A 56,799-nucleotide genomic window follows, 5' to 3' on the forward strand; every position below is an offset into this window, starting at 1 on the left:
TGATCAAGCGCACCCAGTCCGGCGGCACTCATCTCCCCGACCCCACCACGCACCGCGATCCAGAACCGCTCCCGCTGGAACGCATACGTCGGCAGGTCGATCTGCCGTGCCGGGGTGAGGATCGCTCGCCAGTCGACGGTCACACCGTGGGTGTGGAGCCGACCCAGTGCCTCGACCAGCGCTCGGACCTCATCGCGGTCCTTGCGCGCGGTCGCGACGAACGTTCCGTCCTCGACGCTCTGCTGAGCCAGCGCGGTCAGGGTCGAATCCGGGCCGACCTCCACGAACACACCTGCCTGGCAGGCAGCCACCCCATCGGCGAACCGCACCGCCTCCCGCACATGCCGCACCCAGTACGCCGGGTCGGTCAGCAGGCCCGGCTCGGCGGGACGACCGGTCACGTTGGAGATGATCGGGATGCTCGGCTCGGCGAAGGTCAATCCGGAGACGATCTGCTCGAATTCGGCGAGCATCGGCTCCATCAGGGGCGAGTGGAAGGCGTGCGAGACGCGCAAGCGTCGGGTACGGGCACTCACCAAGCCCGCGATCTCCTCCACCGCGGCCTCGCTACCGGAGATCACCACGGCCTGAGGGCCGTTGACCGCGGCGATGCTCACATCCTGGCGACCCTCCAGCAGCGGAAGCACCTCCGCCTCGGGGGCGGCGATGGCCAGCATCGCCCCACCCTCCGGCAGCGCCTGCATCAACCGCGCACGCGCGGAGACCAGGGCACAGGCGTCGGGCAGCGAGAGCACGCCCGCCACGTGAGCGGCGGCGATCTCCCCGACCGAGTGGCCCACCAGCACATCCGGAGTCACACCCAGTGAGGTGAGCAGCCGGTACAGAGCGACCTCGAAGGCGAACAGCGCCGGCTGGGTCATCCCCGTCTCGGCCAGCACCTCGTCCGGACCGGAGAACATCGCCTCACGCACCGACCCCGGCAGCAGCGCGCAGACCTCCTCCAGCGCCTCGGCGAACACCGGGAACACCGCCGCGAGCTCACGGCCCATCCCCACCCGCTGGCTGCCCTGACCGGCGAACAACATCGCCAACCGGCCGCCACCGGCCGCTTCCAACGTCGCCGTACCATCGGCCAGAGCACGCAGACCCGCCACCAGCTCGACCTGGTCGGCGCCCACCACCGCCGCACGCTGCTCCAGCACCGCGCGACCGCTCGCCAGCGTCCAGGCGACATCCGTCACGTCGAGCTCAGGCCGCCCCTCCACCCACGACGCGAGCCGGGAAGCCTGTCCCCGAAGCGCCTCCGGAGTCCTGGCCGAGATCAGCCACGGCGTCACCGGCAACTCGACGACACCGGCCTCGACCTCGGCCTCCGCCGGACCCTGCTCGATGATCACGTGTGCGTTCGTGCCGCTCACGCCGAAGGACGAGACACCGGCCCGGCGCGGACGGTCCTCCACATCCCACGAACGAGGCTCGGTCAGCAGTTCCACCGCGCCCGCCGACCAGTCCACGTGCGGCGACGGCGCGTCAACGTGCAGCGTCTGCGGCAGCGTCCCGTGCCGCATCGCCATCACCATCTTGATGACGCCGCCGACACCCGCGGCGGCCTGGGTGTGACCGATGTTCGACTTCAGCGACCCCAGCCACAGCGGCCGGTCCTCCGGCCGGTCCTGACCGTAGGTGGCCAGGATGGCCTGCGCCTCGATCGGGTCACCCAGCCTGGTACCCGTGCCGTGCGCCTCGACGGTGTCCACGTCCGCCGTCGACAGACCGGCGTTGGCCAGCGCCTGCCGGATCACCCGCTGCTGCGCCGGACCGTTCGGCGCCGTCAGACCGTTGCTCGCACCGTCCTGGTTGACCGCGCTGCCGCGGACCACAGCCAGCACCCGGTGACCGTTGCGGCGAGCGTCCGACAGCCGCTCGACCAGCAGCATGCCCACGCCCTCGCCCCAGCCGGTGCCGTCGGCCGACGCGGAGAACGCCTTGCACCGCCCGTCCACCGACAGGCCACGCTGCCGCGAGAACTCCACGAAAGTCGCCGGAGTCGCCATCACGGTCGCCCCGCCGGCCAGCGCCAGGTCACACTCACCCGAACGCAGCGCCTGCACGGCCAGATGCAGCGCCACCAGCGACGACGAGCACGCCGTGTCCACCGTGACCGCCGGACCCTCGAACCCGAACGTGTACGACACCCGGCCGGAGGCGATGCTGCCCGAGTTGCCGGTGCCCATCAGGCCTTCCAGCTCACTCGGCACGTCAGAGAGCTGGGGCGCGTAGTCGTGGTACATCACACCCGCGAAGACACCCGTCCGGCTGCCGCGCAACCCCACCGGGTCCAGGCCCGCCCGCTCGACCGCCTCCCACGACGCCTCCAGCAGCAACCGCTGCTGCGGATCCATCGCCAACGCCTCACGCGGTGAGATCCCGAAGAAGCCCGCGTCGAACTCGCCGGCGTCGTGCAGGAACCCGCCGGACCGCGAGTACGAGGTGCCCCGGTTGTCGGGGTCGGTGTCGTAGAGCCGCTCCAGATCCCAGCCGCGGTCGCCGGGGAACTCGCCGATCGCGTCGGCACCGGCGTCCACCAGGTCCCACAGGCCCTCGGGCGAGGACACCCCACCGGGGAACCGGCAGGCCATCCCCACGATCGCGATCGGCTCGCGCGCCGCGTCGGTGAGAGAACGATTCTGCGCGCGCAGCCGTTCCGTCTCCTTCAGCGAGGAACGCAGGGCCTCGATGAGCTTGGTGTCGTTCGCAGTCATGCTCGCCTCGTACTCTTCGCGCTATCGAAAGTGGGATCTACGCGCTCGGGATGCTTTCGGTGATCGTCCGCATCACCGCTGGGGCGTGGGTGTTCAGGTAGAAGTGGCCGCCTCGGAAGACCTGCATGTCGAACGCTCCGCTGGTGTGTTCCTTCCAGCGGAGCGCCTCGTCCAGCGAGACATGGGGGTCGTTGTCACCGACCAGCGCGATGACAGGTGCCTCGATCTTGATTCCGGGCGGGCATCGGTAGGTCATGATCGCCTTGTAGTCGCCGCGCAGCGAGGGCAGGATCATGCTCACGACCTCGGGGTCGTTCAGCATGCGCAGGTCGGTCCCGCCGAGTCGCCGCACCTCGGCCAGGAGCGCCTGGTCGCCCTCCTTGTGCACCGTCTCGTTGCGTGTGCAGGAGGGCGCGCGTCGGCCCGACGCGAACAGCACCAGCGGTGAGATGCCATGTGTCAGCAGCCTCCTGGACACCTCGAACGCGACCACGGCGCCCATGCTGTGACCGAAGAAGGCCATCGGCCGGTCGGCCAGCGGGACGATCTCCTCGACAAGCCGGTCCGCGAGCGTCGCGATGTCGTCTATGCACGGCTCGTGGCGGCGTTCCTGCCTGCCGGGATACTGGACGGCCAGCACATCCAGCTGCGTGGAGAGCTGTCTGGCGACGGGGTGGAAATACGAGGCCGAGCCGCCCGCGTGCGGGAAACAGATCAGGCGGGTGGCGAACGGCGGCGCGGCCTGGAAAGACCGCAGCCACGTTCCGGTTTCGGTGATCACTTGCACTCCTTCTCCTGGTTCACCGGGAGGACCATGAATTCGGCGCCTCGAAGACCCCGGGCTCATTCCAGGAAGGAAGATGAGCGGGGGCGTCGCCGTTCCGAGGCCGGCTCGCGAGGATGCGCGACAGGGCCGCCATCACCGCGGCCACCTCTTCCTGGTCGGGCTCACCGCGTACGAACCGGAACATGACGTCGTCATCGCCGGCCATCACATCGGCAGGTTTCCGTGCTTGCGGTACGGGACCTTCGCGTTCTTCGCGCGGAGCATGGCGAGCGACCGGGCCAGGACCGCCCTGGTCTCGGCCGGATCGATCACGTCGTCCACCAGGCCGCGCTCCGCGGCGTAGTAGGCGTGCATGAGCTCCTGCCGGTACTCCTTGATCATCTCGGCGCGCGTCATCTCGGGGTCGTCGGCCGCGGCGATCTCCTTGCGGAACACGACGTTCGCCGCGCCCTCGGCGCCCATGACGGCGATCTCGTTCGTCGGCCAGGCGAAGGACAGGTCCGCGCCGATGGACCGGGAATCCATCACGATGTAGGCCCCGCCGTACGCCTTGCGCAGGATGACCTGGATACGGGGAACGGTGGCGTTGCAGTACGCGTACAGCAGCTTCGCCCCGTGCCTGATGATGCCGGCGTGCTCCTGGTCCTTGCCCGGCAGGAAGCCGGGCACGTCCACCAGGGTGACCAGCGGGATGCTGAACGCATCGCAGAACTGGACGAACCGCGCCGCCTTCTCCGAGGCGTCGATGTCCAGCGCGCCGGCCAGCGAGGACGGCTGGTTGGCCACGATTCCCACCACGTGGCCGTCGATCCTGGCCAGGGCGCAGATGACGTTGGTCGCCCACAGGGTGTGCACCTCGAAGAAGTCACCGAGATCGACGATCTCCCTGATGACCTCGCGGATGTCGTACGACCTGCTGAGCTCGACGGGCACGATGTCGAGGAGGGCGTCGCAGCGCCGGTCGGCCGGGTCGTCCGTCGGCAGGTCGGGCGGCGCCTCGCGGTTGTTGGCCGGCAGGAGCGACAGCAGGTAGCGGACCTCCTCAAGGCAGTCCACCTCGTTGTCGTAGACGAATCCGGCGGCCCCGGAGAGCGTTCCGTGCACCTGGGCGCCGCCGAGCCCGTCGTGGCTGATCTTCTCGCCGGTCACGGCCTCGACCACGCTCGGGCCGGTGATGTACATCTGCGAGATGCCGTCGACCATGAAGGTGAAGTCGGTGAGCGCCGGCGAGTAGGTGGCGCCACCGGCGCACGGGCCGAGCATCACGCTGATCTGCGGGATGACCCCGGAGGCCCGTACGTTGCGCTGGAAGATCCCGCCGTAGCCGGCCAGGGCGGTCACGCCCTCCTGGATCCTGGCGCCGGCCCCGTCGCTGAGGCTGACGAGCGGCGCGCCCGTCGCCGCCGCGAGGTCCATCAGTTTGTGGATCTTCTGGGCGTGCGCCTCGCCGAGCGAGCCGCCGAAGATCCGGAAGTCGTGGGCGTAGGCGAAAACGGTGCGTCCGTGTACGGTGCCCCACCCGGTCACGACGCCGTCGGTGTACGGTCGCCGGTTCTCCATGCCGAAGCCGCTCGCCCGGTGCCTGCGCAGCTGCTCGATCTCGGTGAAGCTACCGGGATCGAAGAGCAGCTCCAGCCGTTCGTCGACGGTGAGCTTGCCCTTGGCCCGCTGCTGCTCCGTGGCCGACTGGACATCACCGCCACGTGCCTGATCCTTGAGCATTCCGAGTTCGGCGACCCTCTCCCGCAGCGAGAGAGGTGTTTCCAGGCCGCGTTCTGTGGTAAGAGTCACGTTGCGTATATCCTCTCGGCCAATAAGCAGGGATATTCGACAATGCGCCATTCATTGCGTGAACGGATGCCCCGCCTCATTCACGCCTCATTCCAGCCCATGAGACAGCGGCGTAGCTACCGGGGCTCGCCCCTAAAGATCCAGCCGGTATTCCCCTACGCAGTCCCCTGAGACGGCCCGCGGGGTAAGGGGATCGCGCCCGGCGCCGGGCGGCACGGGGTCCCGTGAGCGGGGTCGACCCCTGCCTGTGATCCGGTGCGACCGCGCGGCGAGGCGCGCGGCCGAGCTCGTCGCCGGCCTCGGCCCCGGGTACGGCGCCACAGCCGTGCGGCGCGGTCACCTGGGAGTTTCGCGCGGCACCGTCCGCGACGACGCGTGCTCGGAAGGGATCCCCGCCCGCTGTCGGCGCGGACGGAAGCGGACGGAAGCGGGCGGAAACCGGGGGTCACCGGGTCCGCGCCGCGCACGACCCCGCCCGCCTAGTGGATTCTAGGGGTTACTCGGCTTCTCCGATCCGGCAAATAATGGTGCCGCTTGGCCGTATACGAGCGTGTGCTCCATGCGAGCCCTACAGCACGTTAGGAGAAACCGTTGGACTTTGGCCTTTTCTATTTCGCTGACGAGGCAAGGGCAGGAACCGACCAGTACCGGTTGTTGCTGGAAGGGGCCCGATTCGCCGACACCCACGGTTTCTCCGCGGTGTGGACGCCGGAACGGCACTTCCATGAGTTCGGTGGCCGCTACCCCAACCCCGCCGTCACCGGCGCGGCCATCGCGGCCGTGACGGAGCACGTCGCGATCCGCGCCGGGAGCGTCGTGGCCCCGCTGCACCACCCGGCACGCATCGCCGAGGAATGGGCGGTCGTGGACAACCTGTCCGGCGGCCGCGCCGGCATCGCCTTCGCGACCGGCTGGCACCTGGACGACTTCGCGCTCCGGCCGGAGAACTACGGCAACCGCAGGCAGGTGACGACCGAAACGGTCGACACCGTGCGGCGCCTGTGGCGGCAGGAGTCGGTGGAGGTGAACGACGGCGCCGGCGAGCCGGTCAAGCTCCGGACCCATCCGGCCCCGATCCAGCCGGAACTGCCGACGTGGCTCACCAGCTCGGGCAACCCCGAGACGTTCCGCCAGGCGGGCGAGCTCGGCGTCGGCATCCTCACCCACCTGCTCGGCCAGAGCCTGGACGAGCTGGTGCACAAGGTGGCCGACTACCGCGAGCACTTCGCCAGGAACCACGGCGGCACCGGCCATGTCGTGCTGATGCTGCACACCTTCCTCGGCGAGGACCGGGCCCGCGTGCGCGAGGTGGTCCACCAGCCGTTCACCGACTACCTGCGCAGCTCGATCGGGCTGGTCATGAAGGCGGCCGAGGAGCTGGTTCCCGGCCTGGACCCCGAATCGATGGACTCCGAGGACATCGAGTTCCTCCTCGAGATCTCCTTCGACCGCTACTTCGACACCGGCGGCCTCTTCGGCACGGTCGACGACGGCATGGCCCTGCTGCACTCCCTCGAGAAGATCGGCGTCGACGAGATCGGCTGTCTCATCGACTTCGTCCCCGACACGGACACCGTGCTCGACAGCCTCAACCATCTCGACCGGCTCAAGCGGACGTGGGAAGCGCGGTGAGTGATGATCGATAGCCTGAGAATGCGGCGCGTGCTCGGTCGGTACCCGACCGGGGTGGTGGTGATCGCCGCGATGTCGGACGGTGAGCCGTGCGGTTTCACGGTCAACTCCTTCACCTCGGTCTCCCTCGAACCGCCGATCGTGGCCTTCTGCGCCGCTCACACCTCGACCACGTGGCCGCGGATCAGGGCCGTGGGCGCCTTCACCATCAGCCTGCTGAGCGTCGGGCAGGCGGAGGTGTGCCGATCGTTCGCGACCAGGGGCGCCGACCGGTTCTCCGGCATCGGCTGGTCCACGAAGGAGAGCGGCCATCTGGCGATCGACGGCGCGCTGGCGTGGATCGACTGCGTCCTGGAGACGAGCCACCTGGTGGGAGACCACGAGTTGATCCTCGCCAGGGTGACCTCACTGGCCACGAACGACGACGACGAAGAGCCGCTGGTCTTCCATCAGGGACAGCTGCACCGGGTGTGCGCCGACGCCCTGGCCATGCCCTGCCGGACCCTCCAGACGGTCTCGTGACCCCTACCCCGCACAAAGCCCAGGCCCATACCCGGACCTGGGCTTTTTGCCGTACGTCCTGCCCCTGCCCGCATCCTTGACATGAGTGAGCGCCCCGCGGTCGCCGGGCGGAGCGCTGGGGGCTCAGGCAGGGCGGCGTCGGATACAACGCGCGCTTCCTCCACGGCACGAGCGGCAGCTCCTCCACGGCACGAGCGGCGCCGGTCGCCTTCCCCGCGCGACGCTCCGGTCCCTCCCGGACGTCGGCCGGACGTCGGCGCGATCGCCCCGGCCCCGTCGATCCTGTACGGTCGCGACCGGGATCGGGCGACATTCTGAGAGGAACACGGAGGGCGGCCCATGGGCTGGGAACTACCCCTGGACGACATCGCGAACTACCAGCCGAACCTGTACACACCAGAAGATCTCCACGAGTTCTGGCAGAAGACTCTGGACGAGGCCGCCGGTCACCCGTTGAACGTGACGGCGGAGCCTGTCGAGGACACCCCCCTGCGGTCCGTGACCGTCTACGACGTGACCTTCGCGGGGTTCGGCGGCCAGCCGGTCCACGCGTGGTATCTCGTGCCGAAGGACGCCGACGGCACCCGGGCGACCGTCATCGAGTACATCGGCTACGGAGGCGGTCGCGGCCTCCCCCACGAGTGGCTCTACTGGTCCGCGGCCGGCCATCCGCACCTGGTCATGGACACCCGCGGTCAGGGCAGCGCCTGGCGTACGGGAGACACCCCCGACACGGGCACCTCGGGGAGCCCTCGCGTCCCGGGGTTCCTGACCGACGGGCTGCCGGACCGCGACTCCTACTACTATCGCCGCCTCTTCACCGACGCGGTCCGCGCGGTGGACGCGGCCGCGCTGCTTCCCTTCGCCGATCGGGAGCGGCTCGTGACGACCGGGACCAGCCAGGGCGGCGCGCTGTCACTCGCCGCCGCGGCCCTGCATCCGACGGTCGCGGGCGCGATGCCCAACGTCCCGTTTCTCTGCGACATCCGGCGTTCCGCTCACATCGCCACGCAGGGCCCCTACGCCGAGCTGGTGAAGTGGTGCCGCACCCATCGCACCGAGGCCGGTGCCGCCCTGGCCATGACCGCGTACTTCGACCTCGCGGTCCTCGCGCCCCGTGCGAGCTGCCCGGCGCTGTTCAGCGTGGCGTTGCGTGACGAGACCTGTCCGCCTTCGGGGGGCTACGCGGCCTTCAACCGCTACGGCGGCCGGAAAAAGATGATCGCCTACGAGTGGAACGACCACGAGGGAGGCGAGGCCTTCCTGCTGCGCGAGCAGGCCGAGTGGCTCTCGCGGCTCTTCTGACCCCGGACCCCGCCGGGGAGGCGCGCGTTCCGTGATCTAGACCCCGTGCGGGGAGGCGCGCGTTCCGTGACCCGGACCCCGTGCGGGAACGGGAAGATCACCGGCGGGCGGGAAGACCTCGAAGCGCCGTGCCCGCCGGCACCGGCTTTCGACAGCCGGTTGCGGGGAGGGAACGCGTTTTCGAGCCGACCGCGACGTACGATCGGTCAATGACCGAAATGACCGAAACCACGCCCGGCTGGCTCGCTCCCGAGGAACTGGAGTCGACCCGCGCGCGGATGCCGATCCTCTACATCGACGCCGTACCGGTACGGGTCGACGAGACGGGAGTGGTCACGCGTGTCGGCCTGCTGCTGCGCATCGGGGCGGACGGAGCGGTCAGCCGCGCCCTCGTCTCCGGCCGCGTGCTTCACCATGAGCGCGTCCGTGACGCGCTCATGCGCCACCTGGAGAAGGACCTCGGCCCGACGGCACTGCCCCGCGTCCCCGCCTCTCCGCAGCCGTTCACCATCGCCGAGTACTTCCCGACCCAGGGCATCACCCCCTACCACGATCCCCGGCAGCACGCGGTCTCCCTCGCCTACGTCGTCCCGGTCGCGGGGGACTGCCGTCCCCGGCAGGACGCCCTCGACCTTGTCTGGTTCACCCCCGAGGAGGCCTCGTCCCCGCTGGTGCAGCAGGAGATGCTCGGCGGGCAGGGAGTCCTGCTGAAGCAGGCCCTCGCCCACGTCGGCTGCCTTTCCTGACCGCCCGTTCCCGTTCCGGCGGCCGCCCGCGCGGGCGCCTTCCCCGCGAGTGGCCGGTGCCGTCCGGCCCGGCCTCGGGGCGGGACGACCCCGGGACCGGCGAACGGCCTGACGATCACGACGGCTCGCCCAGCCGGTCGGTGACGATCAGCTCCACGACCCGGTGGGGCTGCTCCCGCCTGACGGCGTGAAGGGTGGGACCGTCACGGACGGACACCAGGTAGCAGCCGGAGCGTGGACCTATGGTCACCGTGGCGGCGCGCCGCCCCTGAGCGATCACTGCCAGCTCGGGCGGGCGCCGGTCCGTCCGCGAGCGCAGGCCGGCCCGTCCGGGCCAGGCGGGAGCCCCCGGGCGGGCGGCGAAGAACCCCAGGCTCATCGCGTGGTGGCGGTGGGCGCGGATCCCCCGCTCGATCAGCAGCCGCTGCACGACCGCCAGCGCCCTGTCGTGGCGTTCCGCCGTCGCCTCGTCGACCATCACCCGGGACTCAGCCCGCACCCCACGCCGTGTCACCCATCCTCCAAAGTCGGACTCACCGGATCCGGATGGCGAGGGTCGCGGTTCTCACCATCGCGACGACCTTATGAAGAATCGTCACCACCAGTGTTCACGATTTCCCGTGAACAAAACGCCGGATAAGACTAGAAGGCCATTCGACTTTCCAGACCGCGCAGCTGTTCGGGAACGGTCCGGTAATAGGTTCCCAACTGTCTGACGGCCTCTCTGGCCGTAGGGTGGAATCGCGCCATCTGCGGGGCGATTCGCTCGGCGTTGAGCACTCGTCTGAGCGCTTTGTCGTGTTCTTTGAGTAACAGGTGCGTTCTGGACATGTCTATTTCGTGATGCGCCCTGCGCTCGGCGTAGAGCCTGGAAGACGGCGTGAACCCCGAGTCCAGGCGGATCGCCGTGTCGTAGTCACCGAGTTCCGTCGCCACCGCGCACCCGTGGATCACCGCGTTGACGGGATTCACCTGCAGCCCGTACGGGTCGGGCCCCGGCCGCGCGTCGAGCCGCGCCGCCGCCTCCGCCGCGAGGCCGTGGTGCTCCCAGGCGTCCGCCCCGTGCCCCATCCGCGCGGCGGAGACGGCGGCGCGCAGGTGGAGGGAGCCGTAGACCTGCAGCCCCGCCGTTTCCGACCGGTCCACCTCACCCGCCGCCCGCTTCACCATGGTCAACGCGATGTCACCGGACCCCAGGGTGAGCAGCAACAACGCGCGCGACAGGGAGACCAGGTGCCGCAGGTGCGGGTCGTCGGCGCGTGGCGCGGCGATCGCGGCCCGCTCGATGGCGACCTGTGCCAGGTCGTTGTAGCCCAGTCGCCGGGTCAGGGACACCGCTATGGCGTACGCGTGGTTCAGCAGGCGCCACGCCCTCGGAGCGTCCGACTCGACCGCGTGGACCGTCAACTCCTCGATGGTCGCGGGCAGGCGGGCACCGAGGCGGACGTGCGCGGCGGCCCCCTGCAGTTTCTGGAGTTTGACCAGCTCCGCGGCGAGCTCGTCGAGCGACCTGGGAGGAACCTCCAGCTCGGGGGAGACGTCGGCGTAGGCCAGAGCCCGCCTGATGGGGGGCATCGCCGCGCGCATCGCCTCGGTGCGCCTGTCCACTCCCCTGTCCGGCCCTCCGTGGAACCGGCCGACGATCTCGGCCGCGTCGACCGCGCACGCTCTCGCCACGGCCGCGACAAGCGAGGGGGTGGCCCGCTTGTGGCCCGCCTCCACCTGCGCGATCAAGCTGCGAGAAACATTCGCTTTCGCCGCGAGGCCGATTTGGGTGAGCCCTCTGCGTTTACGCGTCCTGGCAATTCGACGACCTGTGGATTCGCTCTCACCATCCGGATCGGGATCCCATTCCTGCCCGGTCATCCCGGCACCTCCCCGCGCCCGCGCGACATCTCCACGATAACGGCCCGCCGGCTCCGCCGAGATGAACATTCCCGCCGGGCGGTTTCCTTTCCGGTGTGAAATCGCCCGCCGGTCTTTCTTTCACAGGAAACGATCATCGGATCGTCCGGGATCCGCCGGATCGATCTTCCGGGGCCCCGGGCGCACGCGGGACCCGAACCGGCGGGGACGCTCCGGACCGGCGGGAACGGTCAGAGCCGGCGGGAACGGCCCGGACCGGCGGGAACGATCGGAGCCGGCGGGAACGGCCCGGACCGGCGGGAACGATCGGAGCCGGCGGGGACGGTGGCGCTCAGACCCGCCCGACGACGCCGAGGATGCTGGGCCTGGTGAAGTCGACGGTGACCTCCCCGTCGTGTCCGGGTCGCCACGCCTCCACCGGGACGACGCCCGGCTCCAGCAGCTCCATTCCGCCCAGCAGCTCGGTCAGCCGCTCCGGGCCGCGCGGGACGATCGCTCCCGCGGTGGTCGGACGGTAGACCTCCTGCGCGGCCTCGTGCGTTTCGGCACTGACCTCGCCCGCGAAGGCGTGCGTGACGACCAGGTGGCTGCCCGGGGCGAGCCGTTCGCGGATCGTGGCCATGATGTGGGTGACCAGGGCCTCGTCGGGGATGAAGTGCAACATCGAGATCATCAACACCGCGACGGGCCGGCCGAAGTCGATGTCGCTCTCGATCTGCGGGTGCGCCAGGAGCTTCTCGGGTTCCCGCATGTCGGCCTGGACCACCGAGGTGAAGGGACTGTCGTCCAGGAGCGCGCGGCCGTGCACCAGGACGATGGGGTCGTTGTCGACGTAGACGACCCGGCTCTCCGGCGCGACGCGACGGGCGACCTGGTGCACGTTGTCCTGCGTCGGCAGCCCCGACCCGATGTCGAGGAACTGCCGCACGCCCTGACGCGCGAGAAGCTCGACGACCCGCGACAGGAACGCCCTGTTCTCCCGGGCCATCTCGCGGATGCCCGGCAGTATCCGGATGAACCGTTCCGCGGCCTCGCGGTCGGAGGCGAAGTTGTCCTTGCCGCCGAGGTAGTAGTCGTACATTCGCGCGACGCTCGGAATGTTCGGGTCAACCCCCTCAGGAACAACCTCTTGTTCGGCCATGCCCTCACCACCGTCCCTCGTTTTCAGGGAATGATATGAGGAACCCATGAAGATATGGATATTTATTGATATATACGGACGAATCATGCCCTCGTCACGAGGGCGGCTCCACTCCCGCCACCTTCCGGGGATTTCGCGCCACGGCTCGTGAAGTCCAGAGAGCGTGGCGGGCCCGTGGTGCGCGGCCGGTCCTTCCGGTGCGGAGTGGGGAGACCGTCACCGATCTGCGCTGGTTCGGCTGCTCACCGAGCTCCATATCTGGCCTGTGGCAGAATGTGATGAATGCGGTTTCATGCTGACCTGCACATTCACTCGAAATACGCCCGGGCCTGCAGCAGAGACAGTGATCTGGAACATCTGACATGGTGGGCGCGGCGCAAGGGCATCGCGCTGATGGGCACCGGTGATTTCACACATCCGGTGTGGTTCGAGCAGTTGCGCGAGAAGCTCGTACCGGCGGAGCCCGGGTTGTTCCGGTTGCGTGAGGAAAGCGCCCCGGACGTCCTCGGGCCGCCGCCCGCCGGGGTGACCTCCGACCAGGTGCGGTTCATGCTGTCCACCGAGGTCTCCACGATCTACCGGCGCGGCGAGCGCACCCGCAAGATCCATCACCTGGTCTACATGCCGGGCTTCGACGAGGCCGCGGCGTTCAACGCGAGGCTCGAACGGATCGGCAACCTGAGCGCGGACGGGCGGCCCGTCCTCGGCATGGACTCCCGCGCCCTGCTGGAGATCACCCTGAGCAGCGGCGACGGCGCCTACCTGGTGCCCGCCCACGTCTGGACGCCGTGGTTCGGCGTCTTCGGTTCGAAGTCCGGGTTCGACACGATCGAGGAGTGCTACGGCGAGCTCTCCGAACACATCTTCGCGCTGGAGACCGGGCTGTCCAGCGACCCGGCCATGAACTGGCGGGTCTCCGCCCTCGACCGCTACCGTCTGGTCAGCCACTCCGACGCCCACTCGCCGCCCATGCTCGGCCGCGAGACCACGGTGTTCGAGACCGACCTCGACTACTTCGCCGTCCTGCGAGCGCTCCGGACCGGGGCCGGGTACGCGGGAACGACCGAGTTCTTCCCCGAGGAGGGCAAGTACCACGTCGACGGGCACCGCAGGTGCGACATCCGGATGGAACCCGAGGAGACGCGCGGGCGCGACGGGATCTGCCCCATGTGCGGGAAGCCGCTCACGGTGGGCGTGCTGAACCGGGTCCAGGAACTGGCCGACCGGCCCGACGGTTTCCGGCCGGAGGGCGTGGCGGGTTTCCGCAACCTCGTACCGCTGCCGGAGATCGTGGGCGAGATCCTCGACGTGGGGTCGAAGAGCAGGAAGGTCCTCAGGGAGGTCGACAGGCTCACCGCCGCCCTTGGGCCCGAGCTGGGCATTCTGGAGGACGTACCGGTCGGCGACATCGCGGCCCACTCGCCGCCGCTCGCGGAGGCCGTCGGACGGCTGCGCCGCGGCGAGGTGATCCGGGAACCCGGGTACGACGGCACGTACGGCGTGATCCGGCTCTTCGAGCCGGGCGAGCTGGAGCGGGCGGACGAGGCCACCACTCCGACGCTTTTCTAGGCTTCCGTACTGCTTTCCAGACTTCCGTACCGCCTCTCGGTGCCCCGTTCACCGAAGCGCGCTCATCCTGGCGAGAGTGGCGGCGAAGAAGGACCGCGGGGCCTGCGCTGCCACCACGAACGCGTCCGCCGCGCTGTCCACGTCGGTGAGACGGGGCATCGGGGCGACGCTCAACCCGGCCTCCCCCAGCCTCCGCAGCTGGATCTCGCCGGCGGTCGGCTCCGACATCGGGACGCCGAGCAGGAGGGCGGGGTCGGGGGCGCGCAGCCCGAGCAGCCAGAACCCGCCGTCCGCCGCCGGGCCGAACACCGCGTCGTAGGCACTGAGCAGGGACAGCGCGTAGACCAGCATGTCCGGGGTGACCTGCGGGGTGTCCATGCCGATGAGCACGACAGGCCCGGGCAGGAGCCGGTGGGCGTCCTCGAGGGCCGCGGCGAGCCGCTCGTCCGGCCCGTTCCCGCGCTGCGGCAGCACCGTGAACCCGTGCGGGAGCCAGGGTCCCGGGGCGCCGTCGAGCGCGAGCACGCGCCGGGCGACAGGGACGCGGGCGACCGCGCGCAGCGTGTCCTCGAGGGCGGCGGCGGCCAGCGCCGCCGCCTCGTGCGCGGTGAAGGGCGGGATCAACCCGGTCCCGGCCTTCCCGGCCACCGGCTCCCCGGCGATCACCACGACCTGCCCCCTGGGCAGCCCGCCCTGGGACGGCACGCGCCGCGACGGCTCATCCCAGGCCCTCTGGTTCGGGGACGCCTCGACACGGAGCGTTTCGTCCCGGGAGCCATGGAGTGTTTCGCCCCGGGAAGGTTCGGCCCGGGTGTACGAAAACGGGCCGGTGCCGTACCGCCCGTTCCCCGTGCCGCTCACGCGTCCGCTCGATCGGCCATGACCCGGTGCGTCGGAGCCGCCCGCTCGTCCGGGCCGGGCGACACCACGTCGATCTCCATCGTTCGACGCTAAGACCGGCGGACGGGCTCACCCCTGAGGGACGGTGGCGTGCTGCCAAGAAATGACCAGTTCAGGCCCATGGTCAGAGAATGATCGGGAATTCGGGCCGCCGGGTGCCGACGGCTTCCGCCTCACCGGCCGGAGCCGTCGGCACCCGGCCGGAGCCGGAGATCCGCGCCGGCGAGGACGCGTCCGTCGCTCGCGGCCCGCGTACGGGGCACATCCCACCGGCCCTGCCCCGCACGGCCCGCGTGAACTCCTACATGGTCTGCGTGAACGTCCGGGAACTGCTCTCACTGCTGAGGTAGCTCTGGTAGCCCGGCCCCCACGTCCAGGTCTCCGTACGATCGCCCTTCCTGACGGTCACCGCCCCGAAGAGCGAGCACTCGCCCGGCACGGCGGGCCGGGGCGGGATGAGAGCGGCGGACGCGACCGGCGCGGTGAGCGCCACCGTGAGGGCGGCGAGGGCGGCGGTGGTGATGCAGCGTGCAACGGACATGGGTTCTCCCATGACGTGCGGATGTTTCCACGGAGATATCACCTTATTTCCGGAAAGACGAACCACATCGACCATCAAAAATCATACCGAGCCACATTCGGCACTATTACCCCTTTTATCCACTTATGTTCTCGACGGCACCCGGGAGCGAGAGGCCCTCCGGCTCACCCGGTGTCCCTCCTGATCCCCGCGAAGAGCCGCTCGGCGGCGGCCCCGTCCCACGCGAGACGGTTCGGATCCTCGGGATGCGGACGGGTGGGAACCGTGGAGAACGTGACCGAGCCGGGCGCGAACTTCGCCATGCCCCGCGCGATGGCGTACATCGCCCCCAGGTCGAATCCGGCATCGGTCCTGACCGATTTCTTCACCTCGGTGATGAGGGCGAGAAGCCTCGCGGGGTTGTCCATTTGACTGTTCGCCTTCATGAGCAGCCTGCTCATGAAATGCTGCTGGCGCTTGATCCGCTCCAGGTCGGTCCCGTCGCCGAAGTTGCGGAGCCGCACGTAACCCAGCGCCTGCTCGCCGTCGAGCAGAAGACGCCTTCCCGCGGGCAGCCGCAGCTTCGCCTTGTGATCGTCCACCGGCCGCGGCAGCGTGACCTCCACCCCGCCGAGCGCGTCGACCACGCCCTTGAACCCGGAGAAATGGATCTCCACCGCGTGGTCGACATGGATCCCCGTGGTCGACTCGACCGTCTTCCACGCGCACGACAGCCCGCCCGCGTGGAACGCCGAGTTGATCATGTCGGTTCTGGCCGGAAGCGCCGTCCCGTCCGGGGACTCGCAGGCGGGGATGCGGACGATCGAGTCCCTGGGGATGTTGACGACCCGGGTCTTCCGCCGGTCGGCGGAGATGTGCAGCAGGATCATCGTGTCACTGCGCATCCCCGCGGCCTCGCGCCAACGGGGGCTGAGCGCCTCGCCGTCGACCCCGACCACCAGCACGTTGAGGGCCTCTCCCTGCTTGTACGGGCGGTCTCCCGAGGGACCCGGCACGGACGGGCCCGGTGCGAGCGGGCGCCCGCTCAGGAGCACGACGGGAACGACGGTGACGGCGGCGGTGACCGCCGCGACCAGCGCGAGCATCGGCCAGCCGCGCATCGCGCGGGGCAGCCGCCATCGGGAGCGGGCCGGGGCGCGGGACAGACCCCGGGGGGAACCGGCCGAGGCGTCGAGCAGGCGCGCGCGCTGGTGCGCGAGCGTGGCGGGCGGTTCGTGCTCCAGCTCGCGGCCGAGGTCGCGGAGCATCGTCAGATCGTCCATGGTCACTCCTCCTCGTGCATCGGATTGCTGTCGCCGAACTCCGCGCGTACCTTCCGCCTGGCCCTGTTCAGGCGGGACCGCACGGTGCCGATCGGGATGTCCAGCGCCCGGGCGACCTCCACGTACGACAGGTCGCTCCAGGCGACCAGCAGCAGGACGTCGCGGTCCCCGGACGAGAGCCCGGCCAGCGCGCGGGCGAGCGCCGGGCGGGTCACCTGGGCGGTGACCTCCGCGACCACCCGGTCGGCGGGGGGTTCCACGGTGCCCTCGGCGGGGCTGCGCCGCAGCGCCCGGTAACGGGCGGCCTCGGTGCGGTGGTGCCGGGAGACGAGCCTGGTGGCGATGCCGAACAGCCACGGCCGGGCGTCGGCGTAGGCCAGGTCGTAGTGGCTCCGGCGGGCGAAGGCGACCAGGAACGTCTCGCCGACGAGATCTTCGGCGATCTCCGGGCCCAGCCGCCGGGAGACGTACCGGTAGAGCATTCCGGAGTAGCGGTCGAACAGCGCCGCGAACGCCTCCGGGCGGGTCCGCGACTCGTCGATGAGGTCGCAGTCGCGAGTCTGGGCGGTGAGTGGCGCGGTCATCGCGGGCACCATGGCATGAAGGCCGGCCTTCCCGTCGGAAAAGTGATCAGCGATGTATCGCCACGACCCCCCGACCGGGTTCACGGTCCGCGAGACGGCCCACGAGACGGCCTGCCCGCGAATCGCGCGGCTTCCCCGGACCCGGCCTCGCCGGGCCGACCGGTCTCCGTCAACCGCCCTGCGTCAACCGGTCCGCGTCAACCGGCCTGTCTCAGCCGGTCCGCGTCAGCCGGTCCGCGTCAGCCGGGTCCCGTCCCGGGGTCGCCGATCGAGCGCAGGACGGTGTCGGGGACGACGAGGTCGGCGCGGGAGCGGGTGGTGGCGATGAGGTCGGCGTTGCGCTGGTCGGTTCCCAGCGCCCAGGCCACCGCGGCGTCGGGGTCCTTGCCGAAGCGCTCGTGCCGGGAGACGAGGCGGCGCACGCGCTCGTCCGGGTCGAGGTCGCAGTACCAGACCTCGTGCAGCCAGGACCGTACGCGCACCCAGTCGCCCTGGTCGAGCAGCAGGTAGTTCCCCTCGGTGACGACGAGCCGGGCGGCCCGCGGGACCGGGATGCTGCCGGCGATCGGCTGTTCCAGGTCGCGTTCGAAGGCCGGCGCGTAGACCGGATCGTCCTCGTCCTCGCGCAGGCGGCGCAGGAGGGCCGCGTACCCGGCGGCGTCGAAGGTGTCCGGGGCACCCTTGCGGTCGCGGCGCCCGAGGCGGTCGAGCTCGACGTCGGCGAGATGGAAGCCGTCCATCGGCACGTACGCCACCCACTCCCGCTCCGGCAGGCCCTCGGGAGGCGCCGGCCGCAGCAGGCGGACCAGGTGTTCGGCGAGGGTGGTCTTGCCCGCCCCCGGGCCTCCGGTGACGCCGAGCAGCGCGCGGTGCCCCTCCCGTACGAGGGAGCGCGCCCGGACCACCAGATCGTCGAGGGATGTCATCGGAGCAGACCACCCCGAACCGGGACAGTCGAGGTGGTCGTCATCTGAACGAACGTAGCCGAGCTACCCGCCGACATCCAGCGCGGTCCGTGCGCATCGGCGGCGTGGTGCAACGTTTCCTGGTTTTTCGGCGTCTAGGCCATGACGATGGAGAAGGGACGGCATGTGGACGACGAGCCCGGTTTTGATGACTTCGTGGCCGAGCGGGGTGAGGCGCTGCTCCGCTACGCGTACGTTCTGACCGGCAACCCCCACGACGCCGCCGACCTCGCGCAGGAGGCGCTGACCCGGTTGCGCGACGCCTGGCCGAGGGTGCGGCGCAAGACCGACGCGCACGGTTACGCCCGGACGACGATGGCGCGGCTGCACGTCAGCATCTGGCGGCGGCGCAGGCGCGAGCATCTCACCGGGGAGCCGCCCGAGCGGGCCTGGGAGGCGGTCTTCCCCTCCGACGAGGACCAGGGACTCTGGCAGGAGCTGGCCGCGCTGCCCCGCAGACAGCGCGCCGTGCTGGTGCTCCGCTACTACGAGCAGCTGGCCGACGCCGAGATCGCCGAGGTGCTCCGCATCTCCCAGGGGACCGTGCGCAGCCAGGCCTCCCGCGGCCTGGACAAGCTGCGGTCCTCCCTCTCCTCCTCACCGGCGGCCCACGGGAGCACGCGATGACCGACATCGAAGACAAGCTGAGCCGCGTCCTGGCCGGAGCGGCGGACCAGGTGCCCGAGCGGGCGCGGATCAGGCTGTCCGCGGCGGTCCGGGCACGCCGCCGCCCCCGGCGGGCGCCCGCCGCGCTGCTCGCGGCGGCGGCCGTGGTCGTGGTGGCCGGCGGGGCGGGTACGGCGGTGCGGACCCTGGGCCCGCCGGCCGTGAAGCAGCCCGCGGTGAACGCCACGGACGCGCAGGGGCCGACGCCCCGGCCGACCCCGGCACCGGCCCCGGAGGAGAAGCCGCCGCCCATCGAGCGGGTATGGCCGCGGGCCCTGCACAAGCTACCCGCCAAGCTGCCCGACGGCCGCGCCTACCACCCGCAGTCGCTTCTCGACGACCGCACGATGCTCGTCATGACGGGGAGGAGCGACGGGACGAGGCAGTTCCTGTGGACCTACGACCTGAAGGGCGGCGGCCCCCGGCGGATCGCCGAGATCCCGACCAGGAACTCGACGCTCTACGCCGAAGACGTCACCGCGGGCGGCGGGGACGTCGTCTGGTGGGCGTCGTACAAGGATCCGGGCAGGCAGCGGGTCGCCCGGATCTGGACGGTGCCCGTCGGCGGCGGCATCCCTCGGAAGGTGGCCGACGTCCCGCTGGAGAACATCATGAAGAAGGGCCACATCGGGAAGCTGGAGGTGGTGGGCCGGGACGTGGTCTTCTCCCGCGAGAGCGGTGGGGTGTACCGGGTGCCGCTGCGCGGCGGAGAGCCGCGGGCGGTGCCGGGGACCGACGGGCGGTACCTCCTGCGGTGGCCCTGGGTGGGCCGCCACACCGATCGGGACAACCTGCTCAAGCAGGGCGATCTGGCCAAGCTGATCGTCTTCGCCGAGCTGTTCGACGTCGAGACGGGGGAGCGGCGTGACGCCGTGGTCAAGCCCGACGAGGGATTCGTCAGGTGCGGCGTCAACCGGTGTCACGGCCAGAGCCTGCCCACGGGGGCCGGCCCACGCAACTTCGTCCGCGACCGCGACGGCTCCCGGGAGCGGACGCTGCCTCCCGATGTCCAGCTGGGCGACGATCCCGGCCTGGAGCGGTTCTACAAGAGGATGCCCATGGAGGGCGGCGTCTTCCTCTACGACCTGGTCACCGGCACGTCCGCCGATCTGGGCGTACGCCAGGACAAGAGGAGAGGCATGCTCATCCCCGACGGCGGCTTCGACCGGCTGATGGCCTACCGGGTCGGGAAGAGGATGTACGTCGTGGACCTGGCCGCCATCAGGTGAGGGAGGGAAGGGCCGGGGCTCGTGCCCGGCCCCGCCTTTCGGGGAGCGTCCGGGGATCAGCCGGAGTCGGCGTTGAAGGACAGCTCGGAGGTCACCCGGTAGCGGTCGCCGCGGTAGATCGAGCGGGTGAACTCGACGATCCGGCCGTTGACGTCGCGGGTGGTGCGCTCGAAGAGCAGGGCCGGGGCGTGCTGGGGGACGTGGAGGAGCTCGGCCTCGGTCTCGTCGGTGACCGTGGGCTCTATCGTCTGCACGGCGCTGCGGACGTCGACGTTGAAACGTTCCCGTAGCAGCCGGTAGAACGAGCCCGACTCCATGTCTGCCGGGACCAGTCCGTCGACCAAGGCGTACGGCAGGTGGATGCGCTCGATCGCCATCGGCTCGTCGTCGACGACGCGCAGCCGCACGACCCGCAGGACGGCGTCGGCGGGAGAGAGCTGGAGCCGGCCGGCGAGCCGGGCGCCCGCGGGGGTGGAGCCGAACTCCAGGATCCGGCTGAGCCAGTTGCCCTCGGCGGGCGGCGCGTAGAACGAGTTGCCCGTGGTCGAGGCCAGCGCCTGGGTGACCCGGTGCGGTCCGGTGAACGTGCCGCGCCCGTGCTCGCGGACGAGCAGCCCCGACATGACCAGATCGTCTATCGCCGCGCGCACCGTGGGCCGGGAGACCCCGAGCTCCTTGCAGAGATCCCGCTCGGAGGGGATCGCCTCGCCCGGCTTCATGTCGGCGATGAAGTCGAGCAGGACGTCGCGCACCCGGTCGCGCTTAAGCCCGGACCTCATGTTTAGAGTCACCGCCCCAGCTTACCAAGATCTTACCTATTTGTTACCTGTCGTCCCCTAAAAAACAGGCCTTGACGACAGAAGTGGTAAGAGCCACCCTATGCGGAGCAGGCCAATTACTTACCAATATCTGACCTCTGGGAGTACCGATGGGGTACCGCCTCCGCGCCACCGCGGCAGTGTTGACACTCGCCGCAGGCCTCACCGCATGCGGCTCCTCCGAGCCGTCCCCCTCCGCGGACTCGCCCGGCTCGGCCGGCACCGGGCAGGGCTCCACGAACCTGACCGTGTGGGTCATGCGCGACAGCTTCTCCGACGCCCTGCTCGACCGCTTCCGCACCGACTACCAGGCGGCCCACCCCGGCGTCACCCTCGACATCCAGATCCAGGAGTGGGACGGCATCGGCCAGCGGGTCACCAGCGCCCTGGCCAGCAACGACGCCCCGGACGTCATCGAGGTCGGAAACACCCAGGTCGCCGAGTACGCCGCCAGCGGCGGGGTGAAGGACCTCACCGACAAGATCACCGATCTGGGCGGCGCCGACTGGCTGCCCGGCCTGGCGGAACCGGGCAAGATCGACGGACGCCAGTACGGCATCCCGTGGTACGCCGCGAACCGGGTGGTCATCTACAACAAGGACCTGTTCGCCAAGGCCTCGATCACCTCTCCGCCGAAGACCAGGGACGAGTGGCTGGAGGTCACGGCCAAGCTCAACAAGGGCGGTGACCAGGGCATCTACCTGCCCGGCCAGAACTGGTACACCCTCGCGGGATTCATCTGGGACGAGGGCGGCGACCTCGCCGTCAACGAGGGCGGCACCTGGAAGGGCGGCCTGGGCACCCCCCAGGCGCAGGCCGGGGTCGAGTTCTACCGGAAGCTCCAGGCGCTGGGCAAGGGCCCCAAGGACTCCGACGAGGCCAGGCCGCCGCAGGCCGACGTCTTCGCCAAGGGCGACGTCGCCCAGCTCATCTCCGCCCCGGGCGGCGCGGTGGCGATCGAGAAGGCCGACCCGGACCTCAAGGGCAAGCTCGGGTTCTTCCCCATCCCCGGCAAGACCGCCGACAAGCCGGGCGCGGTGTTCACCGGCGGCTCCGACCTGGTCATCCCCGAGGCGTCGAAGAACCCCGAGGCGGCGTACGAGGTGGTCAAGGCGCTCGCGGGTGAGAAGTTCCAGACCGACATGGCCAAGGAGATGAGCTACGTGCCCAACCGCGTCTCCCTCGCCGGAGTGCTGAGCGACAACGAGGCGACGGCCGCGATGGCCGCGGGCGCCGCCAACGGGCACGCCACCCCCAACTCCCCCAACTGGGCGGCGGTCGAGGCCAAGAACCTGATCAAGGAGTATCTGACCAGGGTGCTCACCGGAGGCGACCCCGCCACCGAGGCCGCCACGGTGGACCAGGGCATCGCCGAGATCCTCAACACCAAGTCCTGACACCCGTCCACCGCGCACCGGCCCGCGGGAAACCGTGCCGGACCCCCCACCCGCCCGTACCGCCCGCCCGCCCGCCCGCTCCGAGGAGTGTCATGCCCGCTGCCCCCCAGGCCCCGGCGGGGCGCCCGACACGGCGGCGCGCCCGCGACCGGGACGCCTCCGCACCCGAGCAACCCGAGCAACCCGAGCAATCCGAACAGTCCGGGCAGTCCGGACGGAATGGACCGCCCGGACGGCCGGGACCGTCCTCGGCGCGGTCCGGGGCGCGGCCGTCCCGGATCGCCGGCCTCTGGCCGTACCTGCTGATCGCGCCCACCCTGGCGGGCACCGCCTACCTGCTGCTCTACCCGCTGATCCGCAGCGTCGTCATCTCCTTCCAGCACTTCAGGACCGGTGAACTCATCCGGGGCGGCGCGGAGTTCGTCGGCCTGGGCAACTACGCGGAGGTGCTCGGCGGGGCGGAGTTCTGGGCCGTGGTGCGCAGGACCCTGGCCTGGACGGCCGTCAACGTCGTCCTGATCATGGTCATCTCCACCGCGGTGGCCCTGATGATCGCCCGGCTGGGCCGGGGGATGCGCCTGGCCGTGCTGGGCGGCCTGGTGCTCACCTGGGCCACCCCCGTCCTCGCCGCCACCACGATCTTCCAGTGGCTGTTCCAGTCGCGGCTGGGGGTGGTCAACTGGCTGCTGGTCACGCTGGGGTTCGAGTCCTTCAGGGACTACACCTGGTTCGCCGACGGCACGTCCACCTTCGCCATCCTGGTCGCCCTGGTCGTCTGGCAGTCCGTGCCGTTCGCCGCCCTCACCCTCTACGCGGGGCTGACCACCATCCCCTCCGAGCTGTACGAGGCCGCGCGGATCGACGGGGCGAACGGGCGGCAGGTCTTCACCGCCGTCACCTTCCCCATCCTGCGACCGCTCTTCGGGCTGATCGCCTCGCTGGAGGTGATCTGGGTGTTCAAGTGCTTCGCCCAGATCTGGGCGATCAGCAAGGGCGGCCCGGGAGAGGCCACCACCACGCTGCCCGTCTACGCGTTCCAGGTCGCGCAATCGCTCCACAAGTACGACCTCGGCTCGGCGATCTCCACCCTCACCGTGCTGATCCTGATCGCCCTGCTGATCACCCACCTCCGGCGGATGCTCAAGCACGAAGGGGAGGAAACGTGACAGTCCTGACACCCGGCCGCCCGGCACCGGACCGCACACCGCCCGGCCGCCTGACGTCCGGCCGCCTGCTGCGCCGCACGCCGCTGAACCTGGCGGCCCTGGCCGTGCTGGCCGTCTCGGTCTTCCCCGTCTACTGGATGGTGCTGACCGCGTTCAAGCCCACCAGGGACATCCAGTCGCAGACCCCGACCTTCTGGCCCGCCGACCCCACCCTGGATCACTTCGCGACCGCGGTGAGCGCGGACGGTTTCTGGACGTTCTGGCGCAACAGCCTCACCGTCACCGCGAGCGCGGTGCTTCTCGCCCTGGTGGTCGCGCTGCTCGCCGCGTTCGCGGTCGCCCGGATGCGCTGGCGCGGGCGCAAGGCGTTCATCCTGATGGTCTTCATCGCCCAGATGGCCCCCTGGGAGGCGCTGCTGGTGTCGATGTTCATCATCGCCCGCGACACCAACATGCTCGACAAGCTGTCGATGCTCACCCTGATCTACTTCATGACGACGCTGCCGTTCACCATCGTGACCCTGCGCGGGTTCCTCGCCGCCATCCCCCCCGAACTGGAGGAGGCGGCGCTGATGGACGGGTGCGACCGGGCGACCGCCTTCCGCCGGGTGGTCCTGCCGCTGCTCGCCCCCGGTCTGATGTCCACCTGCCTGTTCGGCTTCATCACCGCGTGGAACGAGTTCGCCTTCGCCAACGCACTGATCATCAAGAACCAGGACGACCGGACCCTGCCGGTCTGGCTCTCCTCCTTCAGCAACGTCTTCGGCACCGACTGGGGGGCCACCATGGCCGCCTCGACCCTCTTCATGCTGCCGGTGCTGCTGATCTTCCTCGTCCTGCAGCGCAGGGTCACCTCGGGAATGATCGCCGGCTCCGTCAAGGGGTGAGCGGGCCTCCCCGGGCCCCGCTCCCCGCCACGCTCCCTCACCGCCACGCTCTCCCACCGCCACGTCTTACTCCCCGCCACGCTCTCCCACCGCCACGCCTTCCTGCCGCCATGCCCTCCCACCGCCACGCCTTCCTGCCGCCATGCCCTCCCACAGCCATGCCCCTCCCACAGCCATGGTCCCCTCAACCCACGCCCCCCTCACAGCCATGCCCTCCCTCCCACCGTCCACAGGCGTGCCCTCCCGGGACGCCGCGAAGGGAAGACCAACGTGATCATTCCGAGGCCACGGGAAGTGGCCGTCGACGGAGGCTCCGTCGCGTTCCGGCGGGACCTCCTGCGGCTGATGCCCGACGACCCGTCCCTCGACGAGGAGGGCTACCGCCTCGACGTCTCCCCCTCCGGCGTCGAGCTCACCGCCGGCGGCCCGGCCGGCCGCTTCTACGGCACGCGGACCCTCTCCCAGCTGGGGCCGCTGATCCCGTACGGGACGATCGAGGACCGGCCGAAATTCGCCTGGCGCGGGGTGATGCTGGACGTCGCCCGGCACTTCATGCCCAAGGCGTTCATCCTGCGCCTCGTCGACCTGCTCGCCGAGCACAAGCTCAACGTGCTGCACCTGCACCTCACCGACGACCAGGGATGGCGCCTGGAGATCGAGCGCTACCCCCTGCTCACCGAGGTCGGCGCGCGACGCGGCGGCTTCTACACGCGTCAGGACGTACGGGAGATCGTCGCGTACGCGGCGGAGCGCTTCGTCACCGTGGTGCCCGAGATCGAGATGCCCGGCCACGCGCAGGCCGCCATCGCCGCCTACCCGCACCTGGGCAACGACCCGTCCCGCGCGGTGGAGGTCTGGCAGGAGTGGGGGATCAGCGAGCACGTCCTCAACCTCGAGGAGTCCACGATCCGCTTCTGCCAGGACGTGCTCGACGAGGTCTGCGAGCTCTTCCCGAGCCCGTACGTGCACGTCGGCGGCGACGAGTGCCCCACCGTCGAGTGGGAGCGCGGTCCGCGGGCGCGGGAGAGGCTGGCGGAGCTGGGGCTGGCGGGCCCCCGGGACGCGTGCGCCTGGTTCATCGGCCGGATGGCCGCGCACCTGGAGAAACACTCGCGCAAGCTGGTCTGCTGGGACGAGCCCGAGCGCGAGCCCACCCCCGGCACGACCGTCATGGTCTGGCGCGACGAGCAGGCCGAGCGCGGCGGCAACGACATCATCCTGGCGCCGCACACGCGGACCTACTTCGACTACCGCCCCTCTGCCGCGCCCTTCGACGACCAGCCGGCCGATCCGGACCGGCCGACCGTCCAGGAGAGCGTCCTCACCCTGGCCGACACCTACGCGTTCGCGCCCGACCCGGCCGCGCGGGGCGTGCAGTGCCAGCTGTGGACCGAGTACATGCCCACGCCCGAACGGGTCGAGTTCATGGCCCTGCCCAGGATGTGCGCCTTCGCCGAGGTCGCCTGGGGCTCGCCCGGCGACTACCCCGACTTCCTGCGGCGGCTCGGCCCGCACCTCGCCCGGCTCAGCGCCCAGGGCGTCCGCGGCGGCCCGCTCATCCCCTAGATCCGCACATCCCGGCAAGCACCCAGGAAAGGAAAGAAAGTGCGCAGAAAGCTGTTACTCGGCGGACTCGTGTCCGCCATGCTGCTCGCGATGGTGGGCGTCGCGGCCAACCCGGCCAGCGCCCAGCAGTCCCTCAGGCTCCAGTACAAGACGAGCGCCACCGGAGCGACCGCCGACCAGGTCGAGCCGTGGTTCAACCTGGTCAACGGCGGCACCTCGGCCGTGCCGCTGAGCGGCGTGAAGATCCGCTACTACTTCAAGGCGGACGCCGGATCGCCGCAGTACCGTTTCGCGTGCTCGTGGGCGGTGGTCTCCTGCTCCACGGTCACCGGGACCTTCGGCACGCTCTCCCCCGGTACGGCCACCGCCGACCGCTACCTGGAGGTGGGCTTCACCTCGGGGAACCTCGCGGTCGGGGCGCAGACCGGTGACCTGCAGCTGCGTTTCCACCGCGCCGACTGGCAGCGGCTGACCCAGAGCGACGACTACTCCTTCGGCCCGGCCCGCACGACGTACGGCGACTGGACCAAGGTGACCGTCTACCAGAACGGCGCCCTGGTCTGGGGCACCTCGCCCTCGGGCGGTGGCGGCGACCCGACCCCGACGCCCACCCCGACGATCACGAACCCTCCCGGGGGCAGCGGGGTGGTGTTCGACGACTTCGCGTACAGCAACGCCGACGACCCCAACATCTCCGCGCACAACTGGACCGTGCGCACCAACACCGGCGGCCCCGGCGTGCCCGGCGCGAGCTGGCCCAAGCAGAACGTGACCTTCCCGACGGTCTCCGGGACGAACAAGGCGCTGCAGCTCAAGGCCGTCACCGACGGCACCGCCTCGGGCACCCAGCAGTCGGAGGTGCTGCACCAGCGCAAGTTCCTGGAGGGCACCTACGCGGCCCGGGTGAAGTTCTCCGACACCCCGGTCAGCGGTCCCGACGGGGACCACATCGTGCAGACCTTCTTCACGATCACCCCCCTCGCCGCCGACATGGACCCCGATTACAGCGAGCAGGACTTCGAGTATCTGCCCAACGGCGGCTGGGGCGAGCCCGCCAACATCATGTACGCCACGTCGTGGGAGACCTACCGCAACGAGCCCTGGCAGGCGGTGAACGTGCACACCGAGGTCAGGCAGAGCTACGCGGGCTGGCACGACCTGGTCCTCCAGGTCTCCGGCGGCCAGATCAGGTACTACATCGACGGCGCCCTCTTCGCCGAGCACGGCGGCGACTACTACCCGGAGACCGTGCAGTCGGTGAACTTCAACCTCTGGTTCATCAGCGGCGGCCTGGTCGGCAGCTCGACCTCGCGTGACTACATCCAGCAGATCGACTGGTTCTACCACTCCAAGAACGAGGTCGTCGCCCCCGCCACCGTTCTGAGCCGCGTCAACGGCTACCGCTCCGCCTCGACCACCTGGGTCGACACCGTCCCCAACCCCTAACCGCCCTCCTGAGTGCGAGTACGGCCCGCGGTCTCCCCGGACGCGGGCCGTACGTCTTCCTCGGTGCCCGGCGCCCGGAGAGTGCGGACCTGGGGGGAGAGCAGCGCCGCGAGCGTGGCGACCACGACGAGAGCGGAGCAGCCGAGAAGGGCGGTGCCGGGACCGACGGCGGCGGCGACGGGACCGGCGACGAGGATGCCGAGGGGTGCCAGCGCCAGGGACCCGAACCAGTCGTAGGAGCTGACGCGGGAGAGCACGTCGGGAGGCACCTCACGCTGCATGGTGGTGGTCCACAGCACGCCGAACACGTCCCCGGCCACCCCGGCGGCGAACATCGCGACCGCGATCGTCCACAGCGGCGCCCCGGCTCCGAGGAGCACCATCGGCAGCGCCGTGGGAAAGGTGGCCAGCACCGCGAGGAGCATGGGGCGCCGGGGCCGCAGGCGCGCGGCGAGGCCCGCGCCCGCGACGGTTCCCAGCGCCTGGGCGGTGACGATCAGCGCCCAGGAGCTCGCTCCGTCCAGGTCCCGCTCGGCGATCAGGGGACCGAGCACGCTGATGTTGGCCCCGACGGCGGCGACGACGAAGGCGTACTGGAGCACCACCACCCACAGCCACTGGCGTGAGGCGAACTCCCGCCAGCCGTGCCGCAGGTCGGACCAGCCGGATCCCATGGAGACCCTGAGGCGGTGGGGCAGGCGCATGGCGCGGATCAGCGCGGCGCTGGCGAGGAAGGAGACGGCGTTGAGCGCCAAGGCCCACCCGGCGCCGACCAGGGCGACGGCGACACCGGACAGCGCCAGCCCCAGCACCATGGCGCCGTTCCTCGCGACCCCGAGCAGGGCGTTGGCCTCCTGCAGCCGCTCCCGGGGCACGACCTCCGGCACCACGCCGTTCATCGCCGGTACGAACAGGGCGGTGGCCACCCCCGCCAGGGTCGCCAGCAGCGCCACCGCCGGGATCGGCGCGTCGCCGGTCAGGAGCATCGCCGCCAGCCCGCCGTACGCGGCGGTGCCCAGAACGTCGGCGATCACCATCAGGCCTGACCGGGAGAACCGGTCGGCCAGCACGCCGCCGACGAGGATGAGCAGCAGCTGCGGCACGGCCTGGCAGGCCAGCACCAGCGACAGCTGCGCGGGCGTGCTCCCGGGGATCGCGAGCACGCCGAACGCCAGGGCCACCCGGGCGAAACCGTCCCCCAGCACGGAGATCGTCCGAGCCGAGGCGAGCAGGACGAAGCGCCTCTCTCTCAACAGGACCCCGGGGGGAGGGGACGTCGCCATGTCACGTCAGCGTAGACGCGAAAGCACCGCCGGCGACATACCGGAGAGACCCGCCGGTCCGAGGTATGGAGAGCTATGGATCGGCGTGGCCGTACGCGGCGCGGGGAGAAGGGGAGAAGGGCGAGGCCGGGACAGCGAGGGGAGACGGCTCGGAGGGCCTGCGGAGCGAGGTCAGGACACCCGCGAGGCGGCGCGAAGGACAGCCAGGACGAGGTCAGGACACCCGCGAGGCAGGCGCGAAGGACAGCCAGGACGAGGTCAGGACACCCGCGAGGCGGCGCGAAGGGCCGACAGGGCGAACTCGGTGGCCTGGCGACCGGCGTCCAACATCTCCTCCGGTGAGGCGCCGTTGCTCATGCTGACGAAGGCGGCGAGCTTGCCGCCGCCGATCACCGCGCCGACGGCCGCCGACGCCTCGACGAGGCTCAGCTCCTCCGGGCACGCCCGGTGCAGGGCCTCGGCGAGCTCCCGCTGGCCCTCGAAGAGGAGCAGCAGGCTACGCGCCCGCAACGAGGGGACGGTCATGACGAGGTAGTTGACCGGGCCTATCTCTCTCTGCAGTTGCCCGTCGAGGACGAGCTCGGAGAAGACGGAGGTGACGGCACGGGTCAGCAGGTCGATCGCCCGGTCGTCCGGACGGGGCTCCGCGACCACCCGCAGCACGCGATCGATGCCGTCGCGCGTGTTGTAGAAGATCACGTCTTCCTTGCTCGCGAAATAGCTGAAGAAGGTGCGCGTCGAGACGTCGGCGGCCGCGGCGATCTCCGAGACGGTGGTCTGCTCGTAGCCCTTCTCCATGAAGAGCTCCAGCGCGGCGGCGATGAGCGCTTGCCGGGTGCGGATCTTCTTGCGTTCGCGCAGTCCCGGAACCTCACTCATGCGGGCAGCTTAATGCATCTGAGCATACTTTGCACCTATTGTAATTTTGCACCTGATGTAGTTTTCTGGATGGGACGAAGCGCATCACTGTAGAGGAGCGCGAGATGGCACAGTCCCACCCGGCCCACCCGGAAGCGGTCACCTTCCCCTTCGGACGTCCCAGCCCCTTCGAACCGCCCGAGCGCCTGGCCTCGCTGCGCGAGGAGCGGCCCGTCGCCCCGATGACCTACCCGGACGGCACGACGGGCTGGCTGGTGACCGGCTACTCCGCCGTACGGGCGATCCTGGCCGACCCCCGGTTCAGCTCCCGGCGCGAGCTGCTGAACGTCCCGGTGCCCTTCCCGCTGATGCAGGAGATGCGCCGCCCTGCCGACCCCGGCCTGTTCATCCGGATGGACCCGCCCGACCACACCCGCTACCGCAAGCCGCTCACCGCCCAGTTCACGGTGCGGCGGATGAAGCAGCTGGAACCCAGGATCCAGGAGATCACCGAGGAGCGGCTCGCCGCGATGGAGAAGGCCGGGCCTCCCCAGGACCTGGTGCGGGAGTTCGCGCTGCCCATCCCCTCGCTGGTGATCTGCGAGCTGCTCGGCGTCCCGTACGCCGACCGCGACGAGTTCCAGCGGTCCACCGCGGTGCTGCTGAACCTGGAGTCCTCCGTCGAGGACATCCGCGCGACGATCGTCCGCTTCGGCGCGTTCTTCCTGAGGCTCATCGAGGCCAAGCGGGCCGACCCGGCCGACGACCTGCTCAGCGGGTTGATCACGAGCGGCGACCTGACCGACCAGGAGCTGAGCAACATCGGGTTCCTGCTGCTCGCCGCCGGGCACGAGACGACGGCGAACATGCTCGGCCTCGGCACGTTCGCCCTGCTCCAGCACCCCGACCAGCTCGCCGCGCTGCGCGCCGACCCCTCGCTGATCGACAACACGGTCGAGGAGCTGCTGCGCTACCTTGGGATCATCCACGTCGGCCCGCTCCGCGCGGCCCTGGAGGACGTCGAGGTGGAGGGGCAGCTCATCAGGGCCGGAGACCCGGTGACCCTCTCGCTCCTGGCCGCAAACCGCGACCCCGCGCGCTTCTCCGACCCCGACCACCTGGACATCACGAACCCCGCGACCGGGCACCTGACGTTCGGGCACGGGCTGCACCAGTGCCTCGGCCAGCAACTCGCCCGCGTGGAGATGCGCACCGCGTTCCCGATGCTGTTCGACCGCTTCCCCGACCTGCGCCTCGCCGTACCGGCGGACAAGGTCCCGATGCGGGACACGATGTCCATCTACGGTGTACAGGAGCTGCCGGTCAGATGGTAGGAGGGGACATGAAGGTCACCACGGACGTGGCGCGGTGCATCGGAGCGGGCATGTGCGTGCTCACCGCGCCGGAGGTCTTCGACCAGAGCGAGGACGAGGGCACCGTCGTGCTCCTCGACGAGACGCCCCCGCCCGAGCTGCACGCCGCCGCCCGCCGGGCCGGGCACCTGTGCCCCTCGGGCGCCATCTCGGTGAGCGATCCGGACGCCTCCCCAGCCCGGTAGTGCTTTGCCCGGTCAGCCCGTCGTGGCCGGCCGGGCCGGCTTCGGCACCCCGCATCCGGCCTTGATCGGTACCGCCAGGACGGCTGGCCTGATCGCCGTGCTGCCGGAGGGCGGGGCAGGGCGATGAAGGACTGGGTGGTCGTGCCCCACTCCTCGGCCCAGAAATGGACGGATCTGGCCGAGGCCATGGCGACTCCGTACATCTGGGCTTCGAGATCGTCGGCGGTGGAAGCCTGGAGGGTCACCGGTCCGGCCACGGGCCAGGCCGCGATCGCGTAGAACAGGCGCGAGTGCGTGCCGTAGAAGACGGCCCAGTCCTTCCACTCTCGATCCAGTCGCTCCGCGTCCGCGCGTGCCCGCCGATCCCAGGAGCGGCGAGGAACGAGGGCGGGGACCATGCCGTCACGGTGCCGCCCCCTGTCACTGAGAATGACCCGCCAGCCCGAAATCACCGGCTCGGGTGTCGTTGATTTACCATCGTCCATGGATCGGACCTCCATCCGATCAAGGGGCCCGTCCCGGCGTGCGATGCCGTGGCGGGCTCCGCCGTTTCACGAGGCTTTTCACCGCGTCCGTGTAATGGTGGAATCGGCCGACGAGATATCCAAGAGGTTTGTTGGGGGAAGACGCGCACCCCCCAACCTCCCCAACCCCGGAGTACGGAATGCCACGTACGCCCCAGCCGGTTAATCCCGCTGATTCCCCTTGGCACCTGCTTGGCAGCACTATTCGCCATTGGCGGGAAAATGCTCATTTTTCGCAGCGCGGCCTCGCCGAAATGGTCCACGTGGACCACACGATGATCTCCGCCTGGGAACGCGCCGCCTCGCGAATGGACATCTCCAGCGCTCGGGCGATCGACACGGCGCTGGAGGCGAACGGGCAGATCGCAGAGCTTCACGCTCTCGTCGTGGAACTCGCCCGATTCCGGGTAAGTAACGAAAAAACCAGCACCTCAGGATGTAATGAGGATGATGTGGAGCGCCGTACCCTTCTCCAACTCCTGATGATGATGGGTGCCGGTTCCGGCATCCCCGCTTCCGCCGTGGACGCTCTGCACGCGGGCCTGGGGCGGACCACGGATCACGCGGCCGAGAACGGCGTGAGCGACTGGGAACAGATCGCGTGGGACTACGCGCAGGGCGTGTGGACGGAGCCGCCGGGGTCCAGATTCGCCGACCTGACAGGCGACATCCGCAACCTGGAACAGGCTCTGACGCGCGCTCAGGCCCCGGCCGAGCACACCACCCTGCTGCGCGTCTACGCCCAGCTGGCCGCGTTCCTGGCCCTTGAACTGGCTGAGACCTCCAGCGCCCGCGCGTGCTGGCGTTCGTGGCGTGCCGCTCGGTCGGCCGCCGACGCCTCCGGCGACCGTGAGCTGAGCGTGTGGATACGCGCGGAAGAGGCCACCCAGTCGTTCTACCTGCGTCGTCTCGGACCGGCCGCGGGCACCCTGATCGAGGAGGCCGTGCATCTCGCCGACGGCCGTCCATGCCTCGGCCTGACGGAGGCACTGAAAACACGCAGCCGCATTCTCGCCGAGGCTGGGCAGGTAGCCTCCGCCCGCGAGGTCCTCGACGATTTCAGGGGCGTGTACGACCGCCTTCCCACCTCCGTGACCGATGACCCCATCTCCGTGTGGGGCCTGCCTCTGGACAGCGCGCAGTACGCCGAGGCCTTCGTGCTCACCAAGCTGGGAGACGGGAAGTCGGCGATGCCGATGCTGGAGCAGGCTCTCGCCTCGTGTCCGCGCGAGAAGGCCGGGGGAAGGGCCAACATCGGCCTCATCCAGGCATGGGGGCTGGTCCAGGATCGCGATGTGACCGAAGGGCTCGGCCACGCTCTCGACCTCGCGACCGCCCTTCCCACCACGATCGCCAGACGCAAGATCATGCGGGAGGTCGTGGCCGCCCTCCCCGAGCGGGCCCGAACCCTGCCCGCCGCCCGCGAACTCCACGCCCTCACGACAGGCGACCGCCCGGGTTGACGCGCCGGAGAATATCCACGCAAAGGCAACGGATCAGGTCTCATCACCCTTCCGAGGGCCACAAAACGGTTCCTCGATAGCCGATCCGTCCGGATGCCGCTGGCGATGATCCTTCAGTTCCGTACTCAGAGCCGCTCGGGCAAGAGGGTGAACGCGTTTACGTGCCGGGGACGTACGACGGTGAAATGACGACGATCGAGTGTGGCAACCTCGGCCAGCTCAAGCCTCTCAGCGACCGCGATCACTGAGGCATCAGCCGCACCTAATGGGAGATTGGCGTACATTTCCACCAAATCACTCATTCGATCCAAATCCTCATCGAGGAGGTCGATCAGAACCAGGCCAGATTGAAAAGATCGCAGAAAAGCCGCTTCCGCTTTGCTTCCTTGGCGCTTCTCGATGAGTTGGCAGACTTCCGTGACAACTGTGGCGGGAACGAGAAGCGGACCCGGATGAGTCCGCAAAAGCCCGGCGCAGAGTTCGTGATGGTTGTCCCGGATATTGACCGCTGCGACCAAAGGCCCTGAATCAATGACAATCACGAAGAGTGATTGTCCTCCGAGTGCAAGATCTCTTCAGAGCGTTCCGCGAAATCCGGCTCGGCCTCGAGCGTTCCGATGAATGGCAGATCACGGACGACGGGCTGTTCGTCGAACTGGTCTCGGACAAGGCGTAGCAGTGGTGCCACCTTCTCCTCGGGCAGGCGGTCCACCAGATGGTGAAGCTCCTCACGCATCACGCTCATGTGTCGAGTGTAACCAGACACCATCGGAACACACGCGGCCGAGCTGCGACGCGAATCGCGAGTTCGGCGTTCGCCCGATACGGAACAGACTCAGGTTCGCGGGCCGGGGACGCGGCGGAAGGTGAAGGGCTCGCTCTCGCGGCCCGGGATCACGAACCAGCACTCGCCGGTGCCGTCGCTGTCGAGCAGCCGGACGAACGTGTCGACGACGGACGAGACGTCCAGGATCGGGAAGCCGAGTTGCTCCAGCACCGCCTTGCCCTCGCCGAGGATCGCGGTGTCGGCGAACGACGGGCACAGGCCCTGCACCTTGATCCCCTGCGGCCGGAGGTCCTCACCGAGCGAGCGGACGAGGCCGACGACGGCGTGCTTGTTGGCGGCGTAGACGGGGTCGGACGGGATGCCGACGATGCCCGCCATGCTCGCGGTCGCCACGATCGTGCCACCGCCCGCCGCGCGCAGGGCCGGGATCGCGGCGTGCACCCCGAAGACGACACCGTCGAGGTTGACGCCCATCGCCTGGCGGTAGCGCCGGACGTCGAAGTCCTCTCCCAGCCCGAAGCCCGTGGCGATGCCCGCGTTGAGGAAGGCGAGGTCGAGCCTGCCGTACCGCTCGACCGCGGTCGCCACCGCCGCCTCGTTGTCCTCCAGCCGGGACACGTCGCAGTGGACGTACGTCGCGCCCAGCTCGTCCGCGAGCTTCCCGCCCGCGACGTCGTCGATGTCGGCGAGGACGAGGCGGGCCCCGCCCTCGGCCAGCCGCCGGGCCACGCCCGCGCCGATGCCGTTGCCGCCGCCGGTGACGAGGGCGACCCTGCCCTCCAGGTCGTCGCCGCGGACCACGTTGAACGTCTCCGCCGAGATCTCCGGGCTCCTCGCGCCCAGCCCGCTGAGCAACCCGCCCCCGCCGCTCTCCGCGGTGAACCCGCCCGTCTTCTCCGTACTCACAGTGGCAACCCTCCGGTGGCGGCGTTGGTCGAGCCCGTGCTCCGGTACGCCGCGATCGTACGCTCGGCGATGCGCATCTGGTGGATCTCGTCGGCCCCGTCCGCGAAGCGGGCCCAGCGGGCGTGCTGGAGCATCTTGGCCAGCGGGGTGTCGGTCGAGTAGCCGAGCGCGCCGTGCACCTGGATCGCCCGGTCGACGATCCGGTTGAGGCTGTTGGCCACGAAGTGCTTCGACATCGAGACCTCGGTCCGGAAGTCCTCACCCTTGTCGATCTTCGAGGCGGCGTGCAGGACCATCAGCTTGCACTGGTACAGCTCCATGGCCGAGTCGGCGATCAGCCACTGGATGCCCTGTTTCTCGGCCAGCAGCGACCCGTGGCTGTAGCGGTTGAGCGCGCGGTCGACCATCATGTCGAGCGCCGTCTCGGCCTGGGAGATCCAGCGCATGCAGTGCGCCAGCCGTGCCGGGCCCAGCCGGTACTGGCCGAGCCGGTGGCCGTTGCCGCGCCCGCCGAGGATCTGGCTGTCGTGCACCCTCAGGTCGGTGATGACGATCTCGCTGTGGCCGGTGGAGCCGTGCATCGTCTCGACCTCGCGGACGTCGTTCCATCCCTCCTGCGGAAGGTCGACGAGGAAGGCCGTGTTGCCGCCGCGCGAGCCCTCGGGCACGTCGAGCTCGGTCTTGGCGATGAGGATGGCGAAGCTCGACCGGCGGGCGTTGGAGATGAACCACTTGTGGCCGTTGATGACCCACTCCTCGCCGTCCTTGACGGCGTGGGTGCGGATGAGCGTGGGATCGGAGCCGGCCACCTCCGGCTCGGTCATCGCGAAGCACGACATCCTGTGGCCCTTGAGCAGCGGTTTGAGGTATTTCTCCTTCTGCTCGTCGGTCCCCCAGTGCAGCAGCGTGTGCATGTTGCCCTCGTCGGGCGCCGAGCAGTTGAGGACCCACGGCCCGAGCCGGGTCTTGGCCGCCTCGGACTGCACCATGGCCAGCTCGACGTGACCGAGGCCCATGCCGCCCCACTCCTTGGGCATGTGCGGCAGCCACAGTCCCTCGGCCTGCGCCTTCTCACGCAGGTCGAAGATGACGCGGACGTACTCGTCGCGCGCGGTGACCTTCTCCTCGTCATCGAAGCCGCTGACGGCCGGGATGATGGTCTCCCGCACGAAGGCCCGCACGCGGCGGCGGATCTCCTCGTGCTCGGGGGCGAGGGTGAAGTCGATGGCCATGGAGTCCTCCCCTTAGCGGCGGCTGACAGGTCCAAAGGGCCGCCGGGCGGGGACTCCCCGCTGTGTGCCGCGACCTTGATGCGACTGCTTCATGATTTGATACACATGCATTAATACCCTAGCGACCGGTACGTTCATCGACAAGGCACCGGCAAGGCAGGAGCGCGGCATGCCCCCTAACCCGGAAGCGACCGGCAGGCGCCTGGTCGCGGCGGCCGAGCGGCTGTTCGCCGAGCGCGGGATCGACGGCGTGTCACTCCGCGAGATCAACGGCGCCGCCGGGCAGCGCAACTCGACGGCGCTGCAGTACCACTTCGGGGACCGCGCGGGCCTGCTGGGCGCGGTGCTCGCCAAGCACCATCCCGAGATCGAGGCGCGCCGCCACCAGCTGCTCGACGAGTACGAGTCCCGGGGCGACCTGCCGGAGACCGAGGCCCGCCGCACCCTCGCCGCCGCGCTGGTCCGGCCGATGGCCGCCAAGCTGGCCGACCCCGACGGCGGCCGGTACTACCTGAGGATCATGGAGCAGCTCGTCCGGCGCACGCCCCTTCCCGCCCTACGGAGCACGCGGTCCGATCCGGGGCAGAGCATCGACCGCTGGCGCGAGCTCGTGGCCCCGCTGCTGTCCGAGGTCGCCCTGCGCCGGCTGCACCAGCGCTTCATGGCGATCCGGGTCACGTACGTGGAGCTGGCCCGCCGCGCCGCCGGGCCCGAGGGCAAGGACGACCGGCTCTTCACCAGCCACCTGATCGACGTCGTGTCGGCCGTGCTGGCCACCGAGGTCTCCGAGGAGACCGCGCGGCTCCTGGGAGAGCGTGACAGGAGGCGCGACGAGCGGGACGGGGAACGCGACGGCGGGGCCGGGGAGGTCCCCCGCGGCACCTCCGAGCTCGGTGGGGAGAACGGGCCCGGCGGAGAGAGCGGGCCCGGTGGGGAAGGCTGCGGACCCGGGCGTCAGGCGCCCGCGTGAGCCGCCTGGAAGGCACCTCCCGCCGAGTAGGTGACCAGCGTGGTCAGCACCTCCTTGACCGACTCGCGCCTGCGCACGTCGCACAGGACGATCGGGGCCACGCCGTCCAGGCCCAGCGCCCGCCGTACCTTGATCGGGTCGTGCCGCCGCGCGCCGTCGAAGCAGTTGACCGCCACGACGAACGGGAGCCCGCGCTGCTCGAAGTAGTCCACGGCGGGGAAGCAGTCCTGCAGGCGGCGGGTGTCGGCGAGCACGACCGCGCCGAGGGCGCCGACGGACAGCTCGTCCCACATGAACCAGAACCTGTCCTGGCCCGGGGTGCCGAACAGGTAGAGCCAGAGCCCGTCGCGGATGGTGATCCGGCCGAAGTCCAGCGCGACGGTTGTAGTGATCTTGGACTCCACGCCCGCGGTGTCGTCCACGTAGATGCCGCGCTCGCTCAGCAGCTCCTCGGTGTGCAGGGGCCTGATCTCGCTGATCGTGCCGACCATGGTCGTCTTGCCGACCCCGAAACCGCCGGCGACGAGGATCTTGATGGCCATGGCCGGGCTGTCGACCGGGGCCATCCCCGGCTCAGAGGCCGCGTATTCCATGCAGCACTTCCCTGTAGATGCGTTCGTCGATCGTCTTCCCCATCGGCCGGGGCCTGTCGATGGTGACCAGGCCCTCGCGGCGCAGTTCGCTGAGGAGTACGCGGGTGATGTTGAGTGGCAGCTTGAGGTGCGCGGCGACGTCCGCCACGGGGGTGGGCCTGCGGCACGCGGACAGCACGTCGAGATGCTCGGGCACCAGCCCGATCGGCTCGAAGGGCATCTCGACGGTCGTGACGATGGCCACCAGATCGAAGCTCTCCCCGACCGGTCGCGCCCTGCCGCCGGTCACCCCGAAGAGCCTGATCAGAGGCCCGGGATCCTCTCCCGTCACGTCCTCGCACCATTCCAGGCCGGCGCTGGAGCAGCTCCCCTCGGCTGCGCGGACAGGTGCTCGCCGACGCGCTTGACCAGCAGCGCCATCTCGTAGGTCACCATGCCCAGTTCGGCGTCGCCCGCGGCCAGCACGGCCAGCCTGGCCCCCTGTCCCGCCGCGGTGACGAACAGGAAACCGCCCTCCATCTCGATGATGGTCTGCCGCACGCCGCCGAGGCCGAAGTGCCGCCCCGCGCCCAGCGCGAGGCTGTGGCTTCCCGCCGAGATGGCGGACAGATGCTCGGCGTCCTCACGGGTCAGCTCCCGGGAGCCGCCCATCGCCAGGCCGTCGGCGGACAGCACGATGGCGTGCCGGATACCGGTGACCCGCTGGGTCAGGTCGTCGAGCAACCAGCTCAGTTCAGATCTGGGGTCGGGCATCGGAGTGGCCATCCTTTCGCTTCCACACGTCCAGTTCCTGCTCGGCCTGGCTGCGGCCCTGCTGCCAGCCTCGTTGCATGGACGACATGAGGTTTGAGAGCTCCTCGGGAGTTCGCGCGCTGATGTCGCGCTTCTCGGGGGAACGCGTCTGGCGGAGCTGGGGGGCCAGATTAGCCTGCCGTACCCGCATCGGCAGCCCGTCCAGGTCGTCGTCGGGGTCCGGTACGAACACGGCCCGCCGCACGGGCGTCGGGGGGGCCGGGTCTGGGGGAGTCTCGCGCCGTTCCTGGGCGGGGAACCAGCTCTGCGTGGTCTCGGAGGCGTTGGCCGTCACCTCCTCCTGCGCGCCGGAGAGGACCTTGGGCCACTCCTCCGGTGTCGCGCTCAGCGCCCTGACGGGCCCGCCCGCGTGCGCGCCGCCCTGGCGCGGGTGCACGCCATCGGCGGCCAGTGACGCGCAGGTGGCGAGCAGGTTCTGCGGCAGCAGCACGATCGCGGTGGTGCCGTCGTACGGCGAGGGGCGCAGCACGACCTTGATCCCGTGCCGGGCGGCGAGCCTGGCCACGACGAACAGGCCGAGCCGGTCGCTGTCGGCCAGGTCGAACTCCGGCGGATCGGCGAGCTTGGCGTTGAGCTCGTCGAGGTTGGCCCGGCTCAGTCCCAGTCCCCGGTCCTCGACCTCCAGCGCGAAGCCGTTGGCCGCGACCATGCTCCGTACGTGCACCACGGTGTTCGGCGGCGAGAAGATGGTGGCGTTCTCCACCAGCTCGGCGATCAGGTGAATCACGTCGGTGACCGCGGCGCCGACCAGCAGCGGCGCCTGCGGCATGGGGAGCACGGTGACGCGGGTGTAGTCCTCGACCTCCAGCACGGCGCTGCGCACCACGTCGAAGATCGGCACCGGGTCGCGCCACCTGCGGGCCGGGGCCGCGTCGGACAGGATGATCAGGTTCTCCGCGTGCCGCCGCATGCGGGTGGTCAGGTGGTCGAGCTTGAAGAGACCCTCCAGGGTCTCCGGCTCCTCGACGCGGCGCTCCATCGTGTCGAGGAGCGTGAGCTGGCGGTGGAGCAGCGCCTGGTTGCGCCAGGCGAGGTTCAGGAAGACCTGGCCGACGCCCTTGCGGAGCGTCGCCTGGCCGACCGCGGCCTCCACCGCGGTCCGCCGCACGGCGGAGAAGGCGTGCACGACGCGGTCGACCTCGGCGGTCTTCGCCGGGGCCAGCTCGGGGGCCTCGGTCGCCGGGTCCACGTCCTCGCCCCTGCGCAGCCGCTCGACCAGCCGGGGCAGCCGCTCCTCGGCCAGTTCCACGGCCGACGCCTGGAGCCGCTTCAGCTCGGAGATCAGGGAGCGGCCGAACCGGTAGGAGGCCATGATCGAGATGATGATCGCGAGCAGGCCCAGTCCCAGGATCAGCGCGACCCGCAGGTAGGCGTCGTTTCTGAGCGTCTCGCCCTTGGCCGCGGCGCGGGCCAGCTCCTGCACGCTCTGCTTGGCGACGGCGCCGATGACGGCCTCGGCGTCACGCCTCCACTCGGCGGCGTCCAGCGGAGGCTTGCCGATGAGGTTCCAGGAGAAGATCCGGTCCTCGTTGGCCTTGAATCGCAGGTAGGCCGGACTCTCGACGAACGTCTCGTACCCCGCCCGCAGGTCGGGTCCCATGTCCCGCTCCGCGTAGGCCAGGTGGTTCCTCCGGCTGGTCATCGCCGAGACGAAGGCCGCGTGCTCGGCGGGCGTCATCTCGCCACGCTTCATCGCGGCGGTGAGCACGGCGTGCTCCCTGCTCGCGTACTCGCCGGCGGTGCTGTAGGCGCCCATGCCGCGGACGACGCGGAAGGACGACACCTCGGCGATCGCGTCGGAGTCGCCGAACTGCCGGTTGGCGACGCTGATGAACTCGTTGTAGCCGTCGGTGACCTGGATGGGTTTGATCGCACCGCTGTCGGCGAAGGTGCGCACCTGGATGAGCCCGTCCATGGCCGCCAGCAGCGCCCGCACGTCCGTCGGGGCGTTGTCGGGCTCGTACGCCTCGGCGGACGTGATCGCCTGACGCACCAGGTCCAGCTTGGTGTTCGTGACCCGCCGCTGCTCGGTGAGCGCCCTGCTGTGGGCGGTGGCGCCCGCCGCGTCGGCGGAGAACTGGCGCTCCCGCTGGATCTCGACGATCAGCTCCCGGATCGGCGCCCCGATCACCTGCCAGCGGTCCTGTGTCTGGGCGATGCCGGCGACCTGCGCGATGGTCGAGTAGGCGATGAACACCCACAGGACGATCAACGAGAGCACGGGAAGGAGGAGGATCCGGAGGATCTTCCAGCGAATCGGAGGGGGGGAACTCATTCGACTTGTCCAATCCGCGGTTCCTGCGCGTGGCCGACAGCCGCGGGCGAGAAGTGCCCCGCGGTCGCACGCCGCGACTGGTGCGTGTGTGATTCGACACACTATGCCCATGGGACATATCGAGCTTCAAGCCACCGGAGCGAATATTGGGTATCAATGTTCGCAGTGAGCTGGGTGACCACTTTCCTGTAAAAAGCGGGGTTTTCGGCAATCACCCAGCTCACACCGGGTGCCGTTCGCGAACGGGCACCCTCGCCCCTCGCCACGGATTGACATCATTCCGTCACCATTCGCCGCCGGTCGGCGGTCGCCCATCCGGCGATGGGCGACCGGTCCGGCGGGCCGGGGTCAGCGGCGGGCGTCCTCGAGAACCCGCCGCGCGTCGCTCTCGAAGAAGCCGCGGGCGAACAGGGTGAGCAGGCCGCCGATCACCATGGGCACGATGAGGACGTACATGGCGGAGATGAGGGAGCCGGTGCCGTCGGAGGCGATGCCGACGACCAGCGGCCCGAACGCCGCGCCGGCGGTGATGAGGACCTGGAGGACGGCGAAGCCGAGGCCGCGGGAGGCCGCGCCGATCACGTCGGCGAGCGAGGCGGTCATGTTGGGGATGGCCATCGACGTCAGCACGCTGGAGGCCGTGAGCACGACGCAGAAGGCGGCCAGGGAGTCCATCGTGAGCGCGACGGCCAGGACGAGCGACCCCGCCGTGATGCCCCCGCCGCCCGCCAGGAGCCTGCCGCCCTTGCGGGTGCCGTGCCAGCGCCGGCCGAGCCACGAGCCGATCAGGGTTCCCGAGACCACGCCGACGATGGTCATGAGACCGCCCAGCGAACCCGCGGCGGCGGGGCCGATGCCGAAGTTGCGCACCAGCAGCGAGGGCAGCCAGTAGAAGATCCCGGCGAGACCCAGGCTGAGCAGCATCAGGCCGATGGAGACCGCGAGCAGGGTGCGGATGGTGAGGACCTCGCGGAGCTGGCGGGCGAACGGCGGTTTGGGAGCGGGCGCCTCGGCGGTGGCGAGGCCGGAACCGGCGTCGAGGACGGGGCCGGGATCGGTGCCGGGACCGGCGGGAGCCGCGCCGGCGACGAGCCGGTCGAGGTTGCCTCTGACGGGCTCGTGGAGCCGCCACACGAGGAGTGCGGTGAGCACGCCCGGCACGACCATGATCAGGAACGCGCTGCGCCAGCCGAACGCCTCCGCAAGCACGCCGCCGAGCAGCGTGCCGATGCCTCCCAGGTAGGCGGTCACCCGGGTCCAGCCGTAGGCCTGGGCACGGGTGGCCGGGGGGTAGTAGTCGGCCAGGAGGCTGCCGGCGGCCGGATTGTCGATGCTCTCCGCGGCGGCGAGGAAGACGCGCATCGCGTAGAACATCGCGAACCCGGTGGCCAGCCCCGAGCCGAGCGTGGCCAGGGCCCAGCAGAAGACGACGACGGCGATGATCCGGGTGCGGCTGCGCCGGTCGGCGAAGTACCCGGCGGGCAGCGCGACGAGCGCGGCCGCCAGGGCGGAGGCGGTCGGTATGGAACCGGCGACGGTGTCGCTGAAGCCCCACTCGGCCTGGATGAGCGGCAGCACTCCGGACAGCAGGTTGAACTCGATGCGGTCGACCAGCCCGACGATGAAGAGCACGACCAGGGGGGCCCAGCCGTAGGGGGCGCGAGACCCGGCGTCGACCTCTCCGTTGCGAGGCGCTCCGAGTTTCAGGCGTGGGGTGGTGGGCGTGTCGACCATGCGCCGGCCTTCCTGTAGCCAAAATCTAGAATCCGCTTCTAGAGCTTTGTTATGGAGGGTGGCACAGATCACAGCGCCGGTAAATGGCCGGAATACGAGATGTGGGATCCGGCGTGTCGCGGAGCCCGGGTTCTCCTGCGGGCCGTCGCGAGGGACGGACGGGGAGGGCGGGGAAGGAGCACCCACCGGACCCCGCGGGACGTCCGGAGCGGGGACCTCGGGCCCGCCCCGGGAGCCCGCACCGGCGGACCGGGAGCCGTCCCTCGCGACCGGGGAGTCCTCACGCACGGCCTCGGAGTCGCGCGGCCTCGGCGTCACGTGCGGCCCCGGACTCGCGTAAGGCCTCGGACTCATGCGCGGCCTCGGACTCGCGTAAGGCCTCGGACTCATGCGCGGCCTCGGACTCGCGTAAGGCCTCGGACTCATGCGCGGCCTCGGACTCGCGCGCGGCCTCGGAGCGGGCACGGCGGGCGGCCAGGTCGATCACGGTGCCCTCGCCGGTGGCGGTGAGCGCCGCCGCGAAGAGGATCAGCTGGTTGAGGATCTTGAGGAAGACGAGCATCCCGACGGCACCGGCGACGACGTGGTAGGCGGGATTGCCCACGGTCATCTCCAGGTAGACCTGGCCCAGGGACTTGAGAACCTCCAGCCCCGCGGTGATGAGCAGAGCGGGCCAGATGACCCGGCGCGACGACAGCCGCAGACGCGGCGGAGCGCAGAGCAGGGCGATCGCCAGCAGGGTGTTGACGGCCAGCCCGATCACGAACGCGGCGGCCGACAGCAGCCACCGCGACAACGTGTCGTCGACGCCCACCGTGTGCAGGAACAACCAGTTCAGCACCGTCTCCGCGACGAAGGCCACCGCGAGCGAGGCGGACAGCAGCAGTCCCAGACCGGCCATCACCCCCAGGTCGATGACCTGACGCATCACGAAGCGGCCCGGATACTCCTCGATCCGCCAGATGGCCCTGATCGCCGAGCGCAGGGCGTCCATCCAGAACAGGCCGGTGAGCGGCAGGCCGACGAAGGCGATCGCCCCGGCCGTGGCCCTGGCGCTCTGCAGCGCCCGTACGTCCAGACGGGGGAAGTTCTCCGAGAGGTAACCCTCGACCGCGTGCACCACCTGCGGGTCGTCGAGGACCTGCCCGATGACGGCGAAGCCGAGCAGCCCCAGCGCGAACACGGCGAAGAAGGAGTAGTAGGTGAGCGCCGCGGAGAGCCGTCCGGCGTCCACCTCGTCGTAGCGCACTCCGGCGCGCACCAGGTGGTCCAGCCAGCCGTGGCGATGACGAGCACGCGTCCACGCTCTGGCGATACGCGCGGTGAGACCCGTGACCGTCATACCAGGGTCTCTACCCCCGGCCTTCCCACCTACCACCCACAACCGGGGCACCTCGTCCGCACCCCGCCCCCTGCCGTCACGCGTTCCGCGTGACACCCGGCCGCCACACCGCCCACGGGACGCTCGGCCGTCACAGGATCACGCGACGTCCGACCGTGACACGGACCCGCGGGACGACCATGACACGGACCCGCTGAACGCCCGCGACACGGACCCGCGGGCGCCCGCCCGGCCGTCACGCGTCACGTGTCCCGCGAGACACTCAGTCGTCGCCCGCCCTGCGGCCGAGGATCGAGTGGATCTCGAAGGAGGGGGCGCTGAAACCCGGAGCCGACATGACCTCCCGGACCTCCCGGAGCTGCCCGAGGGTCATCCCCGCCTCCACCAGGCGGTCCTCCAGGTGGTGGCTGTTGCTGATCAGGAGGCCGAGCCCGGCGGAACCGCGCTCCCACACCTCGGTCCAGCGAGCCTGGTCGACGTCGACCAGACCCGCCGCCGCCATGTCCCGCGCGGCGGAGCCCCCCCAGGTCGGATCGCTGCCGGCCTCGCTCAGCACCCGGGCCATCGCCGTGACGTAGGCCCCGTACACCTCCCCCTCCCGCCCTCCGGGGGTGGGCGGCGCCACCCAGCGGGTGATGTCGATCTCGTCGAGTTGCAGCCAGCCACCGGGCCGCAGCGCGGCCCACAGGCGTCGCAGGACCTGGCGGCGCCGCGGCAGGTGGCTGAGCACGAGCCTGGCGTGGATCAGGTCGAACGCGCCCTCCGGCAGCGGGTCGGTGACGATGTCGTGGCGGGCCACGGTCAGCCCCGGCCTGGACGGGATCAGGCCCGGCTTGATGTCGGTCGCCAGCACGCGCCCGCCCGGCGCCACCCGCTCGGCCAGCCACAGGGCCACGCTGCCCCCGCCGGCCCCGACCTCCAGGCAGTCCCAGCCGGCGCCGACGCCGGTCAGGGCGAGGCGCTCGAAGGTCAGCGGATCCAGCAGCCGAGCGAGATAGCGGTGCTGGTCGGACGAGTGGTCCCCGTCGTTGTCGAACACGTAGTCGGACGCGGTCGCTGAGTTCTGCCCGGTCATCTGGACCCTTCCATGAGCGGTTACCTCGCCGCATGGTAGGTAGGGCGCCACGGAAAGTGACAGCCCTCCGGCCGGACCTGGCCATCTTCTCTGGAGAACGTATCCTCCCGGCTACAGTATGTCCGGATAAAGAACTTATGTGCGGTAGGTGAACAATGCTGTATCACGAGATCGAAGGACCCGCCGGCGGGCGGCCGGTCGTGCTGGCCGGCTCGCTGGGCACCACGCTGGAGATGTGGGATCCGCAGATGGAGGCGCTGACCGGGCACTTCAGGGTCGTCCGCTTCGACCACCGGGGCCACGGGCGGTCCCCGGCGACGGGGAGGTGCTCGATCGCCGACCTGGCCGGTGACGTGCTGGACCTCCTCGACCTGCTGGAACTGCCGCGGGTCTCCTTCGCGGGGCTCTCGCTCGGCGGCATGGTCGGCATGTGGCTGGCCGCGCACGCGCCCGAGCGGATCGACCGGCTCGCGCTGCTGTGCACCTCGGCGAAGCTGGGCACCCCCGAATCCTGGGCGGAGCGGGCGAGCGCGGTCCGCGGGGCGGGCACCGCGTCGATCTCCGAGGCGGCCATGTCCCGGTGGTTCACCCCCGCCTTCACCGGGCGGGAACCGTACGTGACGATGCTCGGCGGCATCTCCGCCGAGGGGTACGCCGCCTGCTGCGAGGCCGTCGGGGCGATGGACCTCCGCGCCGAGCTGCCCCTGATCTCGGCGCCCACGCTCGTGCTCGCCGGGGCCGACGACCCCGCCACGCCGCCCGAGCACGCGGAACGGATCGCCGAGGGGATCGCCGGCTCCCGGCTCGTCGTCCTGCCCGGAGCGGCCCACCTGGCGAACGTCGAGCGTCCGGAAGCGGTCTCCGAGCACCTCGTCGGGCACTTCCTCCAGGAGTGATCCGGAGTGATCCGGCGAAATACGGTGAGGTACCCCGGTGACGCCGGAAACAGGGGGGGCACCATGGCGACCGTTGCCGAGCAGTTCATCGAGGTTCTCCGCCAGGCAGGGGTGGAACGGATCTACGGGGTGGTGGGCGACAGCCTGAACCCGGTGGTCGACGCCGTCAGGAAGGCCGGCGGCATCGAGTGGGTCCACGTGCGCAACGAGGAGGCCGGGGCGTTCGCCGCCGCGGCCGAGGCACAGATCACCGGGCGCCTGGCGGTCTGCGCGGGCAGCTGCGGGCCCGGCAACACCCACCTGGTCCAGGGGCTCTACGACGCCCACCGCAGCGGCGCCCCGGTGCTCGCGCTGGCCTCGCACATCCCCTCCTCGCAGATCGGCACGGGCTTCTTCCAGGAGACCCACCCCGAGCGCCTGTTCGTGGAGTGCAGCCACTTCTGCGACATGATCGGCACTCCCGAGCAGATGCCCCGGGTGCTCCATATCGCCGTCCAGCAGGCGATCGGCCTCGGCGGCGTCTCGGTCGTGGTGCTTCCCGGCGACGTGGCGCACCTGCCCGCCGCCCGCCCCACCGGCGAGCACGACGTCCTGACCAGGACCGGCACGGTCGTCCCCCACCCCGACCAGGTGGCCGAGCTGGCGGCGGCGCTGAACCGCGCCGAGAAGGTGATGCTGTTCTGCGGCGCCGGGACGCGCCACGCCCGCGACGAGGTCATGGCGCTGGCCGGACGCGCCCTGGCCCCGGTCGGGCACGCGCTGCGCGGCAAGGAGTGGATCCAGTACGACAACCCCTACGACGTGGGGATGAGCGGGCTGCTCGGGTACGGCGCCTGCCACGAGGCGATGCACGAGGCCGACCTGGTGGTGCTGGCCGGGACCGACTTCCCCTACGACGACTTCCTGCCGGGCGCGCGTACGGTCCAGATCGACCACGACGCGGCGCGGCTGGGCCGCAGGACCCCGCTGGAGCTGGCCGTGCACGGCGACGTCGGCGCGACGATCCGCGCGGTGCTGCCCCATGTCGCCCAGAAGACGGACCGCCGCCATCTCGACAGGATGCTGGGCAAGCACCTCAAGGCGCTGGAGAACGTCGTGGAGGCGTACACCCACGACATCGAGCACCACCTCCCGATCCACCCCGAGTACGTCGCGAACCTGATCGACGAGCTGGCCGCCGACGACGCGGTGTTCACCGTGGACACCGGGATGTGCACCGTCTGGGCCGCCCGCTACCTCAGCCCCAACGGGCGCCGCCGGGTGATCGGCTCGTTCTGGCACGGGAGCATGGCCAACGCCCTCCCGCACGCCGTCGGCGCCCAGTTCACCGACCGGCGCCGGCAGGTCGTCTCGCTCTCCGGGGACGGCGGGCTCGGCATGCTCCTCGGGGAGCTTCTCACCGTCCGCCTGCACGACCTGCCGGTGAAGACGGTGGTGTTCAACAACTCCTCGCTCGGCATGGTGAAGCTGGAGATGATGGTGGACGGGATGCCCGACTTCGGCACCGACCACGCTCCCGTCGACTACGCCGCGATCGCCGCCGCGGCCGGGATCGGATCGTTGCGGGTGGAGAGTCCCGCGGACGTACGGGAGGCCCTGGCCACGGCCTTCGCCACTCCCGGGCCCTTCCTCCTGGACGTGGTCACCGACCCGGACGTGCTGGCCATGCCGCCGAACATCAGCCGGGCGCAGGTGAAGGGGTTCGCCCTGGCCGCGGGCAAGATCGTGCTCAACGGCGGGGTCGGGCGCATGATCGAGATGGCGAAGGCGAACCTGCGGAGCATCCCGCGCCCCTGAACCGCACGGTCCCGGGCACCCGGGCCGGCCCGTGCCGGATCCGGCCGGAATCGTCGGTGCCGAGGTTCACAATGGGCGCCATGGACAACTGGCGTGAGGTCCGCGAGACGCTGCGCGAGTTCGCGCTGCGCCTGCCGGAGGCCTACGAGGACCACCCCTGGGGCGACACGGTCGTCAAGGTCAACAAGAAGATCTTCCTCTTCCTCGGCGTCGACGAGCCGACCGAGAAGTGGAGCCCGAGCGTCGGGGTGAAGCTGCCCGAGTCGAACGGCCACGCGCTGGCGGTCGAGGGCGCCAGGCCGTCCGGCTACGGGCTGGGCAGAGCGGGGTGGGTGTCGATTCCCCTGACGGGTTCCGGCGCGCTCCCGGAGACCGAGGCGCTCCTCGACTGGGTCGAGGAGAGTTACCGCGCCGTCGCCCCCAAGAGGCTCGTCGCCAGGCTCGACGCGCCCTCGCAGGACGGAGACGAGTCGGCGCGCACCGGCGGGCAACAACCCTAGCCCGCCCTCCACCCGCCTTTCCCTATTCGGTGGACGGGGTCTCGGCGTGTCACCACATGCCCCTCAATCGCGACTGTAAGCATCATCACTGTCACGCTGAGTACCTCGGCGTACCGGCAAAAGCCGTATTCCGGTCAGCGGATTGGTCGCGGCCACGGACCACGTCTCGAAGGGAATGGTGTCTCCATGCTCACTCCCAACCCTGAAACAAGTGCCGCGACCACGCGCGAACGGCGAAAGGGGCGCCGGCCGGCGAAAGGGCCGGCGATGCTGGCCCTGGCCGGATCCCTCTCCGTGGCCCTCATGGCCCCCGTGTCCCCCGCATCCCCCGCCTTCCCCTCACCCGCCACCGCGTCCGCGCTCAGCGACCCGCCACCCGACTCGGACTCGTCCGTCAAGTCGACCAGCTCCTCCACCAGCGCCTCCGGCCCTGACAACACCGATACCGACACCGACTCCGGGACCGACACCGGCCCCAACAGCGAGACCACCACCGGCACCGGCACCGACTTCGGCACCGACGACGATGACGATGGCCCCCGCCACACGCTTGCGGAGCAGGCGCGCAAGAAATGCAAGCCGAGGTCCTTCTTCAGATTCCACTCCTTCAGGCCGAGGAATTTCTTCGTTCCCCGTACGCGCTTCATCGACGGCCCCGGCGGCACGATGACGGTCTCGGTCACCCGGCAGCACCGCGTGTACGCCGAGATGGAGATCGAGAGGGAAAGAATCGGCGAGATCGACAGGGACGAGCTGATCCGCCAGTTGCGAAACATGGTGAACCCGTTGCTCGCCGAGGAATACATCGTCGAGACCGGTCACGAATACGTGCAGGAGATCACCGACGGCAAGTACGGAAACATGTGGTATCGCGTTTTCGGTTACCGGGTGGGCTTCTCGGCGTGGCGGCAGGTCTACAGCTGCCGGGTACGCAAGATCGCCGCCGGAGTGGCCAGCGTCCCCGCGCGGGTGGAGGGCTGGAGATACTGGGAGACCGACCACCCGATGTACAAGGGACGCCGGCTGAGCAGGCGCTGAGGCCCGCCTCTCCCGGCGGAGGCCCGCTTCCCTCGACCGGCGCCCGCCTTCTCCCGGCCGGGACACCTTTCCCGCAGCGGGGCCCCCTTCTCCCAGGTGACGGCGACCTCAGGTGACGGCCCCTCAAGTAACGGCGACCTCAGGTGACGGCGAGGCGGTGGTTGTAGCGGTCGTCGCGCCAGTGTTCCTTCTCCAGCACCTCGGTCAGGATCACGGCCGCGTCGTAGACGTCCGCGAAGCGGATGTAGAGGGGCGCGAACCCGAACCTGAGCACGTCGGGGGCCCGGAAGTCGCCGTGGACGCCGCGGTCGATCAGGGCGCGCATGACCGGATAACCGTCGGGGTGGCCGAAGCTGACCTGGCTGCCCCTGCGCTCCGGGTCGCGGGGCGAGACCAACTCCAGCCCGTACGGCGCGCAGAGCTCCTCGACGAGCTCGATGAAGATCGATCCCAGCGCCACGCTCTTGGCCCGTACGGCGGCCAGGTCGACGCGCTCCCAGATGTCGAGCGAGGCGTTGAGCGAGGCGAAGGACATCACGTGCGGGGTGCTCACGGTGAAGCGCCGGATGCCGTCGGCGGGGCGGAAGCCGGGCTCGAAGGCGAACGGCGCCGCGTGGCCGTGCCAGCCGGTCAGCATGGGCCGCGCCTCGGCCTGGTGGCGCGGGTGGACGTAGACGAAGGCCGGGGATCCCGGGCCGCCGTTCAGATACTTGTAGGTGCAGCCGACCGCGAAGTCGGCCGCCGAGACGTCCACCTGGTAGGCGCCGGCGCTGTGGCACAGGTCCCAGATCATCAGCGCGCCCGCCGCCTGGACCAGCGCGGTGACCGAGGCCGTGTCGTGGCGGGCCCCGGTCCGGTAGTCCACCTCCGACAGCAGCACGCACGCGACCTCGTCGGAGAGGGCGCCGGCGAGGTCGTCGACGCCGGTGACGTCGCGGATCTCGTAGCCGCCCAGCGCCTCGGCCAGCCCTTCGACCACGTAGCGGTCGGTGGGGAAGTTGGCCAGGTCCGAGATGACGACCCGGCGCTCGGGGCGCAGCCCCAGGGCGGCGGACACGGCCTTGACGATGGAGATCGAGGTGCTGTCGCCCACCGCCACCTGGCCGGGGCCCGCGCCGATCAGCGGGGCGAGCCGGTCGCCCGTGGTCAGCGGGAGGTCGAACCAGCCGGCGGTGTTCCAGGCGCCGACCAGGCGGCCTCCCCACTCCTGTTCCACGGTCCGCGTCACCGCCGCCGCCGCGGTCTTCGGCGGGGCACCGAGGGAGTTGCCGACCAGGTAGATCGTCCCGTCGGGCAGGACGAACTCGTCCCTGATGTCCTTGAGGGGGTCGGCGGCGTCGAGCGCGACACACTCCGCACGGCTGATGGCCACGAGTCGTCTCCCGGTTAGGTGCCTGGCAATCCCCCCATAATGCCGTCAATGTCAGATTTCATGGCATTCCGCCCCGGCTGACGGCCGAGGAAACGGATGGCGTTGCCGCCGAGCAGCTTGGCGCGGGCGGTGTCGGACAGGAACCCCGCCCGGCGGACCAGCGAGCCCACCGGCGACTCGCCCAGCGGGTAGGGGAAGTCGGAGCCGAGCATGACCCCGTCCTCCCCCATCGTGTCGACCAGCAGCCGCAGCGCCCGCTCGTCGAACACGACCGAGTCCACGCTGAACCGGTCGAGATAGTGCGACGGGGGGAGCTCCGAGACCCCGACCAGGTCGTTGCGGCGGTGCCAGGCGTTCTCGAACCGGCCGAGCCAGAAGGCGAACGAGCCGCCGCCGTGCGCGAAGCACAGGCGCAACGTCTCCGGCACCCGGTCGAGGACTCCGCCCAGGATCAGGGCCAGCACCGACAGGTGCGTCTCGGCCGGCATGCCGACCAGCCATCGCGCCATCCAGCGCTCCAGCCGGGGGCCGCCCGCCATGTCCCAGGGGTGGACGAAGACCGGCGCGCCCACCGAGGCGCAGTGCTGGAGGAACTGGACGACCCCCTCGTCGTCGAGGTCGCGGTCACCGACGTGGTTGCCGATCTCGACGCCCGCGTGCCCGGCGGCCAGGCACCGGTCCAGCTCGGCGCAGGCCAGGTCGGGGTCCTGGAGCGGCACCTGGCAGAACGGCACCAGCCGCTCGGAGGCGCAGATCTCCAGCGCCAGGTCGTTGAACACCCTCGCGACCCGTACGGCCTCGGCCGCCGGGCGCTCGTAGGAGAAGAAGACCGGAGTCGGCGAGACGACCTGGACGTCCACCCCGTCGGCGTCCATCCGCTCCAGGCGGACCGAGGGATTCCAGCAGTCGTCGGCGATCCTGCGGAACTCCCGGTCCCCGAGCAGGATCACGGCCTCCCGCTCGGAGTCGACCCTGAGCCGGGGCGCCCCCGGCCAGCCGAGGTCGGGCCAGCCCTTGGGGACGTGGTGCGTGTGGACGTCGATGATCAACGACTATCCCTTGCCGGGGTGGACGGTGCCGCAGTTCCCGCAGGTGCGCGCCTTCTCGTCGTCGTAGAACGCCTGGAAGATCGGCGGCAGGTCGGTCACGATGTCGCGGACCTGGAGCTCGACCTCGTGGACCACGCCACTGCACCGAGGGCAGTACCAGAGGAACCGCTCCAGCACGCCCTCCGGCCTGATCCGCTCCACCACCAGGCCGACCGACCCCTCCTCGGGGCGCTGCGGCGAGTGCGGCGTGTTCGCCGGGAGCAGCCACATCTGGCCCTCGCGCACGTGCACGGTCTCCGGCCCCTCGGGGGTCATCACGTTGACGTGCATGTTGCCGCGGATCTGGTAGAAGAGCTCCTCGTACGGGTCGATGTGGAAGTCGGTCCGCGCGTTCGGGCCGCCGACGACCATGACGATGAAGTCGCCGGCGCCCTCGAAGACCATCTTGTTGCCCACCGGCGGCTTGAGCAGGTGGGCGTGCTCGTCGATCCACGTGGTGAGGTCGATGGGCGGGATCACGGGCGCTCCTCCGGTCGGTGGGCCACGGCCTGAATCTCGATGAGCAGGTGCGGGTGGGGCAGTTGGTGGACGGCCACGGTGGTGCGCGCCGGGCCGGTCTCGTCGAAGTACTCCGCGTAGACCGCGTTGTATCCGCCGAAGTCGTTGATGTTCACCAGGTATGTGGTGATCTGCACGAGATCGCTCAGGTCGGCTCCCGCCGCCTTGAGGATGTCGCCGATGTTCTCTATCACGGCCCTGGTCTGCTCGGCGATGTCGAGCGTGACCGTGCCGAACTCGTCGGCCTCGGCTCCCACGATCGTGTTGTCGGACCTGCGCGAGCTGGTCCCGGACACGTACAGGAAGTCTCCCGCCCGTTTGACGTGCGGGAACCTGCCTCGCGGCGTGGCCTTCCCCGCGACGACGAGCCCGTCGCTCATGATCCCTCCCTCGGTGCCCCCGGGGACCCTGGAGTCCTCGAAGTCCCTGGAACCCCCGGAGAAGTCCCCGCGACCCCCGGAGCGGGTTCCGGTGCGGAGGCGGTGAACGAGACCGAGCCCAGGTGCTGGATCTCGGCGCGCACCCGCGCGCCGGGCGCCAGCGGCTCGGCGGGCGTGGCGGCACCGGCGAGGAGGATCCAGCCCGGCTCCAGGACCGTCCCCGCCCGGAGGGCCAGGCGCGCGGCCTCCGCGAGGGCCCGGCGCGGGTCGCCCAGGATCGCGCCGGTCGACCCGGCGTGGACCACTCGCCCGTCGATCTCCAGGACGACGCCCAGGTTCCACCGCGACGGGTCGTACGGCTGCCAGGGGCCGACGGCGTACCCGGCGGCCGAGGTGTTGTCGGCGATCACGTCGGGCAGCGAGAACCTGAAGTCCTCGTAGCGCGAGTCGATGACCTCGATGCCGGTCGCGACGGCCGCGACGGCGCCCGGCGCGAGCGCGTCACCCGGCGACGCGATGCGCCGCCCGACGAGGTAGACGACCTCCGGCTCCACCCTCGGATGGATGTATCTCGACATATCGGCGTACGAGCCGTCGAGGATGGCCGACGACTCCGGCACCCGGCCGAAGATGACGTCGCGCACGCCCATCTGGCGGCGCTTGCCCTCGCTGGTGAAGCCCAGCTTCACCCCGGCGAGCCGGTCCCCTCGCTCCAGGCGGAGCCGGATCAGCTCCTCCTGGACCCGGTAGGCGTCGGCCACGCCGTAGTCCTGCTCGGGCCTCGGCACCGCGCGACCGGTGCGGGCGGCCTCGTCCAGGACGGCGGCGAGCTTGTGGAGGTCGGTCATGACCGCTTCCCCTCCTGCCCCGGGTCCGGTCGCGCCTCCGTACGTGCCGGGTCCGGCTGCTCCCCCGCCCCTGCCAGGTCCGGTCGTGCCTCCGTACGTGCCAGGTCCAGCGCGATGTCCACGATCATGTCCTCCTGTCCGCCCACCATCCGGCGGCGGCCCGCCTCGGTCAGGATGGTCCGGGTGTCGACCCCGTACCGCGCGGAGGCCGCCTCGGCGTGCCGCAGGAAGCTGGAGTAGACCCCCGCGTAGCCGAGCGTCAGCGTCTCCCTGTCCACCCGGACCGGCCGGTCCTGCAGCGGCCTGACCAGGTCGTCGGCCGCGTCCATCAGGGCGTGCAGGTCACAGCCGTGCTCCCAGCCCATCAGGTCGGCCACCGCGGCGAACACCTCGATCGGGCAGTTGCCCGCGCCCGCGCCCATCCCGGCGAGGGAGGCGTCCACCCGGTAGGTGCCGTTCTCCACCGCGACGACCGAGTTGGCCACGCCCAGGCCCAGGTTGTGGTGGGCGTGGATGCCGATCTCCGTGCCCTCGCCGAGCACCGAACGGTAGGCCCTGACCCGCTCCCTGACCCCGTCCATGGTCAACCGGCCGCCGGAGTCGGTCACGTAGACGCAGTGGGCGCCGTACGACTCCATGAGCGCGGCCTGCCTGGCCAGTTCCTCGGCCGGAGCCATGTGGGACATCATCAGGAACCCGGCCACGTCCATCCCGAGCTCGCGCGCGGTGGAGATGTGCTGGGCGGAGATGTCGGCCTCGGTGCAGTGGGTGGCGACCCTGACCGAGGTGACGCCGAGGGCGTGGGCGCGCCTGAGGTCGTGGATGGTGCCGATGCCGGGCAGCAGCAGGGTGGTCAGTCTCGCCCGCCGCACGACCCCGGCGACCGCCTCGATCCACTCGTCGTCGGTGTGCGCGCCCGCGCCGTAGTTGAAGCTGCCCCCGGCGAGACCGTCGCCGTGCGCGACCTCGATGGCCGCCACCCCGGCGGCGTCGAGGGCCGCGGCGATCCCGGCGGCCTGGGCGACGGTGTAGCGGTGCCGGACGGCGTGCATGCCGTCCCGCAGTGTCACGTCCTGCACGTACAGCCTCACGTGCCAACCTCCGCGTCCGTACGGGCGGCCCGGCCCGTACGGTCCCGGTCCTCCGTACGGGCCGCGCCCTCCGTGCGGCCCGCGTCCACGGCCCGGGACGGCGGCCCGGCCGGCCGTTCGGCCAGCCGCTCGGCCGTGCGCAGCGCGGCGGCGGTCATGATGTCGAGGTTGCCCGCGTAGGCGGGCAGGTAGTGGGCGGCGCCCTCCACCTCCAGGAAGACGGTCACCTTGACGCCGCCGTCGCGGGTGCCGTCGGGCAGCGGTTCCCCGGCCGGGATCGTCTCGAACTGCACGTCCTGCTTGAGCCGGTAGCCGGGCACGTAGTCGTTGACCCGCGCCACCATCTCCAGCACGGCGCCCGCCACCTCCGCCACGGTCGTCTCGTCGCACTCGTCCACCAGGCAGTAGACCGTGTCACGCATGATCAGCGGCGGCTCGGCCGGGTTGAGGACGATGATCGCCTTGCCCCTCGCCGCCCCGCCGACCCGCTCGATCGCCCGGGAGGTCGTCTCGGTGAACTCGTCGATGTTGGCCCGGGTGCCGGGCCCCGCCGACCGGGAGGAGATCGAGGCGACGATCTCCGCGTACCGGACGGGCACCCGCGAGGCGACCGCCGCGACGATCGGGATGGTGGCCTGCCCGCCGCAGGTGACCATGTTGAGGTTCCGCTCGGCGAGGTGGGCTTCCAGGTTGACCGGGGGCACCACGTAGGGACCGACGGCGGCGGGGGTGAGGTCGATGACGCGCTTGCCGTGCGCCTGGAGCACCCGGTCGTTGTGCCGGTGCGCGCCCGCGGAGGTCGCGTCGAGGACGACGTCCACCTCGGCGAACCCGGGCAGCGCGACCAGACCCTCCACGCCCTCGTGGGTGGTGGCGATCCCCCGGCGGCGGGCGCGGGCCAGGCCGTCGGAGTCGGGGTCGATGCCCGCCATCGCGACGACCTCGACCTTCTCCGACAGCAGTGCCTTGAACATCAGGTCGGTGCCGATGTTCCCCGAACCGATGATGGCGATTTTCACGAGAGGACCGCCTTCCCGAATCCCCCCGCGGTGCGGGCCGTCACGAGAGGATCGCCTTGTCCCCCCGCGGTGCGAGCCGTCACGGCGGGGGCCGCCTTCCCGAATCCCCCGCGGTGCGAGCCGTCACGAGAACACCGTCCTGACCGAGCCGAGGCCCTCGATGTGGGCCTCGAACGCGTCGCCGGGCTCGACGTCGACCATCGGGCCGAGCGCACCGGTGAGCACGACGTCCCCGGCGCGCAGCGGGAAGTCCGTGCCGCCCAGCGCGTCGGCCAGCCAGACCGCGGCGTTGAGCGGATGCCCGAGGCAGGCCGCGCCCGCGCCGGTGGAGACCTCCTGGCCGCGCCGGTTCATGGTCATCCCGGCCAGGCGCAGGTCCAGGCCGCGCAGGCTCACCGGGGTGTTGCCGAGGACGAACGCCCCGCTGGAGGCGTTGTCGGCGATCGTGTCGACGAGCGTGATGTCCCAGCCCGCGATGCGGCTGTCGACGATCTCGATCGCCGGAAGCGCGAAGTCGACCGCCCGGATGACGTCGGCGACCGTGAACGGGCCACCCTCCAGGTCGTCCCCGAGGACCAGCGCGACCTCCGCCTCGACCCTGGGCTGCAGGAAGCGGCCGGTCGGCACGGGCAGGCCGTCGAGATAGGCCATGTCGGCGAAGAGCATCCCGAAGTCCGGCCGGTCCACGCCGAGCTGGCGCTGGACCGCGGCGGAGGTCAGCCCGATCTTCCTGCCGACCAGCCTGCGGCCCTCGTCCAGCGCCCGCCTGGTGTTGATCTCCTGTACGGCGTACCCGGTCTCGGCGCTCCGGCTCGGCAGCGTCTCGCGCACCGGGGCGCACGGCTTGCCGCTCCTGGCCGCCTCCAGCAGCCGGTCGGCCGCCTCCGCGTGCACGTCGGTGGCCTCGCTCCACTCAGTCATGTCCAGGCTCCAGCTTGATGGTGATCGTGGTGGGCTCGGAGTAGAAGTCCAGCGAGCGCGTGCCGCCCTCGCGGCCGATGCCGGACAGCTTCACCCCGCCGAAGGGGGTGCGCAGGTCGCGCAGGTACCAGGTGTTGACCCAGACCAGCCCGGCCTCCAGCGACCTCGCGACCCGGTGGGCCCTGCTCAGGTGAGAGGTCCAGACGGTCGCCGCCAGGCCGTACTCGCTGTCGTTGGCCAGCCCGACCGCCTCGGCCTCGGTGTCGAACGGGGCGATGTGGCAGACCGGGCCGAAGATCTCCTCCCGGTTCACCCGGGAGCCGGGCGGCAGGCCGGTCAGCACGGTCGGCTCGACGTAGTAGCCGCCGTCGCGGTCGTCGCCGAAGCGTGGCACCCCGCCCCCGGCGC

54 protein-coding genes and 1 pseudogene (1 of these 55 only partly in view) are annotated in these 56,799 nt (G+C 70.5%); 20 read left to right on the forward strand and 35 right to left on the reverse strand.

The features are described from left to right. The 4 genes from AB0F88_RS36255 to AB0F88_RS36270 all read right to left on the reverse strand — a co-directional run. Positions 1-2,723: type I polyketide synthase (locus AB0F88_RS36255; RefSeq protein WP_362695051.1), on the reverse strand; the 2,723-nt coding region annotated here is incomplete at its 3' end. Positions 2,724-2,760: 37 nt separating this feature from the next. Continuing rightward, positions 2,761-3,504 carry an alpha/beta fold hydrolase gene (locus tag AB0F88_RS36260; protein WP_362695055.1) on the reverse strand — a complete coding sequence of 248 codons (744 nt, stop codon included), beginning with the start codon at positions 3,502-3,504 and terminating at the stop codon, positions 2,761-2,763. A gap of 19 nt (positions 3,505-3,523) precedes the next feature. Beyond that, positions 3,524-3,715, reverse strand: a complete 192-nt coding sequence (locus AB0F88_RS36265; RefSeq protein ID WP_362695058.1) for an acyl-CoA carboxylase subunit epsilon — start codon at positions 3,713-3,715, stop codon at positions 3,524-3,526. Beyond that, positions 3,715-5,232 (reverse strand): acyl-CoA carboxylase subunit beta, encoded by a 1,518-nt coding sequence (locus AB0F88_RS36270; protein WP_362695445.1) that lies wholly within the window; start codon positions 5,230-5,232, stop codon positions 3,715-3,717. The genes AB0F88_RS36265 and AB0F88_RS36270 overlap by 1 nt, the downstream gene beginning before the upstream one ends. A 660-nt stretch (positions 5,233-5,892) precedes the next feature. Here AB0F88_RS36270 and AB0F88_RS36275 point away from each other — a divergent pair. The 4 genes from AB0F88_RS36275 (at position 5,893) to AB0F88_RS36290 (ending at position 9,506) form a co-directional block, all read left to right on the forward strand. Next, positions 5,893-6,933, forward strand: coding sequence for an LLM class flavin-dependent oxidoreductase (locus tag AB0F88_RS36275; RefSeq protein ID WP_362695061.1), 1,041 nt, complete (start codon positions 5,893-5,895; stop codon positions 6,931-6,933). A 21-nt stretch (positions 6,934-6,954) separates the two neighbouring features. Then, a complete protein-coding gene (locus tag AB0F88_RS36280; RefSeq protein ID WP_362695447.1) occupies positions 6,955-7,455 on the forward strand; it encodes a flavin reductase family protein in 501 nt (166 codons plus the stop codon). Positions 7,456-7,794: 339 nt separating this feature from the next. Further along, entirely contained in the window at positions 7,795-8,760 is a 966-nt protein-coding gene (locus AB0F88_RS36285) for an acetylxylan esterase (protein ID WP_362695064.1), read from the forward strand. Between the two features lie 209 nt (positions 8,761-8,969). Next, positions 8,970-9,506, forward strand: coding sequence for an NUDIX hydrolase family protein (locus tag AB0F88_RS36290; protein WP_362695067.1), 537 nt, complete (start codon positions 8,970-8,972; stop codon positions 9,504-9,506). Positions 9,507-9,621: 115 nt separating this feature from the next. On the opposite strand, the gene AB0F88_RS36295 is transcribed toward AB0F88_RS36290, so the two are convergent. From AB0F88_RS36295 to AB0F88_RS36305, 3 genes are all read right to left on the reverse strand, one after another. Next, on the reverse strand, positions 9,622-10,020 hold the full coding sequence (locus AB0F88_RS36295; protein WP_362695070.1) for a hypothetical protein: 399 nt from the start codon (positions 10,018-10,020) through the stop codon (positions 9,622-9,624). 128 nt (positions 10,021-10,148) lie between these two features. Further along, positions 10,149-11,372 (reverse strand): helix-turn-helix domain-containing protein, encoded by a 1,224-nt coding sequence (locus AB0F88_RS36300; RefSeq protein WP_362695073.1) that lies wholly within the window; start codon positions 11,370-11,372, stop codon positions 10,149-10,151. A 331-nt stretch (positions 11,373-11,703) separates the two neighbouring features. Further along, positions 11,704-12,561: an SAM-dependent methyltransferase gene (locus tag AB0F88_RS36305; protein WP_362695076.1), complete on the reverse strand. Its 858-nt coding sequence runs from the start codon at positions 12,559-12,561 to the stop codon at positions 11,704-11,706. 234 nt (positions 12,562-12,795) lie between these two features. Between AB0F88_RS36305 and AB0F88_RS36310 the strand changes: the two genes are divergently transcribed. Then, positions 12,796-14,082, forward strand: a complete 1,287-nt coding sequence (locus tag AB0F88_RS36310; protein WP_362695079.1) for an endonuclease Q family protein — start codon at positions 12,796-12,798, stop codon at positions 14,080-14,082. Positions 14,083-14,130: 48 nt separating this feature from the next. Here AB0F88_RS36310 and AB0F88_RS36315 read toward each other — a convergent pair whose 3' ends face one another. The 5 genes from AB0F88_RS36315 to AB0F88_RS36335 form a co-directional block, all read right to left on the reverse strand. Further along, positions 14,131-14,787 carry a DUF2064 domain-containing protein gene (locus tag AB0F88_RS36315; protein ID WP_362695082.1) on the reverse strand — a complete coding sequence of 219 codons (657 nt, stop codon included), beginning with the start codon at positions 14,785-14,787 and terminating at the stop codon, positions 14,131-14,133. Between the two features lie 496 nt (positions 14,788-15,283). Beyond that, positions 15,284-15,523, reverse strand: a complete 240-nt coding sequence (locus AB0F88_RS36320) for a hypothetical protein (RefSeq protein WP_362695085.1) — start codon at positions 15,521-15,523, stop codon at positions 15,284-15,286. Between the two features lie 164 nt (positions 15,524-15,687). Then, positions 15,688-16,785, reverse strand: a complete 1,098-nt coding sequence (locus AB0F88_RS36325; RefSeq protein ID WP_362695088.1) for an LCP family protein — start codon at positions 16,783-16,785, stop codon at positions 15,688-15,690. A gap of 2 nt (positions 16,786-16,787) precedes the next feature. Then, complete coding sequence (locus tag AB0F88_RS36330) at positions 16,788-17,369, reverse strand: RNA polymerase sigma factor (RefSeq protein WP_362695091.1); 582 nt, start codon at positions 17,367-17,369, stop codon at positions 16,788-16,790. A 239-nt stretch (positions 17,370-17,608) separates the two neighbouring features. Continuing rightward, positions 17,609-18,295, reverse strand: coding sequence for a nucleoside/nucleotide kinase family protein (locus tag AB0F88_RS36335; RefSeq protein ID WP_362695094.1), 687 nt, complete (start codon positions 18,293-18,295; stop codon positions 17,609-17,611). Between the two features lie 141 nt (positions 18,296-18,436). On the opposite strand from AB0F88_RS36335, the gene AB0F88_RS36340 reads away from it, so the two are divergent. Both AB0F88_RS36340 and AB0F88_RS36345 read left to right on the forward strand, forming a co-directional pair. Beyond that, a complete protein-coding gene (locus tag AB0F88_RS36340; RefSeq protein ID WP_362695097.1) occupies positions 18,437-18,961 on the forward strand; it encodes a SigE family RNA polymerase sigma factor in 525 nt (174 codons plus the stop codon). Next, positions 18,958-20,229, forward strand: a complete 1,272-nt coding sequence (locus AB0F88_RS36345) for a hypothetical protein (RefSeq protein WP_362695100.1) — start codon at positions 18,958-18,960, stop codon at positions 20,227-20,229. Before AB0F88_RS36340 ends, AB0F88_RS36345 begins: the two co-directional genes overlap by 4 nt. 56 nt (positions 20,230-20,285) lie before the next feature. On the opposite strand, the gene AB0F88_RS36350 is transcribed toward AB0F88_RS36345, so the two are convergent. Then, positions 20,286-21,020 carry a GntR family transcriptional regulator gene (locus AB0F88_RS36350; protein WP_362695103.1) on the reverse strand — a complete coding sequence of 245 codons (735 nt, stop codon included), beginning with the start codon at positions 21,018-21,020 and terminating at the stop codon, positions 20,286-20,288. A gap of 167 nt (positions 21,021-21,187) precedes the next feature. Here AB0F88_RS36350 and AB0F88_RS36355 point away from each other — a divergent pair, with 167 nt between their 5' ends. From AB0F88_RS36355 to AB0F88_RS36375, 5 genes are all read left to right on the forward strand, one after another. Continuing rightward, the gene (locus AB0F88_RS36355; RefSeq protein WP_362695449.1) at positions 21,188-22,444 is read left to right on the forward strand and encodes an extracellular solute-binding protein; all 1,257 of its coding nucleotides are present in this window, start codon (positions 21,188-21,190) and stop codon (positions 22,442-22,444) included. Positions 22,445-22,536: 92 nt separating this feature from the next. After that, positions 22,537-23,610 carry a sugar ABC transporter permease gene (locus AB0F88_RS36360; protein ID WP_362695106.1) on the forward strand — a complete coding sequence of 358 codons (1,074 nt, stop codon included), beginning with the start codon at positions 22,537-22,539 and terminating at the stop codon, positions 23,608-23,610. Then, positions 23,607-24,497, forward strand: coding sequence for a carbohydrate ABC transporter permease (locus tag AB0F88_RS36365; protein WP_362695109.1), 891 nt, complete (start codon positions 23,607-23,609; stop codon positions 24,495-24,497). The genes AB0F88_RS36360 and AB0F88_RS36365 overlap by 4 nt, the downstream gene beginning before the upstream one ends. A 270-nt stretch (positions 24,498-24,767) precedes the next feature. Then, complete coding sequence (locus tag AB0F88_RS36370) at positions 24,768-26,063, forward strand: beta-N-acetylhexosaminidase (RefSeq protein ID WP_362695112.1); 1,296 nt, start codon at positions 24,768-24,770, stop codon at positions 26,061-26,063. Between the two features lie 39 nt (positions 26,064-26,102). Next, on the forward strand, positions 26,103-27,509 hold the full coding sequence (locus tag AB0F88_RS36375; protein ID WP_362695115.1) for a cellulose binding domain-containing protein: 1,407 nt from the start codon (positions 26,103-26,105) through the stop codon (positions 27,507-27,509). Here the strand turns inward: AB0F88_RS36375 and AB0F88_RS36380 are convergent. Beyond that, the gene (locus tag AB0F88_RS36380; RefSeq protein WP_362695118.1) at positions 27,506-28,792 is read right to left on the reverse strand and encodes an MFS transporter; all 1,287 of its coding nucleotides are present in this window, start codon (positions 28,790-28,792) and stop codon (positions 27,506-27,508) included. The two genes, AB0F88_RS36375 and AB0F88_RS36380, sit on opposite strands and share 4 nt — an antisense overlap. A gap of 258 nt (positions 28,793-29,050) precedes the next feature. Next, positions 29,051-29,671: a TetR/AcrR family transcriptional regulator gene (locus AB0F88_RS36385; RefSeq protein WP_362695121.1), complete on the reverse strand. Its 621-nt coding sequence runs from the start codon at positions 29,669-29,671 to the stop codon at positions 29,051-29,053. A gap of 104 nt (positions 29,672-29,775) precedes the next feature. Between AB0F88_RS36385 and AB0F88_RS36390 the strand changes: the two genes are divergently transcribed. The 3 genes from AB0F88_RS36390 (at position 29,776) to AB0F88_RS36400 (ending at position 33,195) form a co-directional block, all read left to right on the forward strand. Further along, positions 29,776-30,984 carry a cytochrome P450 gene (locus AB0F88_RS36390; protein WP_362695124.1) on the forward strand — a complete coding sequence of 403 codons (1,209 nt, stop codon included), beginning with the start codon at positions 29,776-29,778 and terminating at the stop codon, positions 30,982-30,984. A gap of 8 nt (positions 30,985-30,992) precedes the next feature. After that, complete coding sequence (locus tag AB0F88_RS36395; RefSeq protein WP_362695127.1) at positions 30,993-31,208, forward strand: ferredoxin; 216 nt, start codon at positions 30,993-30,995, stop codon at positions 31,206-31,208. Between the two features lie 664 nt (positions 31,209-31,872). Then, positions 31,873-33,195: a helix-turn-helix transcriptional regulator gene (locus AB0F88_RS36400; RefSeq protein ID WP_362695130.1), complete on the forward strand. Its 1,323-nt coding sequence runs from the start codon at positions 31,873-31,875 to the stop codon at positions 33,193-33,195. A 125-nt stretch (positions 33,196-33,320) separates the two neighbouring features. Here AB0F88_RS36400 and AB0F88_RS36405 read toward each other — a convergent pair whose 3' ends face one another. The 4 genes from AB0F88_RS36405 to AB0F88_RS36420 form a co-directional block, all read right to left on the reverse strand. Next, entirely contained in the window at positions 33,321-33,737 is a 417-nt protein-coding gene (locus AB0F88_RS36405) for a PIN domain-containing protein (RefSeq protein ID WP_362695133.1), read from the reverse strand. After that, a complete protein-coding gene (locus tag AB0F88_RS36410; RefSeq protein WP_362695136.1) occupies positions 33,734-33,940 on the reverse strand; it encodes a hypothetical protein in 207 nt (68 codons plus the stop codon). Before AB0F88_RS36410 ends, AB0F88_RS36405 begins: the two co-directional genes overlap by 4 nt. A gap of 90 nt (positions 33,941-34,030) precedes the next feature. Beyond that, entirely contained in the window at positions 34,031-34,888 is an 858-nt protein-coding gene (locus AB0F88_RS36415) for an SDR family NAD(P)-dependent oxidoreductase (protein WP_362695139.1), read from the reverse strand. After that, positions 34,885-36,120 carry an acyl-CoA dehydrogenase family protein gene (locus AB0F88_RS36420; RefSeq protein ID WP_362695142.1) on the reverse strand — a complete coding sequence of 412 codons (1,236 nt, stop codon included), beginning with the start codon at positions 36,118-36,120 and terminating at the stop codon, positions 34,885-34,887. The genes AB0F88_RS36415 and AB0F88_RS36420 overlap by 4 nt, the downstream gene beginning before the upstream one ends. Before the next feature lie 169 nt (positions 36,121-36,289). Between AB0F88_RS36420 and AB0F88_RS36425 the strand changes: the two genes are divergently transcribed. Then, the gene (locus tag AB0F88_RS36425) at positions 36,290-37,090 is read left to right on the forward strand and encodes a helix-turn-helix domain-containing protein (RefSeq protein ID WP_362695145.1); all 801 of its coding nucleotides are present in this window, start codon (positions 36,290-36,292) and stop codon (positions 37,088-37,090) included. Here AB0F88_RS36425 and AB0F88_RS36430 read toward each other — a convergent pair. The 7 genes from AB0F88_RS36430 to AB0F88_RS36460 all read right to left on the reverse strand — a co-directional run bounded on the left by AB0F88_RS36430 (position 37,075) and on the right by AB0F88_RS36460 (position 44,922). After that, positions 37,075-37,683 carry an ATP/GTP-binding protein gene (locus tag AB0F88_RS36430; protein ID WP_362695148.1) on the reverse strand — a complete coding sequence of 203 codons (609 nt, stop codon included), beginning with the start codon at positions 37,681-37,683 and terminating at the stop codon, positions 37,075-37,077. The two genes, AB0F88_RS36425 and AB0F88_RS36430, sit on opposite strands and share 16 nt — an antisense overlap. Further along, entirely contained in the window at positions 37,664-38,014 is a 351-nt protein-coding gene (locus AB0F88_RS36435) for a DUF742 domain-containing protein (protein WP_362695151.1), read from the reverse strand. Before AB0F88_RS36435 ends, AB0F88_RS36430 begins: the two co-directional genes overlap by 20 nt. After that, positions 38,011-38,436 (reverse strand): roadblock/LC7 domain-containing protein, encoded by a 426-nt coding sequence (locus AB0F88_RS36440; protein WP_362695154.1) that lies wholly within the window; start codon positions 38,434-38,436, stop codon positions 38,011-38,013. The genes AB0F88_RS36435 and AB0F88_RS36440 overlap by 4 nt, the downstream gene beginning before the upstream one ends. Beyond that, a complete protein-coding gene (locus AB0F88_RS36445) occupies positions 38,417-40,717 on the reverse strand; it encodes a nitrate- and nitrite sensing domain-containing protein (RefSeq protein WP_362695157.1) in 2,301 nt (766 codons plus the stop codon). Before AB0F88_RS36445 ends, AB0F88_RS36440 begins: the two co-directional genes overlap by 20 nt. Positions 40,718-41,119: 402 nt before the next feature. Then, positions 41,120-42,505 (reverse strand): MFS transporter, encoded by a 1,386-nt coding sequence (locus AB0F88_RS36450; RefSeq protein WP_362695160.1) that lies wholly within the window; start codon positions 42,503-42,505, stop codon positions 41,120-41,122. A 280-nt stretch (positions 42,506-42,785) separates the two neighbouring features. Beyond that, positions 42,786-43,847 (reverse strand): YihY/virulence factor BrkB family protein, encoded by a 1,062-nt coding sequence (locus tag AB0F88_RS36455; protein WP_362695163.1) that lies wholly within the window; start codon positions 43,845-43,847, stop codon positions 42,786-42,788. A 262-nt stretch (positions 43,848-44,109) separates the two neighbouring features. Beyond that, positions 44,110-44,922 carry a class I SAM-dependent methyltransferase gene (locus AB0F88_RS36460; RefSeq protein WP_362695166.1) on the reverse strand — a complete coding sequence of 271 codons (813 nt, stop codon included), beginning with the start codon at positions 44,920-44,922 and terminating at the stop codon, positions 44,110-44,112. Between the two features lie 155 nt (positions 44,923-45,077). Here AB0F88_RS36460 and pcaD point away from each other — a divergent pair, with 155 nt between their 5' ends. The 4 genes from pcaD to AB0F88_RS36480 all read left to right on the forward strand — a co-directional run bounded on the left by pcaD (position 45,078) and on the right by AB0F88_RS36480 (position 49,153). Next, on the forward strand, positions 45,078-45,818 hold the full coding sequence (pcaD, locus tag AB0F88_RS36465) for a 3-oxoadipate enol-lactonase (RefSeq protein WP_362695169.1): 741 nt from the start codon (positions 45,078-45,080) through the stop codon (positions 45,816-45,818). A 63-nt stretch (positions 45,819-45,881) separates the two neighbouring features. Then, a complete protein-coding gene (locus tag AB0F88_RS36470; RefSeq protein WP_362695172.1) occupies positions 45,882-47,615 on the forward strand; it encodes a pyruvate dehydrogenase in 1,734 nt (577 codons plus the stop codon). A gap of 80 nt (positions 47,616-47,695) precedes the next feature. Then, positions 47,696-48,115 carry an MmcQ/YjbR family DNA-binding protein gene (locus tag AB0F88_RS36475; RefSeq protein ID WP_362695175.1) on the forward strand — a complete coding sequence of 140 codons (420 nt, stop codon included), beginning with the start codon at positions 47,696-47,698 and terminating at the stop codon, positions 48,113-48,115. A 312-nt stretch (positions 48,116-48,427) separates the two neighbouring features. Continuing rightward, positions 48,428-49,153: a hypothetical protein gene (locus AB0F88_RS36480; RefSeq protein ID WP_362695178.1), complete on the forward strand. Its 726-nt coding sequence runs from the start codon at positions 48,428-48,430 to the stop codon at positions 49,151-49,153. Between the two features lie 139 nt (positions 49,154-49,292). On the opposite strand, the gene kynU is transcribed toward AB0F88_RS36480, so the two are convergent. From kynU to AB0F88_RS36525, 9 genes and pseudogenes are all read right to left on the reverse strand, one after another. Beyond that, positions 49,293-50,525, reverse strand: coding sequence for a kynureninase (kynU, locus tag AB0F88_RS36485; RefSeq protein ID WP_362695181.1), 1,233 nt, complete (start codon positions 50,523-50,525; stop codon positions 49,293-49,295). Between the two features lie 14 nt (positions 50,526-50,539). Then, the gene (locus AB0F88_RS36490) at positions 50,540-51,574 is read right to left on the reverse strand and encodes an amidohydrolase family protein (RefSeq protein ID WP_362695184.1); all 1,035 of its coding nucleotides are present in this window, start codon (positions 51,572-51,574) and stop codon (positions 50,540-50,542) included. Between the two features lie 3 nt (positions 51,575-51,577). Next, entirely contained in the window at positions 51,578-52,093 is a 516-nt protein-coding gene (locus AB0F88_RS36495; RefSeq protein ID WP_362695187.1) for a 3-hydroxyanthranilate 3,4-dioxygenase, read from the reverse strand. After that, on the reverse strand, positions 52,090-52,512 hold the full coding sequence (locus AB0F88_RS36500) for a RidA family protein (RefSeq protein ID WP_362695190.1): 423 nt from the start codon (positions 52,510-52,512) through the stop codon (positions 52,090-52,092). Before AB0F88_RS36500 ends, AB0F88_RS36495 begins: the two co-directional genes overlap by 4 nt. After that, a complete protein-coding gene (locus AB0F88_RS36505) occupies positions 52,509-53,360 on the reverse strand; it encodes a fumarylacetoacetate hydrolase family protein (protein WP_362695193.1) in 852 nt (283 codons plus the stop codon). Before AB0F88_RS36505 ends, AB0F88_RS36500 begins: the two co-directional genes overlap by 4 nt. Continuing rightward, positions 53,357-54,451, reverse strand: coding sequence for a 4-hydroxy-2-oxovalerate aldolase (dmpG, locus tag AB0F88_RS36510; protein WP_362695196.1), 1,095 nt, complete (start codon positions 54,449-54,451; stop codon positions 53,357-53,359). The genes AB0F88_RS36505 and dmpG overlap by 4 nt, the downstream gene beginning before the upstream one ends. Before the next feature lie 116 nt (positions 54,452-54,567). Next, a pseudogene (locus AB0F88_RS36515) lies at positions 54,568-55,470 on the reverse strand (acetaldehyde dehydrogenase (acetylating)); the annotation flags it as partial. A gap of 123 nt (positions 55,471-55,593) precedes the next feature. Further along, the gene (locus AB0F88_RS36520) at positions 55,594-56,391 is read right to left on the reverse strand and encodes a fumarylacetoacetate hydrolase family protein (RefSeq protein ID WP_362695199.1); all 798 of its coding nucleotides are present in this window, start codon (positions 56,389-56,391) and stop codon (positions 55,594-55,596) included. Further along, on the reverse strand, positions 56,384-56,799 hold the 3' end of the coding sequence (locus tag AB0F88_RS36525; protein WP_362695202.1) for a 2-hydroxymuconic semialdehyde dehydrogenase. It continues 1,039 nt past the right edge of the window; the window shows 416 of its 1,455 coding nt (coding positions 1,040-1,455); the start codon falls outside the window, past its right edge; it ends in the stop codon at positions 56,384-56,386. Before AB0F88_RS36525 ends, AB0F88_RS36520 begins: the two co-directional genes overlap by 8 nt.

Origin of the sequence: Streptosporangium sp. NPDC023963 (assembly GCF_040639135.1) — a bacterium.
Classification (GTDB): domain Bacteria; phylum Actinomycetota; class Actinomycetes; order Streptosporangiales; family Streptosporangiaceae; genus Streptosporangium.

Coding starts and splice junctions, on each gene's coding strand:
- AB0F88_RS36265 (WP_362695058.1), bottom strand. CDS start 3,715: ATGGCCGGCGATGACGACGTCATGTTCCGGTTCGTACGCGGTGAGCCC.
- AB0F88_RS36270 (WP_362695445.1), bottom strand. CDS start 5,232: ATGCTCAAGGATCAGGCACGTGGCGGTGATGTCCAGTCGGCCACGGAG.
- AB0F88_RS36280 (WP_362695447.1), top strand. CDS start 6,955: ATGCGGCGCGTGCTCGGTCGGTACCCGACCGGGGTGGTGGTGATCGCC.
- AB0F88_RS36285 (WP_362695064.1), top strand. CDS start 7,795: ATGGGCTGGGAACTACCCCTGGACGACATCGCGAACTACCAGCCGAAC.
- AB0F88_RS36290 (WP_362695067.1), top strand. CDS start 8,970: ATGACCGAAATGACCGAAACCACGCCCGGCTGGCTCGCTCCCGAGGAA.
- AB0F88_RS36300 (WP_362695073.1), bottom strand. CDS start 11,372: ATGACCGGGCAGGAATGGGATCCCGATCCGGATGGTGAGAGCGAATCC.
- AB0F88_RS36305 (WP_362695076.1), bottom strand. CDS start 12,561: ATGGGTTCCTCATATCATTCCCTGAAAACGAGGGACGGTGGTGAGGGC.
- AB0F88_RS36310 (WP_362695079.1), top strand. CDS start 12,796: ATGCGGTTTCATGCTGACCTGCACATTCACTCGAAATACGCCCGGGCC.
- AB0F88_RS36320 (WP_362695085.1), bottom strand. CDS start 15,523: ATGTCCGTTGCACGCTGCATCACCACCGCCGCCCTCGCCGCCCTCACG.
- AB0F88_RS36325 (WP_362695088.1), bottom strand. CDS start 16,785: ATGGACGATCTGACGATGCTCCGCGACCTCGGCCGCGAGCTGGAGCAC.
- AB0F88_RS36330 (WP_362695091.1), bottom strand. CDS start 17,369: ATGACCGCGCCACTCACCGCCCAGACTCGCGACTGCGACCTCATCGAC.
- AB0F88_RS36335 (WP_362695094.1), bottom strand. CDS start 18,295: ATGACATCCCTCGACGATCTGGTGGTCCGGGCGCGCTCCCTCGTACGG.
- AB0F88_RS36340 (WP_362695097.1), top strand. CDS start 18,437: ATGACGATGGAGAAGGGACGGCATGTGGACGACGAGCCCGGTTTTGAT.
- AB0F88_RS36345 (WP_362695100.1), top strand. CDS start 18,958: ATGACCGACATCGAAGACAAGCTGAGCCGCGTCCTGGCCGGAGCGGCG.
- AB0F88_RS36360 (WP_362695106.1), top strand. CDS start 22,537: ATGCCCGCTGCCCCCCAGGCCCCGGCGGGGCGCCCGACACGGCGGCGC.
- AB0F88_RS36380 (WP_362695118.1), bottom strand. CDS start 28,792: ATGGCGACGTCCCCTCCCCCCGGGGTCCTGTTGAGAGAGAGGCGCTTC.
- AB0F88_RS36385 (WP_362695121.1), bottom strand. CDS start 29,671: ATGAGTGAGGTTCCGGGACTGCGCGAACGCAAGAAGATCCGCACCCGG.
- AB0F88_RS36390 (WP_362695124.1), top strand. CDS start 29,776: ATGGCACAGTCCCACCCGGCCCACCCGGAAGCGGTCACCTTCCCCTTC.
- AB0F88_RS36395 (WP_362695127.1), top strand. CDS start 30,993: ATGAAGGTCACCACGGACGTGGCGCGGTGCATCGGAGCGGGCATGTGC.
- AB0F88_RS36400 (WP_362695130.1), top strand. CDS start 31,873: ATGCCACGTACGCCCCAGCCGGTTAATCCCGCTGATTCCCCTTGGCAC.
- AB0F88_RS36410 (WP_362695136.1), bottom strand. CDS start 33,940: ATGAGCGTGATGCGTGAGGAGCTTCACCATCTGGTGGACCGCCTGCCC.
- AB0F88_RS36420 (WP_362695142.1), bottom strand. CDS start 36,120: ATGGCCATCGACTTCACCCTCGCCCCCGAGCACGAGGAGATCCGCCGC.
- AB0F88_RS36425 (WP_362695145.1), top strand. CDS start 36,290: ATGCCCCCTAACCCGGAAGCGACCGGCAGGCGCCTGGTCGCGGCGGCC.
- AB0F88_RS36430 (WP_362695148.1), bottom strand. CDS start 37,683: ATGGAATACGCGGCCTCTGAGCCGGGGATGGCCCCGGTCGACAGCCCG.
- AB0F88_RS36440 (WP_362695154.1), bottom strand. CDS start 38,436: ATGCCCGACCCCAGATCTGAACTGAGCTGGTTGCTCGACGACCTGACC.
- AB0F88_RS36450 (WP_362695160.1), bottom strand. CDS start 42,505: ATGGTCGACACGCCCACCACCCCACGCCTGAAACTCGGAGCGCCTCGC.
- AB0F88_RS36455 (WP_362695163.1), bottom strand. CDS start 43,847: ATGACGGTCACGGGTCTCACCGCGCGTATCGCCAGAGCGTGGACGCGT.
- AB0F88_RS36460 (WP_362695166.1), bottom strand. CDS start 44,922: ATGACCGGGCAGAACTCAGCGACCGCGTCCGACTACGTGTTCGACAAC.
- pcaD (WP_362695169.1), top strand. CDS start 45,078: ATGCTGTATCACGAGATCGAAGGACCCGCCGGCGGGCGGCCGGTCGTG.
- AB0F88_RS36470 (WP_362695172.1), top strand. CDS start 45,882: ATGGCGACCGTTGCCGAGCAGTTCATCGAGGTTCTCCGCCAGGCAGGG.
- AB0F88_RS36475 (WP_362695175.1), top strand. CDS start 47,696: ATGGACAACTGGCGTGAGGTCCGCGAGACGCTGCGCGAGTTCGCGCTG.
- AB0F88_RS36500 (WP_362695190.1), bottom strand. CDS start 52,512: ATGAGCGACGGGCTCGTCGTCGCGGGGAAGGCCACGCCGCGAGGCAGG.
- AB0F88_RS36505 (WP_362695193.1), bottom strand. CDS start 53,360: ATGACCGACCTCCACAAGCTCGCCGCCGTCCTGGACGAGGCCGCCCGC.
- AB0F88_RS36520 (WP_362695199.1), bottom strand. CDS start 56,391: ATGACTGAGTGGAGCGAGGCCACCGACGTGCACGCGGAGGCGGCCGAC.